This window comes from Acidobacteriota bacterium (genome assembly GCA_030697165.1).
Lineage (GTDB): Bacteria > Acidobacteriota > Vicinamibacteria > Vicinamibacterales > UBA2999 > 12-FULL-67-14b.
Window position 1 is genome coordinate 55,989 of record JAUYQQ010000019.1, and the last position, 57,671, is coordinate 113,659.

Sequence of the window (57,671 nt, forward strand, 5' to 3'; positions counted from 1 at the left end):
CGGCGTCGCGGCGTCGCGCGAACTGAACCGCTAGTTGACAGGGGGCGGCATGGTTGCCGCCCCCGCCAGCAAGACCGTGGCGGACCGGCCGGTGTCGCGCTGGTATGCCGGCCCGACCAAGCGCGCCACCCCTCCCGCCTGCCCCGCTTCCACCAAGCCGACAATCGCGCCGCCGAATCCCCCGCCTGTGAGTCGAGCGCCGTAAACGGCCGGGTGAGCCTGCGCCAGCGACACCAGCCGATCGACGTCCGCCGTGGATACCTCGTAGTCGTCGCGCATCGAGACGTGAGACTCATTCATCAACGTCCCGGCGCGTTTCAACTGCCCCGCTCGCAGTGCGCCGACCATGTCAATCACGCGCTGATTCTCGGTCAGGATATGGCGGGCACGTCGCGCCAGCAGCGGCGGCAGGCCCGCAAGTTTCGAGAGGTCACGAACCGGCAGGTCGCGCAGCCGGACCACCCCGAGCAGTTCAGCGGCGGCGAACGATTCATGGCGACGCTCGGCGTACTGGCCGTCGGCGTGGCGATGCGGGACGCCCGAGTCGAGCACCAGTAGCTCCGCGCCGGCTGGTAACGGCACCCGCTCGAAGGCCAGGGTGTGAGTGTCCAGGAACAACGCTTCCCCAGCACGACCCAGGCTGCACGCCATCTGGTCCATGATGCCGACCGGCGCTCCCACGAAATCGGTCTCCACCAACTGCGCCAGTTTTGCTATCGCGACATCATCCAGTGGCAGCGCAAACAATTGGCGCAGCAAACGAAGGAGGCTGACCGCCAGCGCGGCGCTCGACGACACACCGGCGCCTACCGGGATCGACGAGTCGATGGTGACGTCAAACCCGGTCAAGGACACGCCGCTGCGCCCGAGCACCCAGGTCACGCCTTGCACGTAGTCGAGCCAGCTGTTGGTCAGGAGTTCCCCGCCCAGGCTGAAGCGGCCGGGCACGCCAGGGAAGGCCGCGCTGGTGGCGCGCACTTCCCCGCCGTCGAGCCGGCGGCCCCATACCCGGGTGGTCTGCGGCAGCACCGTCGGCAGTACCCATCCGCCGTGGTAATCGGTGTGCTCGCCGATGAGGTTGACCCGCCCGGGCGCCTCAGCGCGGGCCTCAGCGGACGTTTGTGGGTGACCGCTGAGGTCAGGCATGGATGTCGACCGTGACGGCCTGCAGCTCAGCGTCGAGGGCTAATGGACGGCCATCCGACTTGACGAGCAGTTGGCGAAACATGGCGCTCCGGCGACCAATCAGCGCGCCACCGGACCGGTCCGTCGCGTGGTCATCCAGGTCCACGCCGACGTCACGATGTCGTCCAACTGCTTTCGCGGGTGCCAACCAAGCTCGCGAGCAATGCGAGTGGAACTGGCAATCAACACGGCCGGGTCTCCGGCGCGCCGTGGTGCGGCCTCCGTCTTCACCGTCCGGCCGGTCAACCGCTGGGCGGCATCGATGATTTCCTGCACCGAGTACCCGTCACCGCCGCAACCCAGGTTATACGCGACGCACCGTCCGGGGGCTTGCAGGCTCTCGAGCGCCAGGACATGCGCGGCGGCGAGGTCCTCAACGTGGATGTAGTCACGCACGCACGTGCCGTCACGCGTCGGATAGTCGTCGCCGAAGACCGTGACGTGCGAGCGCTCACCCGCCGCCACCTGTAACACGAGAGGAATGAGATGCGTCTCCGGTTCGTGGCGTTCACCATTACGCGCCGACGCACCGGCGGCATTAAAGTAACGCAAGCTGACCGACCTCAAGGCATGCGCGCCCGCATACCAGTACAAGGCGCGCTCGAAGGCCAACTTGGTTTCGCCATAGGGGTTGGTCGGCTTGGTGGGATCGTCTTCCTCGATCGGCTGCTTCACCGGCTCGCCATAGACCGCAGCGGTCGACGAGAACACCAGGCGCGGCACTCCCGACTCTCGCATGGCTTCGAGCAACGCCAGGCCGGCGCCGAGGTTGTTGTCGTAGTACTTGCCCGGTGACCCAACGGATTCGCCGACCAGCGACGAGGCGGCCATGTGAACCACGGCATTCGCGCCGAACCGCCGTAGCGCGTCGGTGAGCGCCGGGCGGTCCGACAACGACAGTTCCGCAAACTCAGCTTCGAAAGGGACGGTGTCACGATGGCCTTTTGACAGGTCATCGATCACCATCACCTGGTGACCGCCGGCCACGAGCCGTTCGGTGACGATGCTTCCGATGTAGCCGGCGCCGCCGGTCACGGCGACGCGCAAGGTCGCACTCATCGCACTGCCACCGCGGCTTGAGGGCGTGTCTCCGCAAACGCCGCCAGGGCGTCGGTGGTCGAACGCATCACCTTGCCGCGAACGCTGGACAACGCGCTGTAGCGTGGCCGTGGCGCCGGCCAGCCGAATGCGGCTGCGCTCACCGGCTCAATGAGCTCGGCGCGGAGACCACAGGCCAACGCCGCGGCGCGCGCAAACTGAAACCAGGTGGTCGGCCCCACGTTCGAGAGGTGCCACAGGCCCGACTCACGGTCCACCAGCAGGTCCAGCGTGGCATGCACCAGGTCGGGCACGTAGGTCGGCGACACCACGAGGTCGTTGGCCGCCTGCCAACGTTCGCCTCGTTGAATGGTGTCGAGGGCGCGCACCACGAAGTTGCTGCTATCCCAGGGACCAAAGAACGCACTCGTCCGGATCACCAGGGCTGACGGCAACAGGTCGAGTACCCGCCGCTCGGCTTCGGCCTTACTGGCGCCGTAGACGCTCAGGGGGTGCGGTGAGTCGCCCTCGGTGTAGGGGCAATCGCGATCGCCGCCGAAGACCAGGTCAGACGAGTACGTGACCATGGGGATCGCGAGTTCCCGGCACGCAGCAGCGAGGTTCGCTGCCCCGACAGTGTTAACGCCGAAACACGTCTCGCTGTCGGATTCAGCCGCATCGACCCTGACATAACCGGTCGCATTGACAACCGCCCATGGCGCTGCCGCCTGCAGCGTCCGGAGCACCTCCGCCGCATTGGTGATGTCAACATCGCTGCGAGAAATGCAGCGCACCGGCAAACCGCGGTCGGTGGCAATGCGCCGGAAGGCGCGGCCCAGGGTGCCGTGGGCGCCGACGACCAGCAGGGGCCGCGGACCGGCGGATTCCACGGGCAGCGGCGCAGGCGACGAGTGCAGTAGTCGCTCGGGGCGGTGCCACCACCCGGCCGTCGCCACCACTGGGCCGGTGATCGTCCCGCCGGCCGCCAGCGTTTGAATCGCCCTGGCGACCGCGGTCGGGCGGGGCTCAGATCCTCTTACGTCAAACGCGCCGGACTCGTAATGGCCACGCGGTTTGGTGACTAGCGAATCCCAGTCGTACGACCCGAGCAGGGCCCAGGGGGCAACCGCCACCACGTCGGCACCGAGCGCGCGAGCCTGTTGAGCCCCCTGCCACGCTTCGTTCAGCCACCGCACCTGCTCCTCGCGCGTACACGCCAGGTGCACCTCGGTCAGCGCGACCGGTCGCTGATAGCGGCGCCACGCCTCGAGCAAGTGGTCGCGGTGGCCGACAATGCCTGCGGCACGGGTCCTCACGGCTTCGACGTCGGCGTAGGCCAGTTGTCCATTGCCGCCATGAAGCTTCGTCGGATAGTTCGCCAGCTTGTGATCCAGGTAGCGGTCGCTCGTCAGGTAATAGTTCAGGCCCACCACATCGGGTGGCGCCGGCGTCTCGCAGAAGCGTTCGAGTTCGGCGTCCGACGCGCCATTGGCGACCAGGTAACGGTGCAGGGGGTGGCTTGCCGTGACTGTTCCGGACAGCAGGTCCCATGTCAGCCAGCGGCGGTGATTCTCGAACGTCGCCTGCGCTCGGGTGCGCCAGGTACCGAACGCGCGGCCGCAATCTTCGGTTTGGATCAGCCGGGCCGCGGGATTGACTTCGCGGATTGCCCGCATGGCAAGTACGACTCCCCACGTCTGGTTGAGCAGCGCGCGCACGAAGCCACGGTCGTTTTCGAGGTGCGGATGCCACAGTCCGTAGAGTGCGCTGAACCGTGCCGTCGTGAGCGGCTCGTTTACCGGGGTGTAGTCGCACACCCACGGGTAGCGCGCAGCAACCATTCTGGCAAAGCGCGCCAACTGGGTTGGAAACCGTGGATCCAGCAGCGAGGTGTATGCCGGGCCACTGCCGTGGTGCAACAACCCGGCGATCGGCCGCACGCCCAGTTCGAACAGCCGCTCGAGGCGTTGATCGACCCAGTGCCAGTTGGGCCGCGCCAGGGACTCCGGCGCAACGCGCTCCCACAGCACGGGGTAGCGCAGCGCGGTGATGCCCAGCGCGGCGAACCGATCGAGGTCCTCGACCCGCTCTTCATGACCCGAGCGGCACACCTGATCGAAGTACTTGCCCCCAACCCGGTTGAGCGTGCACTCGGGCCCGCCCCACATTTCAAGGGGCGTGGACCCTGGCTGATGGCTCATGTCAGGCTGCGATCTCCCGCCGCGGCACGCCGGCCATCCTGGCGTAGTGTGCCAGCGCCTGGGCGACAACTTGATCCATGTTGTAGTACTTGTACGTTCCAAGCCGGCCCAGAAACTGCACCTCTGGGGTCGCCTCCGCCAGCGCCTGGTATTGGCTGTAGAGCGCGGCATTGGCCGCGGTCGGAACGGGATAGTACGGATCGCCGACGTCTGTCGGATACTCGTAGACGAGCGTCGTCTTCGGGTGTTCCTGCCCGGACAAATACTTGAACTCGGTCACGCGTGTGTACAGGTGATCGTTCGGATGATTGATCACCGGCGCCGCTTGGGCCTGGGGGGTGTCGCGGGTCTCCCACTGGAACCGCAGCGAGCGGTACGGCAACTTGCCGAAGCGGTAGTCGAAGTACTCATCCACGGGGCCCGTGTAGATCAGGTGCTGGTGTGGCACCAGCGCCTTGATGTCGCGATAGTCACTGTTGGTCAGGACGTGAATGTTCGGATGCGCGAGCATCTTCTCAAACATCCGGGTGTAGCCGTGCAGCGGCATCGACTGGTAAGTGTCGGTGAAGTAGCGATCATCGCGGTTGGTTCGCACCGGCACACGGGCCGTGACGCTGGCGTCGAGCTCGGACGGATCGAGGCCCCACTGCTTGCGGGTGTAGTTGCGAAAGAACTTCTCGTAGAGCTCGCGGCCGACGCGGTTGACGATGACGTCCTCCGATGTTTTCAACGGCTGGCGAGGCTCCGCCACCGAGGCGAAGAAATCTTCCAGCTCCAACGACGTGAACGCGGTGCCATACAACTGGTTGATCGTATCCAGGTTGATGGGGATGGGCACCATCTGGCCATCCACCGAGGCGCGGACCCGGTGCTGGTACGGGCGCCACTGCGTGAACCGGGAGAGGTAATTGAATACCTCCGCGGAGTTCGTGTGGAAGATGTGCGGGCCGTACTTGTGAATCAGAATGCCGTGCTCGTCGTAGCAGTCGAAGGCATTGCCGCCGATGTGCGGCCGCTTGTCGCAGATCAAGACGCGCTTGTCGCCGTGCGCGGCCAGGCGTTCGGCCATGGTGGCGCCGGCGAATCCGGCGCCAACAATCAGATAATCAAACACGGTTCCCCCTGACGCCCAGTCCCATGGCAGGCGACGGCAACGGGTGGGACAGCACCGCGGCGCCGGGCGTCTCGATGGTCACAGGCTCGAGCACGCTCGCCAGCAACGCGGCCGTCTTCGCCCAGGTGCGGTCCCACGAGGTGCCGCGCAGGAAGACGTCGGCTCGCACCCGCCGCGGCTCGGGCGGCTCACTCAACGCTCGCTCACAGGCGCGGACGAAGTCGGGCACCGCATCGGCAATGTGCACCAGGTCACGATCACCATAGGGGCTCACTACATCTCGGATCGAGGTCGAGACGACTGGCCTGCCGGCGGCGAGGTACTCCGGCGTCTTGGTGGGGCTGATGAAACGGGTGGCCTCATTGCGGGCAAACAGCAGCAGCGCGACATCCCAACCGGCGACATACGCCGGCAGCTCGTCGTAGGTCTTCGCGCCGAGGTAGTGGATGTTCGGATGCGTCGGCAACTCGGCCGGGTCGATCTTGACGACCGGGCCGATCATCACTAGCTGCCAGTCGGGACGGGCTTCGGCGAGTCCAGCGAGCAGTGGAATGTCGAGGCGCTCGTCGAGCACGCCAAAAAACCCCAGGCGCGGGCGCATCAGGCCCGCCTGGTCGGCCGGGTCGAGAATTGCCTGGCGAGCCTTGGCGAAATGCGCCACGTCAACACTGCTCGGCATCGCGTGAATGTTCGCGTGCTGGTTCTTCTTGGCGTCGTAGAGCGACTGGCCGCCGGTAAGCACCAGGTTGGCTTTTTCCAGCAGGCTGCGTTCGAGGGCCGGCAACTCCGCTGCGGCGTTCTTGAACGCTGACAACTCGTCCATGCAGTCGTAGACCACGGCCTCCGGCGAGAGATGGTCCGAGAACCTGAGGGCCAGAGGCGTGTAGTACCACAGGACGAAGCGGGCAAGCCGATGCGAGGCGATCACGGCGTTCAAGGTGGCGCGCTGGCACGCGATCAATTCCGCGGCCGAGTAGTGGCGTGGGGCGCGCGGCACCACGACCTGCACGCCATCGTGGTTCTCGATGTCGAAATCCGGCACGTCGATGTCGTCGAGAATCGGCTCTTCGACGAAGTACACCGGCTGGCGCTTGGCATAGCGGCTCATCAGGTGTTGCGGGCGTTGAAAGACGAACTTCCAACGCAGGTGGCTGAGGCAGATGAGCGCCGGGTGTGCGGCGGCAAGGGGAGTCAAAGAGCCTGGTGAGGGAGTAAGGCGCATGGTGGTCCATGGCACTGCAACGTGTGTGCCGTGATCGTGACGTCCGCCTCGACCGATATGGAGCGACATTTGCTCACAGTCACGGCATGAGCCAACCCGGCGGTGCGCGAGAGTATCCACGACCCCAACTGGTTCGCGACGGGTGGACTTCCTTGAACGGCCCATGGCAATTCGCGATCGATCGTGACGGCAGCTGGACCAGCGCGACACAGGTGGTGTGGACCGACACGATCACCGTGCCGTTCGCGCCGGAGACCGACGCCAGCGGCATTGCCGACACGGGCCTCTTTCGCGCCGTGTGGTACCGCCGGACCTTCACCCCGCCCCCTGCTGACGGCCACACCGCGCTGCTGCACTTTGGCGCGGTTGACTATCGGGCGACGGTCTGGGTCAACGGCCACCTCGTCGGTCAGCATGAAGGTGGCTACACGCCGTTCACGTGCAACATCGACGGCGCAATCGGTGGCGGTACTCAGTGCGAGGTCGTGGTTCGCGCCCAGGACGATCCCGCCGATCTCGAAAAGCCGCGCGGCAAGCAGGACTGGATGCTGGAGCCGCACTCGATTTGGTACCCGCGAACCACCGGCATCTGGCAAACGGTGTGGCTGGAGTCCGTTCCCACGACGTGGATCGGCCGCCTTCGCTGGACGCCCAATCTCGAGCGATGGGAGATTGGCTGCGCGGTCTGGTGCGAGGGTCCGCGCCGAGAGGGCCTGCAGTTGCGCGTCAGGCTGACCACCGGGGCCATGCTGCTGGCCGAAGACGTCTACCGCGTCACCGGCCACGAGGTGCACCGCCGCATCGTGCTGTCGGACCCGGGCATCGACGACTCCCGCAACGAGTTGCTGTGGAACCCCGGCCATCCGCGACTGATTGACGCCGAGCTCACGCTCGAAACCGACGGCGTCGTCATCGACCGGGTGACCAGTTATACGGCGCTGCGATCGGTGGCCGTCGAGGGGCATCGGTTCGTGCTCAACGGTCGGCCCTACCCGCTCAGGCTCGTGCTCGACCAGGGCTACTGGCCAACCACCGGCCTGACCGCGCCCGATGATGCGGCATTGAGGCAAGACGTGGAGCTGGCCAAAGCCATGGGCTTCAACGGTGTTCGCAAGCATCAGAAACTCGAGGACCCTCGCTACCTGTACTGGGCCGATCGCCTGGGCCTGGTGGTCTGGACCGAGATGCCCAGCGCCTACCGGTTCACCAACGCGTCGGTCGGCCGCGTCACCCGGGAATGGATGGACGCCATCGATCGCGACTACAGCCACCCGTGTGTCGTGTCGTGGGTGCCGTTCAACGAATCCTGGGGGGTCCCCAACCTGCCGAGCAACCCCGCCGAGCGCCACTACGTCCGCACTCTGTATTACCTGACCAAGACGCTTGATCCGACCCGACCCGTGATTGGCAATGACGGCTGGGAAAGCGTGGCCACCGACATCATCGGCATCCACGACTACGACCCGATCCCCGCGCGCCTGGCCGAGCGGTATCACGCGAGTGATGTGCCGCCGCGCTTGTTCAGGCGCGAACGTCCCGGCGGGCGGTCGCTGGTGCTCGAAGGCAAGCGGTCGGTGGATCAGCCCGTGATGCTGACCGAGTTTGGCGGCATCGCGTGCTCGTCCGATCCCGCCACCTGGGGCTATGCCCGTGCGGCCACCCCGGAAGCGTTCGAGTTGCGCTATCGCGCGTTGCTCGCAACCGTTCACACTCTCGGCATGTTCACGGGATTCTGCTACACCCAGTTTGCCGACACCTATCAAGAGGCCAATGGCCTGCTCACCGCAGACCGCCGGCCGAAGTTTCCACTGGCGGAGATCTTCGCCGCGACCACCGGCGCCAGCGCGACGGTGGTTAATCCCGACTCGGTCGAGAGTTCGCCGCGGACCTTGGCACCATCAGACGCAGCTGAGCAAGACATCCTGGGCCCGTCTACCAGTTAGTGGACTAATGCCTCCTGAATCAGACACTAACCGCAGTCCCGGAGTCGGTTCAGCTGGCCGCGGCGGCAATATTGCAATACGAAGAGTCGGATCACAGACCCTCGTAACGCAGGAGCAATAAATGGCTAAATCGAAGAAGTCCCAGCCACAAGGCAAAGCTGGCAACCCGAAGTCCGCCGCGCACGCCCGTCCGACCGTCAGCGGACCATCGAGTCTTCCCTTCTCGCAGGAGAGCGCGGACGCGCTCGAGTCGAAGGCCGCGGCGACGGCCGCGTTGGCAGAGGCGTTTCCGTTTAACGCCCTGAAGCCGTCGGAGTTCGATCCGGCAGCCGCACTGGCTCCGCTTCAAGGCGCCTCAGCTGAACCACCTGATCAGGCGGCGACCGGCAGCACGCTGACCGAAGCGAACGGATCGGACAAAGTGGGCAGCGGCGCGCCCCCCATTGGCATCAACAAGACAATCGCCCCCCTGGACCGGGTTCGCGTGGACTCGAGCGGGCAACGCCTCACGACCAACCACGGCGTCCCCGTCGGCGACAACCAGAACTCGTTGAAGCAGGGGCTTCGGGGTCCGACGCTGCTCGAAGACTTCATCCTGCGCGAGAAGATCACGCACTTCGACCACGAGCGCATCCCTGAGCGCATTGTGCACGCCCGAGGTTCGGCTGCGCACGGCTTCTTCGAGTGCTACGACTCGATGGCACAGTTCACACGAGCTTCACTCTTCGCTGAGGCCGGCAAACAGACGCCGGTGTTCGTCCGCTTCTCAACCGTCGTCGGCGAGCGCGGCTCGACCGACACCGCTCGCGATGCCCGCGGCTTCGCGGTGAAGTTCTACACCGACGAAGGCAATTGGGACCTGGTCGGCAACAACATCCCGGTGTTCTTCATTCAAGACGCCATGAAGTTCCCAGACCTGGTGCATGCGGTCAAGCCCGAACCGCACCACGCCATGCCGCAGGCGGGGTCGGCGCACGACACCTTCTGGGACTTCGCGTCGTTGATGCCCGAGATCACGCACATGCTGATGTGGGTGATGTCGGACCGGGCGATCCCGAGAAGCTATCGCACCATGCAGGGGTTTGGCGTCCACGCCTATCGCCTCGTCAACGACGAGGGCGAGTCGGTCTTCGTGAAGTTCCACTGGTTACCCACGGCCGGGACCCACTCGCTGGTGTGGGATGAAGCGGTGAAGATCTCCGGCGCGGATCCGGACTTCCACCGCCGCGATCTGTGGGAAGCGATCGAAGCCGGGGCGTTTCCCGAGTACGAGTTGAACTTCCAGATCGTCACGGAAGACGATGCCGAGAAGTACTCGTTCGACATTCTCGATGCGACCAAGCTGGTGCCGGAAGAGGTGTCGCCGCTGATTCCAGTCGGCAAGATGACCCTGAACCGGAACCCCGACAACTTCTTTGCGGAAACCGAGCAGGTCGCCTTCTGCACCGCCCATGTGGTACCGGGCATCGACTTCTCGAACGACCCGTTGCTGGCGGGCCGCATTCACTCCTATGTCGACACCCAGATTTCACGCCTGGGCGGACCGAACTTCCACGAGATCCCGATCAATGCTCCCGTGGCGCAGGTCCACAACAACCAGCGCGACGGTATGCATCGTCAGGCCATCAACCGCGGGCGCGTCGCCTACGAGCCGAACTCGTTGGGCGGCGGGTGTCCGTTCCAGGCTGGCGCCGCGGGGTTCGTGAGCTTTGCGGCTAAGGTCGAAAGCCCCGGCGACCACAAGGTGCGCGGCAAGGCGGAGCGGTTTGCCGATCATTACACCCAGGCGACGCTGTTCTGGAACAGCCAGACCACGGTTGAGAAGACCCACATCATCAACGCGTTTCGCTTCGAGCTGTCAAAGGTGCAGACCGCAGCCATACGCGAGCGAATGGTGTCGGGTCTCATGAATGTTGCGCCGGAGCTGGCTGATGCCGTAGCGGCCGGCCTGGGGATCACCGAAATGCCCGAGGCCATGCCGAAGGTGCAGCAGAAGAAAGTGCGTCCAGAAGTGACCGAGTCGAAGGCCCTGTCGCTGTTCGCCCGTCCCGGTGACGGCGGCATTCGCGCCCGGCGGGTCGCGATCCTGGTCGCCGACGGCGTAAACGGCGACAAGGCCAAGGCGATTGCCGATCGGCTGATGGCTGAAGGCGCGGTCCCGGTGTTCGTCGCTCCGCGCCTCGGTACGGTGGCGAGCAGCGGGACGGCCATTCAAGCTGATGCCTCGCTCGAAGTCGCGCCGTCGGTGATCTTCGACGCGATGGTGCTGGCCGACGGTGACGGGTCAGCGGCCATTCTCGCGGCCGACGGCCGGGCCCTGGAGTTCCTCAAGGATCAGTATCGGCATTGCAAACCGATCATGGTGCTGGCGGGCGCGCTGCCGGTCTTCGACAAGGCGGGTATCCCCCGCGCGTTGCCGACAGGCAAGCCTGATTCGGGTCTGATCATCGCCGCCGGCGACGCTGGCGAGCCGCCGACCGACGCGTTCATCCGCGCGCTGGCCGCGCATCGTCATTTCGATCGGGAGACCGATCCGCCACGGGTGTAAGGCGTGATCACAGGAGACCAGGAGATCAGGAGTTAGTCCTCTTGTTCTCTTTGTCTCTTGTTGATCCGCGGGCCGCTGGTGCAGCGACATTCCGATCAATCCCGAGCTGGCGACGGAGCCGGCCGGCGCTGCTCGTGATCTGCGTGCGGGCGTCAGGCGTCAGGCGATCAACGTTCTTGAGGATCATCGCCATCCGCTGGTTCGGTGCAAGCGTCTGGCGGGTGCGGATCAAGAAGTCCCAGTAGAAGACCGTCACCGGGCAGGCGACGGGGCCGCTGCGTTCGGCGGGGTCGTAACGGCAGGTGGTGCAGTAGTTGCTCATCCGCTGGATGTACTTGCCGCTGGCGGCGTAGGGCTTGGTGCCAACCAGTCCGGTGACCCCCTTCGCTGCGCCCTGGCGCCGATCGGCGTGCATGACCATGCCGAGCGCGTTAGGGAGCGTGACCCAGTCCACGCCATCCACAAACATGCCGAGATACCAGTCGCTGACGGCCCGCGGGTGGACGCCGCTGATGAGGGCGAAGTTACCGGTGACCATCAGGCGCTGAATGTGGTGGCCGAAGCCGGTCTCGAGCACCTGGCCCACGCAGGCCTTCATGCAGGCCATGTCGGTGTCCGCGGTCCAATAGAGCGGTGGCAGTTGGCCGTGCTGGTCGAACCCGTTGCGATCGCCATAGGCGGGCCCTTCGAGTTCGTAGACGCCGCGGATGAACTCGCGCCAGCCAATGATCTGCCGCACGAACGCCTCGACCGATTGCAGCGGCGCCTGACCGGCGCGATACGCCTGGATGGCCCGCTCGCAGCACGCGCGCGGATTGAGCAGCTTGAGGTTGAGCGCGCTCGATAACGTGGAATGGTAGAGCGTGGCTTCGTTGGTCCACATCGCGTCTTCGAAGGGGCCGAACTGGGCGAGACGATGGGTAATGAAATCATCGAGCGCGGCGAGGGCCTGCTCACGCGTCACCGGCCAGGCGAAGGCCTCGACCGAGCCGGGCAGATCGGGGAGCATGTGGGTCATGGCCGCCAGCACCGCGCGGGTGATCGCGTCGGGCGCGAAGGCAAGCGGCGGCCGGGGGCGCGGACTCGGGCCTTGCTTGCCGAAGGGCAGCCGGTTTTCCTTGTCGAAGTTCCACTCGCCACCGGCAGGCTTGGCGCGCTTGCCCTCCCCTTCCATCAGGTAGCCGGTCTTGCGACGCTGCTCGCGGTAGAAAAACTCCATCGTCAGCGACGCGCGGTCCTTGGCCCAGGCGGCAAACTCGTCCGGTGTGGTGATGAAGTGCTCGTCGGGCAGGATGCTGACCGGAATGCCGGTCGAGTCGCCGACCCGTTCAAGCATCGCCAGCACTCGCCACTCGCCCGGGTGGGTGCACACGATCTGGGTCGGGCCGAGCGCGGCGACCGCTCGCGCGATCTCCGTCTCGAACGCGCCGGTGTTCTCGGGGTCGTCAAGCGCGATATAGCGGACGGGGACTTGCCGCCGCTTCAATGTGGCGGCGAAGTGCCGCATCGCCGACAGGAACAGCGCCGTCCGCTGCTTGTGGCTGGGGACATGGCGCGACTCGCTGGCGACTTCCATCATCAGGATGGTGTCGCCCGGTGCCAGCGAGCGAATCAGCGTGGCCTCGAGGTCGAGCTGATCGCCAAAGACGATCACTAGACGCCCCGGCGTACTTTCACGCGACGAACGGCGGGCGGAGAGGGCGGCAGTGCGTGGCATGGCTACGGAAGATACAGGCACGGCGCATCGGCCACGTCCGATCTCGTTAGCGCAAGGCGACGATCGTCACACTCATCACGAGCATCAGCGCAGCGGGGAGCGACTTCATCAGCGGGTCGCCGACCTTGAGGTGCATGGCCAGGGCGCCAATCATGAGCGCGGCGACCAGCGCCGCGGCCTCCCGGACTGGAAGCGCCAGCCAGACGCCGGCAATCAGGACGATGGCAGCGGTGATTTTTAGCGCGCCCACGACGTAGAAAGCGAAACCGGGAAGGCCGTAGGCCGCAAACTCGCTCTGCAGGGTCTGCGCGGCGCCGCCGCGATACGATGTGGAGGAGCGTCCGCGCACCAGCCAGACATTCAGCAGTCCGAGCCCGACAACGATTTGCAGCACACTCGACAATGACAACCAATCCATAATGGGTTCCTCCGTGAAACTGACAACTGTCCGGCGTCGCTGGCTAGAAGTGGACGCGTGGTGACGAGCGCTTGTTATGCCTCGATCTTCGTGTCGTCCGCCGTGTTCCTGTTCTACGGCATCGCGTGCCTGTGCCTCGACGGAATGAAGCGTGACTTCGAGCGCTTCGGCCTCAGTCGCCTTCGTATCGTCACGGGCACACTCGAGGTGCTCGGTGCACTGGGTCTGATTGTCGGCCTGTTCTGGCCGCCCCTCGTGGTGCTCAGTTCTGGCGGTCTCGCCTTGATGATGCTGCTAGGCATCGCCACTCGCATCCGCGTGCTCGACTCACTCGCTCAAACCCTGCCAGCCCTGGTCCTGATGTGCCTCAACCTGTTCATCGCCTGGTGCTCGTTGACCCACTGATCAGCGCGGGGGCACCATGAGCGCCAACGCTATCACGCCACGCGCCGACCAGGCGCCGGTTCGCACCCAGTTCGTGCTCACCAGCCAGCTCTGAACGGCGGCGTCGAATCCGCGCTCGAGCCGACGGTGCGCCGGCACCTGCCAGAGCCAGGTGCTGGTCCAGACGATCGCCAGCAATCCCAGCCCGCACCAGGCGAGCACGCCGCCAAGATACCAGACAATCGCGCTGGCGCTTCCGAGTTCGACGAGCATCGGCAGCCCCACCACCCAACCGGTTCGCCGGGCGTGATGACGCTCATATTCAGGGAAGGAGGCCTCGCCGACGCGCGCGAATAGTGGGTAGTGCACCACCTGCACAAACCAGATCACCCCCACCATGAAGAGCGTGACTGCGGCGTGGGCCAGCAGCAGCCACTCGACGGGACCTGGCACAGTCATGACTAATTCACTGGTTTTCCGGTCACTTTTGCCACCCGCGGTATGACGCCGCTGTAGGTCGCGACGGTTCAACAGTATGCTTGAATCGCGCGCCTTGCATCATGGGTCTAACAGGAGGCGGGTCGCTTTCAGGTAAAGGGCTAGGGCATGTTCAAGATTCAAGATTTCATGATTCTCGGCGCGGCGTTCATCTCATTCTTGTTTTCCATCTCCCTGTGGTTTGGGACTTTTTGGCCGCCAAATCGAGAGGCAGGCATCTTCGTCGGCCTGTGGGTTCCTTCGATTCTTGCAGCCGGCGTCTACATCCAGCTGCGCGCGACGAGGCGATAAGCCATGGACCTCTGGATTTTCACCATCGGTGTTGGGACCTTCGGCCTCTTCATAGGGGGGCTGACCTTTACGATCAAGGAATTCCGGCAGATGAAGCCGGGAGACAGCGACGGCATGCGCGAGAAACTGACGGCGCGCGAATACAAGCCGTAGTGTGTGTTAGGTCGTGGTTCGCCGGACGTTCGTGGCCCGAGGCCCTTTCGGACCGTCCTCACTGAGATCGAACTCGACCCCATCGCCCTCGCGCAGGTTGTCGATGCCCTCACCGTAGATGGCGCTGGAGTGAAAGAACACCTCTTTACCGGTCGTATCCCGGATAAAGCCGAATCCCTTGTCTGCTCGCAGCGTCTTGATCGTTCCGGTCATTGGCTTGGCTTCAGTTCGAGCTTGGCTTCAGTTTGCTTAAAGTTGGTTGCGGGGGGGGGATTTGAACCCCCGACCTTTGGGTTATGAGCCCAACGAGCTACCGGACTGCTCCACCCCGCGACAAGGAAGAGACTGATACTAACACATCGGCCTGAAAGTGCCAATTATCGTGTAGTCTTCCCCGCGGAGGATCGATGCGAATACTCGCTCATACCGTCGCAGCTGTGGCACTGGTAACCGCCCTTCCCTTGACCGCCGCCGCCCAGGCACCGGCGGCCGCCGCACCACCCGCCAACCCCAACGCGAACATCGTCGTCGACAACCCGACCTACATTTCCATCCCGCTCGAGATTGCCATCGACCGCCCCGCCGCCGAGGTGTGGAAGCGCATCGGCAAGTACTGCGACATCGCCGAGTGGCTGCAGATCCCGTCGGGCTGCAAGATGCTCTCTGGGGTCGAGGGTGAGGTCGGTTCGGTGCGTTCAGTCGCCAACGAAGTGCTCGTCGGCAAGACCGAGTTCTCGTACACCTACACGCAGACGGTGCGCGCGGGACGGCCTTACAACCTCTACCACGGCACGCTCGAAGTCCGTCCGGTCACGCCGAAGACGTCGCGCCTCTATTACACGCTGATCTACGACAACTCGATGTTGCCCGACGATGCGGCACGGGAGAAGGACAAGGCGTCGCGCACCGCCGTCTTCACCCGCGCGATCCAGAACATCAAGACGCTGGCCGAAGGCGGCACGCTGCCGCCCCGCTAGGCCGCACGCCTAGCGGGCAAACGTGAACGTCTCGACCAGGTGCTGGAAGACGCTCAAGTATTTCTCGTAGATCGGCGCGGGGCCGGAGTAGCTGATCAAGTAGTAGTACGCGCCGTGGTCCAGCACCAGCTGCGTGTGCGCAAAGGGCATCGCGACGCCGGTGGAGTTCTTGGCCGTGTACGTCGCGACGAAGAATGGCGCCTCCTGCCCCGCCACCTGCAGCAGGTCGTGTGACTTGATCACGCCGTTGGGCGCACCCTCGATCTGCTCAACGAGGCTCTGCGCCTGGGCCGTCGCCGACGAGCCCTTGTTCGCTGCCTTGGTCACGAACTGCAAGACCACCGACAACTCGTATGCGTCCGTGCCCTTGGGGCCTTCGACGACGTAGTCCTTGACGGCATTGACCCGGTAGGTCCAGGTGGCAGGGATCTCGTACGCGAAGCCGAACTTGTCGTCGCGCATGACCTTCATGCCGGCTTGCGAGCCAGCTGATTTTGGAGCGGCGGCGGTGGTGCCGGCACGAGCAGTCTTGGTGGCGCGAAGTGTCGACCCCACCATCTCGAAAGCCCCAGCGTATTGGTCGAAAAGGGTCGCCGGTCCGGCATAGGTCAGCACCACCAGGTGGCCGTCGTGTTCGACGACCGCGGCCACCTGCCGGAACCCGATCGTCCGCTTCGACGAGTCCTGCCCCTTGTAGTCGACCACCACCGCCCGCGCCGGCCGCCCTTCTTCGGTCTGCCTCAGTCCCGGCTCGGTGAGGTCGGCCTCGGGCAAGTCAGCCAGCGCCCCTCGGACACTCGACGCGAGGCCTTCAAGGGTGTGCTCCCGCTTGTCGTAGAACGACAGGCGAATGGTCATTTCGTAAGGCTCGGTCCCCGGCTTACCTTCAATCGTCAAGACCTCGCCCGTGCGCCGCGCCACCCAGCCCTCGGGCATCTCACCGGTGTACGCCGGCGATTCGAAGGTGAACGTCGTCCGGCCGGTGACGCCGGGCGTGGCGCCCCTGGTGGGCTTGCTCGGCGCTCCAGGACCCCGAGCCGTCGCCGCACCGTAGGTGAGGCTGCCCCAGATGACGTCGAAGCCGTCGTTCAGGCGCTCGAAGTACGCCTGCGGCGCCGAGTACTGGCCGATCACCACGTAGTCGGGAAACTCGACGAACGCGAAGACCGCGCGCCACCGCGTCATGGCGCCGACGCTCGTCTTGTGCGACCACGAGCCGGGGAGAATCAGGACCTCGCGGCCGCCCTGGGCCCGTTGCGATTCCACCGGCGCCCAGAGAATTCCATCGAGCTTGGCATTGGCGCGCTGGATGTCTGCGAGATAGTCCTCAATGGCCCACTCGGGCTGTTGAACCATGGGGGCGACCCGAATCCAGACCGACGCTTCGGCTTCGGCCGTACCGGCCGGCGCATGGAAGGTGGTGAGCTGAGCGGTCTGTTTCTTGGTCACCCAACCGTCGGGCATCTGCCCCGAAAACGGCGCGGGTGCCAGTGAGTACTGGGTCGACTTGGCGGCCGCGGATAACGGCATCGACACCAGGGCGAGCAACAGGAGTACAGCGAGCGGCATACGACCTCCCGCTGCAGATTCGAAGCATAAGCCGCGCCACCGGAACCGTCCCATTTCGGCCATACGCGCCGGCCAACGCTGCGGGTAATCTCACAGCGCCGTCAAAAATTCCCACCCGGTGGGGCTATTGGGCTCGACTCGAGGTCGATTCGATCGAGACGCCGGCGGGGCGGTACTTGCGCCACAGACGGACGCCAAGCAGGATCGCTACGCCGATGCCGTAGTAAATGGGATAGGTAGCGTCGAGCTTCACCTTCCAGAAGTAATGCAGCACCGCGGCCAGCGCGGTGATGTAGATCAACCGGTGCAGCAGGTTCCACTTCCTGCCGCCCATGCGGCGAATCCAGCCGGTGGTCGAGGTGAGCGCCAGCGGAATCATCAACACGAACGCGGTGAACCCGGCCGTGATGTACGGCCGTTTCACCACATCATCCCACAGCCCGGTGAACTGCAGCTGGTGGTCGAGAATGAAGTAAGTCAGGAAGTGCAGCGTGCCGTAGAAGAACGCGAACAGGCCGATCACGCGACGGTAGTTGATCAGCTGATTGAGGCCGGTGGCCCACCGCAGCGGCGTGATCGCCAGCCCGATCACGATCAGGCGCAGCGTCCAGATGCCGGTGCTGTTGGTGATGGTCTCGACGGGATTGGCGCCGAGCTCACCCTGGAAGCCGTTGTAGATCAACAGCGCGGCGGGCGCCAGGCAGGCGAGCCAGGCGGCGGGCTTGAAGACCCGTCGCCGCCATTGTGTTTGAGTCACGAAACGGGATCGACTCCCGGATCCCGACTCCCGGCTCCCGGCTGCATCAGTAGTTCTTGCGGAGGTCCATCCCCGCGTAGAGGGATGCGACCTGGTCACCATAGCCGTTGAACATCAGCGTCTTGCGGCGGAAGAACTCGCCCAGCCGCCGCTCGCTGCCCTGCGTCCAGCGCGGGTGGTCGACCTGCGGGTTGACGTTGGCGTAGAAGCCGTACTCCGCGGACTGCTGCTGCTTCCACGTGTTGAGCGGTTCGTTCTCGACGAAGCGCACGCGGACTATCGACTTGATGCTCTTGAAGCCGTACTTCCACGGCACCACCAGGCGGATCGGCGCGCCGTTCTGGTTGGGCAACACTTCGCCGTAGAGCCCCAGGCCGAGCAGCGTGAGCGGATGCATCGCCTCGTCCACGCGCAGGCCCTCGACGTAGGGCCAGTTGAGCGCCGGCGCGGTCTGCCCCGGCATCTGCCTGGGGTCCACCAGCGTCCTGAACTCGACGTACTTCGCCTTCGACGTCGGCTCGAAGCGCTTGAGGAACTCGCTCAGCGGATAGCCGACCCATGGCACGACCATGGACCACGCCTCGACGCAGCGCAGACGGTAGATGCGCTCTTCGAGCGGCGCGTACTTCAGGATGTCTTCGATGTGGTAAGTGCCGGGCTTGGCGCACTGCCCTTCCACCACCACGCTCCACGGCTTGGGCTTGAGCGTGTGCGCGTACTTGGCCGGGTCGCCCTTGTCGAGGCCGAACTCGTAGAAGTTGTTGTAGGTGGTGACGTCCTTGTACGAGTTGAGCTTCTCGTCGGTGCTGAACGGGCTCTTCTTGAGGTTGGTCAGCTTCTGCGCCGACGGGTTCTGGGCCATTGCGGTGGGCGTCCCCGTGAACACCGGGCCCAGGCCGTTGGTGGCGACGGCCACGGCCGTGCTGCCGGCCACGGCGAGAAATTCGCGGCGCCGCAGGAAGGTTTCCTTTGGGGTCACGTCGGATTCGCGCAGGTCTGCAGCCTTCTTGATCAACATAGAAATCTCTCCGGGCGCACTGAAGTGCGCCCCTACTCACTTCCCGCCGATGATACCGCACCGGTTCCAGATTAAGACGCCGCGCAAGGGTCGGGGGTTTCGGACGGGTCGTGTGGGATTATGAACCTGAGACCCCATGGCCGAATCTGCCCTGCCCACCTTGCTGTCGCTGGCCTCCCACGAGCTGCGCGGGCCGACCGGTGTCGTGCGCGGCTACCTCCGGCTGCTGGAACAGGACGCCTCGCTCGGCGAGCGGCCGCGCCGCGTCATGGTCGAGATGACCCGCGCCACCGAACGGCTGGCCGCGCTGCTCGACGAGCTGACGGAGCTGGCCCACCTCAAGGATGGCCGCATCAAGCTGGCCCTGAAGCGCACGTCCCTGCGGTCGGTGCTGAACCAGGCGGTGCAGGCGGTGGAGTTGCCCGATCACTTTGAGACCGACCTCGACGTGGTAGCGCCGGCCGATGTCCGCCTGCGACTGGACGAGACCCGCATGCGCGTGGTGTTCTGCACCCTGATCGCGACCCTCGCGCGGGTGCAGTCCGGCGCGTCGAGCTTCGACCTGCGCCTCGTCAAGGGGCGGACCACCACGCAGGTGGTGGTGCAGCCGCGGACGCTCGGCCGCGGCACCCTCGCAGAACGGCCGGTGGACATCAGCCGCGGCGGCACCGGCCTGCAACTCCCAATCGCCGACGCCGTCGTCCAGGCCCACGGCGGCCGCCTGCGCGAGCGCTGGCTGGCGGGCAAGTTCGCGGGCTTCGTCGTCAAGCTGTAAGGACAGAGTCGGGAGTCGGGAGTCGGGAGTCGGGAGTCGGAATATACTGGCTCATTCTCCCCAGAGGACCACCGTGTCGGCTTCCAAAACCATCGTTGTACTCGCGGTCCTGCTCGCGTCGGTCGCCGGTTCCGGGGCCAAAGCGCAAGTGCGGCTTGCCGATGAATCGGATCGCGCCGCGTTCCGGTCGTGGTTCGTGTTGCTGGCCGACGCGCAGTTCGAGCGCAACACGCCGGACGTCGCCGACTGTGCCGCCCTGATTCGCCACGCCTATCGCGAAGCCATGCGGGCGCACACGCCCGAGTGGGTGCGCCGCGCGGCGCTCCCGTTTACGCCGCAGTATGCGGAGGTGCGGTCGGCGCCAAAGCCTGATGCCCACGGGTGGCCTCTCTTCCGGGTCACCGACGGCGCCAACGCGCAGTACGCGGAGTTTGCCGACGCGAAGACGTTGATCGCCCTGAACACGCGCCCGCTCGGCCGCGACACCAGGGCCCTGCGCCCCGGCGACTTAATCTACTTCCGCCAACCAGCACAGAAGGTGCCCGACCATCTGATGGTGTTTGTCGGGCGCTCTGAGTTCGAAGCCGAAGGCGATGACTGGGTCGTGTACCACACCGGCCCGACCGATGCTGAGCCCGGCGACCCTTCGACAAGCTCAGGGTCGCCCCGAGCGAAGTCGAGGGGCGAAGTGCGCAAGGTAAGGCTCAGCACGCTCGAACAACACCCGTCCACGCGCTGGCGGCCCCTCGCGTCGAACCCGCGGTTCATCGGCGTCTATCGATTGGCAGTGCTATGAAGCTGGCCCGCTCGCTCGTCCTTCTCACGCTTCTCACTTCTCTCTTCGTACTTCTGGCCTCTCACTTCGCGCCGGCGTGGGCGCAGGCCGAGAACGAAGACCGCCCGGCATTCTCGCTCTCGACGAGCGAGGTCTTCACGACCAAGGATGCGCCGAACTTCTACCTGACGTTCCGCCGCGTGCCGCAGCTCGACTTCCGGGTTTACAAAGTCCACGATCCGTTCGCGTTCTTTGCCGGCCTCCGCGATCCCCATCAGCTCGGGAGCGGTGATGTCGAGGTGCAACAGGAACGGACGTGGATTGAGCGGCTCGCCGACTGGAAGCGCGGCCAGCGCCAGTCGGTGCAGCGCTTCGCGCGTGGCCAGGTCAGCCAGCCGTACCGCGCCGCACGACGGGCCGCGACCGACCAGGCGGTCGTCGCCCAGCGCGTCGTCTTGAACGCCAACACCTTTGCGCAGGTGCCGCTGCTCAACCCCGACCAGGTCGTCACCACGTGGCGGGAGTTGCTGCCCAACCACCGCGACCCCGAGGTCCGCCGCGTCCCGGTCGATCTGCGCCAACCCGGCATCTACGTGGTCGAAGCCGTCCACGACCTGCTGCGCGCCTACACCATCGTGATCGTGTCGGACGTCGGCCTGGTCACCAAGACCTCGCCGGGCCAGATGCTGTTCTTCGCCGCCGACCGCTTCACCGGCGAACCGGTCGCCGATTGCGCGGTACGCGTGCTCGTGTCGCAGAAGACAGTGGCCGAGGGCCGCACTTCGGTCGATGGCCTGTTCGAGGCCGTGTTGCCCGAGCAGCAGATGGAGAACGTGGTCGGCGTCGCGCACTGCGGCGACCAGATGGCGGCGACCGACCCTGGCTCGTGGTCCCTGCAGGAGCCGGCCCGCGAGCTGGTTGGCTACCTTTACACCGACAAGCCGATCTATCGCCCCGGCCATACCGTTCACCTGAAGGGGATCCTGCGCTGGCGCCATCACGACGCGCTGGCGAAGTTCGACCGTCCCGAAGTTGAAGTGGTGGCCTCGGATCCGAATGACAAGGTGATCTTTCGGCAGCAGGTCAGGGTGGATGCATTCGGCGCAGTGCTGGCGAACTTCGCGGTTCCGCCGACGGCCGCGCTCGGCAGCTACGCGCTGCGTGTGCAAAGCGGCGACCTCCAGACCTCGGGCGGCTTCGAAGTGCAGGAGTACCGCAAGCCGGAGTTCGAAGTCACCGTGACGCCGGCCGCACGGTTCGTGCGCCAGGGCGAAGATGCGGTCATCTCGATCCAGGCCAGGTACTACTTTGGCCAGCCGGTCGCCAACGGCCAACTCCGATGGGTCCTCAACCAGCAGCCCTACTACTCGCCCCTGCGATGGGACGATGGCTTCGAGGGCGGCCAAAGCAGTTATTGGTACGGCGACAACCAGACAGCGCAGGGCACCGTGCGGCTGGATGCCGACGGCAAGGCGCAGGTGCGCGTGCCCCTGGGTGTGGACGAGAACGGCCGCGACTTCAGCGCCCGCATCGACGCCCTGGTCACCGACGCCGCCAACCGCGAGGTGTCGGGCAACACCGTGGTGCACGCCACTTTTGGATCGTTCCTGGTCGCCGCGCAGACCACCAACGCGGTGTTCCAAGCCGGCAACACCGTCGCCATCACGATTCGCGCGGTTGACTACACCGGCGCCGCGCAGGCCAACGTCCCGGTCAGCGTCGTGCTCGAGAAGCTCACCTATCGCGCCGGCTACTACAGCGAACCCGAGGTGAATCAGATCAGCCAGAACGGCGTGACGACGGATGCGAGCGGACTCGCGACCGGCCGCGTGACGTTGCCGCAACAGACCGGTAGCTTTCGCGTCCGCGTGACCGCGCCAAGCGGCGACCGCACGGTTCAAGACGATGTGTGGCTGTGGGTGCCGGGACCGAGTGATACCAGCGACGATAGCAGCGAGCGATATCTCGAGTTGCTGGCCGATCGGCGGTCGTACCAACCAGGTGAGTCGGCACGCCTGATTATCCGGGGCGAGACGATCACCGGCCCCGTGCTGGTGACGAAGGAAGGCCAGCACGTATCGTGGTTCCGGCTGCTGCGAGCGACGGCCACCGAGGCCATCGAGGTGCCGATCGACGAGGGCGACGTCGGTGACGTGTTCGTGAGCATTGCGTTCTTGCGCGACGGGCGATTGAACCGTGCCGAACGCCGCCTCGGCGTGCCAGCCACCTCGCGCACGTTGACCGTGTCGCTGACCGCCGACCAGGCCGTGTCGAGGCCGCGTGAGCCCGGCGCCTTCTCGGTGCTGGTCACGGACCAGGCCGGCCAGCCGGTGCGGGCCCAGGTCAGCCTCGCGGTGATCGACGAAGCGGTGTACGGCGTAAAGGCCGACGATACGCCCGATCCCATTCGTCACTTCTACCGTCGCGAGTACTCACGCGTGAACACCATGTTCTCCCGCGAGTACTACTTCACCGGCTATTCAGGCCGCGATCGCCTGCAACTGGCGCGCCGCGGACGTCGTCCGTTCACGCTGGCCGACTTCAAGGGCGACAAGGAAGTGCAACCCGAGGTGCGCAAGGACTTCCCCGACGCCATCTACTGGGTGGGCGACCTGGTCACCGACGCCCAGGGGCGCGGCCGCATTGCGGTGAACTATCCGGATGCGCTCACAACCTGGCGCCTGACCGCCCGTGCCATTACCGACGACACGAAGGCCGGTGTGGCCGTCGCGCGCACCACCACGACCAAGGACCTGATCGTCCGCGCGATCACGCCGCGCTTCCTCACCGAGGGCGACGAGGTGGTGATCCCGACCATGGTGCACAACTACCGTGCCGACACGCAGACCGCGAGTGTGTCTCTCCAGGCCTCCGGCCTGGAGAGCATGGCGTCGCCTGGTTCCACGTCCTCGCCGCTGGTCAGCGGCGGTGAGCGGCGTGACGACTGGCGCTATGCCGCGAAGGCCGTCGGCACCGCCACCGTCACGGCGACGGCGACGACCGCCCACGACACCGACGCGGTCGAACTGCCGCTACCGGTGTTGCCGTTTGGCATCCATCGCGAGGTCGGCACGGCCGGCTCGATTGTTGGCGCCGGCGAGGCCACCACGGTCGTCACCGTGCCCGATGGCGCCAACCCCGTCTCGCGCACCGTGTCGATCGCCCTGGCGCCGTCGCTCGCCGGGTCAATGCTGGGCGCGCTGGATTTCCTGACCGGCTATCCCTACGGCTGCACCGAGCAGACGGTCTCGAGCTTCCTGCCCAACCTGCTGGTGACCAAGGCGCTCACCGAGTTGAAGCTGGCGCCGACCGAGCGGCTGTCGGCGCTCGATCGACAGGTTTCGTCCGGCCTTCAGCGCCTGGCCGACTACCAGCATGACGATGGCGGGTGGGGGTGGTGGAAGACGGATGGCAACCACCCGTTCATGACTGCATACGCGCTGTGGGCGATGGACGAGGCTCGCCGCGCGGGCGTGAGGGTGCAGGATTACCGCATCAATAACGGCGCCCGCGCCCTGGCGCGGCTGTATGCGGAGTACCCGCGCGTCGAGCCCGACCTGAAGGTCTACGAGGCGTACGTGCTGCAGCGGGCGGCCGGGGGCGAGACCGAGATCTCCTGGTACGCCGACGGCACCGAACACCATTACACCCATGCGGCGGCCCGCGATGAGTTGTGGGAGGCGCGCAGCCGCATGAGCGCCTACGGTCGCGCCCTGCTGTTGCTGCTGCTCGACGAGATCAAGGACCCGCGCGGCAACGAGCTGGCGCAGGCACTGGCCGGCGAGGCGCAGACGCGCGGCGACGTGTCGTGGTGGGCGGTGGCCAACGACCCACTGCTGTTCGACGCGGCCGAGACCAGCATCGAAGCCACCGCCTTCGCGGTGCAGGCGCTGGCCCGCCGCGATCCCCGCAACCCGCTGGTCGAGCGCGCGGTCCGCTGGATGATGCTGAACCGGACGGCCGGCTTCTGGTCCACCACCAAGCAGACGGCCATGGCCATCTACGGCCTGCTGGCGTTCATGCAGGCCCGTGGCGAAGCGGCGCAGCCGTTCTCGGTGGAAGTGTTCGTCAACGGCGCCAACGTGGGCCGGCGCACATTCTCGGCCGCGGCCATGACCGCGCCGGATCCCCAGGTGATTACCGTGCCCGCTAATGCCGGGGCTAATCAGGTGCGGCTGGTGAAGCGCGATCCGCCTTCGCCATCGGCTTCCGACTCCGCCAAGGCGGCGTCGGACAAGTCGGCGGGACAAGCGGCGCTGTATTGGTCGGCGTCCGCCAACTACTACGACACCACCGCCGCTGGCGCGCGCGCGGGCAGCCGCCAACTCGCGATCACCCGCCAGTACGCCGTGCTCGCGCCCGTCACGGTCAAAGGCCGTATCGTCTATCGCGAACAGCCGTTCACCGGCACGGCGAAGCCAGGCGACGTACTGACTGTCCGGCTCACCGTCGCCGGATCGCCCGAGTGGCGATATCTCGCCATCGAGGATCCGCTGCCGGCCGGCGTGGAGGCGATTCAAGACACGACCGCCTACCCTCTCGAACGCGACGCGCCCGAGCAGTGGTGGTACGGATCGCGTGTGGAGTACCGCGACTCGCGCACGGTGTTCTTCCAGGAGACCTTCGACCGTGGCCGCTACGAGTACAGCTACCTCGTGAAGGTGATCGCACCGGGCCAATTCCGCGCGATTCCGGCGCAGGTGTCGCCCATGTATGTGCCCGGCGTGCACGCCTCGAGCGAGCCCCAGACCTTTATCGTGACGGCTCCGGAAGGGGGCGCGCGATGAGGCTCGTGACGATCACCTTGTGGATCCTCATGGGCGCGGCCTTGACCGGCGGCGTCTACTGGTCGTTCCTGATCACGCCCGAATCCACCATCTGGAGCCTGGCCGCTTCGGCGCTGTTGTTACTCGCCGCGGGCTTCCTGCTGGCCCTGACCGTCAGCGGCGCCCTGCTCGGGTGGCAACGCGGCGTGTCGTCCAGCCTCATTCGTGCCGCGGCCGCGGGTGTCCCGGCCAGCATTCCTGCCGCGCTCATCGCCGGCCTGATCTGGTGGCTCGCCGGCGCCGCCACCGACCGCGTCACCATCAACAGCGGACCGATCAACGCATGGTTCATCGCCGCGCTCGGTTGGGACGATGTGTCGTGGTTGTTTACGGGGCTCGCCTGGCTGGCGATGTGGCTCAAGTGGGTGGTCGCGCCGATGTTGGCGCTGGCGCTAATGGCGGCCATCCTGACCGGCGGCTGGCGGGAGATGGCGGGCGCGGCGTGGCTCAAGCGCGCCCTCGCCCCCCTGCCGCTCGCCACGGCGACGCTGCTGTTTGTCGCGTTGGTCGCCGCGCCCTGGATCTACCTGGCGCCTTGGCGGCCAGCCGGGCTGCCCGCCACCTCGGTCGAACTCGCGTTCGTGATCGGCAAGCTGGCCGTGACGGCGTGGTTGATGGCGGTGGGAGTCGCGCTTATCATCCGTCAAGCCACATGGACGATCTCGACGCACTCATCGGCGAACTGAACGCAACTGTCGCCGGCGAGACGCCGCTGCTCGAGGGCTCGAGCCGCGTCGAAGACTGGCTGGCCGAGGTCATTCGCCGCAAGGGCAGTGACCTGTTGCTGGTTGCCGGGCGTGGGCCGGCGGTTCGCATCGACGGGCTGCTGTCGCCGGTCGCCGACCTGGTGCTCGACGGCGACGACATTGCGGCCGCGATTACCCCACTGTTGCCGCCCCACGCGGCCCGCCAGTTTCGCGACACCGGCATCGCCGATGCGTCGCTGCGGTTGCCGGACCTGGGGCGCTTCCGCGTCAACCTCCATCACGAACGCGGCCGGGCCGCCGCCGCGATCCGGGTGCTGCCGAGCCGCGTGCCGTCGCTGGACGAGCTGAACCTGCCACCCGAGGTCGAGCAGTTGTCGCGACTAGGCCGCGGACTGGTCCTGATCGGCGGCGCCACCGGCTCGGGCAAGACCACGACGCTGGCGGCGCTGGTCGATGCTATCAACCGGCGCGAAGCCCGCCACATCATCACCGTCGAAGATCCGATCGAGTACGAGCATGCCCACCAGGCGGGACTGGTGGAACAGGTGGAGGTCGGCATCGACGCGCCTGACTTCCCAACGGCCCTCCGTGCCGCAGTGCGGCAGGCACCCGACATCCTGGTGATTGGCGAGATGCGCGACCACGAGTCCATGCGCATTGCCCTCAGCGCGGCCGAAACCGGCCATCTGGTCTTCAGTAGCCTCCACACGACTGACGTCGCCGCCTCGGTCGGTCGCATTTGCGATTCGTTCCCGAACGAGCGGCACAACACCATTCGCCAGGAGTTGTCGCTGGCGCTGTCGGCGGTGTTGATCCAGACGTTGATTCCGCGGACCGGGGGCGGCCGGGTGCCGGCGGTCGAGTTGCTGATGGTCAGCTTCGGCGCTCGCCAGCACATTCGGAAGGACACGCTGCAGCACCTGCACCAGGAGATCACGATGACCCGCAAGGCCGGCTCGATTACGCGGGAAGAATCCCTGGCGCGCCTCGTGAGATCGGGCGCGATTAGCCGCGCGGAAGCGATCGGCCGGTCGGGCCATGTCGATGAACTAGAGGGCCTGCTGCGATAAAGCACCCTGGCACCCTGGCACCTACCTAACCTGATCCCAACGCTTGCCGTTGGCGATTTCTCGCGCGAAGCAGGCTTCGGCTCGGGCGTAGGCTTCGCGTTGCGCACCGGCGGAGATCGGACGCAACAACTCCGCATCCTTCGGACACGCGACCCTGGCGGCAGCCGTACGCGACGCCGGCGGGGTGGCAAAGTATGCAGCCGCCCCTTCTCTCACCCACATCGGCCGGCTCGACAGCACCTCGTCCAGCAGCGCATGCGCCACCTCGTGGCGGATGGTTCGCTCGAGCTGTCCGCGCTGCTTGAGCGTGGTCAGCGGCAACAGGTCGATGGCGGCGCCGTCGGTCGCGCCCGACACCCACCACGGCTGGCCGGTGGCACGGCCAAAGCTATCGACCGAAGGATGCACGGTGACCCGCAGGCGCGCGGGCGGCTTGGCGCCAGTGGCCTTCGAAATCTCGTCGCGACTGCGGCGGATCAAGGTCAACAGGCTGGCGCGATCGCCTTCCTCACTCCCCGGCAGGGCCAAGGCGATGTCGGTAGAAATAGGTGCCAAGGGTGCCACAGGTGCCAGGGGTGCCATCGGTGCCACAGGGCCGGACGGGGTCGGCACGTTGGTCGTTAGCGCGCTCGGTGAGCCGGCGCCAATGGTCAGGCCCGGATAGTAGAACTTCAGGATCTCGTCGGCGGTCTCGCCTCGCGCCGCGCGCGTGCCGGCGCCGATGACGCACAGGCCTACGCCGTGACCAAACCCACGGCCGCGGAAGTGATACCCGCTGCTGGTCCGCTTGACGTCGAACGCCGTGCTCTTGATGGCGGCGAACCCGGCCACGCGACCCACCGCCATGCGGAACTCGTGGCCGCTCATCTCCGCGGGCGTAAAGCCATCGACCCGCACCCGCGAGACGCGGCCCGACTGGTTGCGGGCCAGCACGCGGACGTCGCGCAGGCGATCGCCGCGCAGACCGGCGTTGCGCAGCGCCCGTTCCACGTCGCGCACGCGAACCTCGCTCTCCCACGCCGGCTCGCTCGCATCCGCATCGTCCCGCACCGACGCGGCGTCGGCATAGTCGATGGCGCCGGGCCATACCTCCGACGCCAGTTCGGTGCGGCCGCCGCATGAGGCCGAATAGAACACAAATGCCGGTTGTCCCCGGCTGAGCAGCAGCCGCCCGGTGGTGGCCTGCGCCGCACGGGTCGTCGTCGGCGTCGCCGCGCGGACCACCTGGCAGTGCGTCGTGTCGCACAAGTCGAACCCCTCGCGACGATGGCGGTTGCGATTGGCAATGGCGAACGTTCGAGCGGTGATCGCGAGCGCCTGCTGCGCCGCATCCCCCGCCCGCGGCTGCCCTTCGCCCGCGAGTACTTGCGAGATATAGATATCGACGGCGATGGTCTCGACCCTGGTTTGACCGCTTGCCAGTGTGCGGCCAAGTCTTATCGGTGCCAAGGGCCCGCCTTCGCGGCCGGAGGCGGATGCCTGGGTGCGCTGGGCAAGAACATCGGCGGCAATCGCCGCGGCATCGACACCGGCGCCGCCGGGCGCGGCGACGATAACGCCGTGGGTCGGGCGGTCGGCGGGTGTGAGCGCGACCACCAGGCCGAGCGACACGCCGCTGGGCATCAGGATGGATCCCGTCTTGGCGAGCGCCGACACGCCGGAATTCTTCAGCGCCGAGGCCGTGCCGTAGTCGGCTGCGCCGCGCAGCCCGTCGAGCAACACGGTCTTGGTGGCGGGGCTCATCGGCACCGGCGTGTCCTTGCCGGCGCCGGCCAGGCGCGCCAACACGTCGATCATCGCGCGGGGGCTGGTGCGCGGACCTGCGAGGCCCACCAGGGCGGGTGCCAGGGCCGTACCGGCGGCGAGCGGCGGCAAGCCGGCGGCAAGGCGCGTGCGGTTCACGCGATCGCGCGACAGCCGCGGCGCCAGCGACACGAAGAAGTCGTTGCAGGAATACGCCAGCGCTTCCGCCGGCGACAGCGCGCGCTTCAGGTCGGGATGCGCGCACACGTACTTCTGGCCGTCGACGGTGACCGTCCGCCGGCACATGTGATCGGAATCGGCGCGGATCACGCCGTCTTCGAGCGCGGCCACCAGCGCCACGGCCTTGACGATGGAGCCAGGCAGGACGGGGGTATCGAGAATGTCGGCGCGGGCTTCGCGCCGCTCACGCGGGTTGTCGAGGTGGCGAACGAAGAACGCTGGACCCGAAGTCGCGGGCCCCTGCTTGTCCACCGTAGCCGTGGCGAAGGTGGAGGCGTGGAGGCTGGCGACCGCAGACATCGCTGCCAACGCCAGCACGCCCCGCCACCATCTCATAGCTTGGTCTTGCAGCCCGGCCGGCACAGGCACGGGATGATCTTGTCGCCTTCGGTGTTGTAGTCGTAGGTCAGCTCTTCGCCCTTGGCGATGGCCTTCGAGGCGCGAATCCAGATGGTCTTGGTCACGGCGTCCACGTCGATCCAGCAGTTGCCCTTGCAGGAGTGGTTGATGAAGCGCGCGTCGTTGCCGCCGACGTGCGCGTCGCGGCTCCAGTTGCGGTTGACGCGGAACACCCAGATGCAACCTTTCTTCAGGTAGCGGTCTTCGCGGCTCTCGCTCTGCTTGTTGGTGATCAGCTCGCCGGCGTAGTCGATGATGCGCTTGTTCTTATTGATGGGCTCCAGGGCGAACACGCCGAAGCCGTGGAGTTTGGAACGTTTTCGGAGCACTTTCGGAAGGGTCGGCGCTTTAGGCATCTGTGGGTGTCTATGGTCGCGGTAACGAATGAGTGAACGGTCTCGTAACAGTTCAGCCAGTGTAGCAAGGAATGATACATTGTCGGTCGAGAGGTGCACCGTGCGAGGCTATTTGACGACGTTAGTGCTTGTGTCCGTAGTGAGTTTGGGGGTGACCGTGCAAGGCCAGCGACAGCTGTTTCCGGCGGCCGGCAATTTGCCCTTCAGTGCCGCAGCCAAGGGTGACGGATTGGTCTACATCGCCGGCACGATCGTCGCCCAGGGCGACATCAAGGCCCAGACCAAGGCCGTGCTCGACAGCATGGGCCAGACGCTGACCAAGGCCGGTTCGAGCCTGCAGAATGTCGCCAGCGTCAACGTCTACCTGAAGAACGCGGCCGACGCAGCCGCGATGACCGAAGTGTGGCGCGAGACCTGGCCCAAGAACGCGCCCGCACGCACGACCGTCATTGCCGACTTCGTCGTCCCCGGCGCGCTGATCGAAATGTCGGCGGTCGCCGTCCCCACTGGCGGTGAACGCGTCGCCATCACGCCGGCCGGGTGGTCAACCGCCAACCCCTACAGCTACGCCATCAGGACGGGCGACTTCCTGTTCCTGTCGGGCATGGTCTCGCGCGGGGTCAAGGACAACGTGCCGGTCGAAGGCGACATGACGACGCAAATGAACACGATCATGACCAACGCCGGTGAGCTGCTGAAGGCGGCCGGGTTCGGCTTTGAACACGTCGTCGCCAACCGGGTCTACATCACCGACGGCACCAAGTTCGGCGAGATGAACAAGGCCTATGTGCCGCACTTCCCGAAGGATCCGCCGGCCCGCGCGACCACCATTGTCGGCCTGCCGGGTCCGACCTACCAGGTCGAAATCACCATGACGGCGAACCGCCGTCCGAAGCAGACCTTTGCCACTCCTAACGCCGACGGCACACCGGGGCGGCCGAGCGCGACGCTCAGCAGCGCGGTGAAGGTGGGCAATACGCTCTACCTGGCCGGCTTGCTCGGCAACAACGCCACCAACAAGGGCGACATGGAAGCGCAAACCAAGGAGACCCTGGCGCGGGTTGGCCGCACGCTGACCGCGGCCGGTTTCGGCTGGGACGACCTGGTCGAGGGCATGGTGTGGATCACTGACCTCGCTGGTTTCGACGCCATGAACGCAGGCTACCGGTCGGTGATCTCGAAAGACTTCCCCGCTCGAGCGACGGTGAAGTCAGGGCTGGTCGGCAACGACGGCCTGGTCGAGATCATGTTCATCGCCACCAAATAACCAAACAATGTAGCCTCCGGCTTTAGCCGGAGCTAGGCAACAACGAAAGGCCGAGGCTACCTAGCCTCGGCCTGTTCCTTTTCCGCCATCACCACCGCCGCCCGATCGAGCGCGGCCTGCACACTCTCGCAAATGTTGGCCTCGCCCAGCCGCTCGTGGAGTTCGGCCTTCTGCAGGGCGGCCAACGGCTGCCGCGGCGCGCCGCACAGCACCAGCGTGCGGCCCTTGGCCTTCAACTCGTCAGCCAGTTCCTCGATCGCGCTGATGCCGGTGGCGTCGATCGCCGTCATGTTCCGGAGACGCAGCACCACGACCGGCGGCAACGTGTCGGCGTGATCCGACATCTCTCGCAGCTTGTCGGTCCCGCCAAACAGGAACGGGCCGTGAATGCGGAAGACGGCGACGTAATCGGGAATGACCTTGTCCTGCAGGATGTGCGGACGTCCCGCTTCAATGTAGGCGTGGGTCACGCGGCTCACGGTCGTCGTGGCCGCGACCCGGCGGATGAACAGCAGCGCCGCCAGCACCATGCCGACCTCGACCGCCACCGTCAGGTCGGCCAGCACCGTGAGCAGGAACGTCGCAGTCCAGACCAGGATATCGGCGTACGACTGCTTGAAGACCTCGCCAATCTCCAGCCACTCGCCCATGTTCCACGCCACCACGAACAGGATGGCGGCGAGCACCGGCAACGGAACGTACGCCGCCAGCCGCGCGCCGAACAGCAGCACCCCCAGCAGGGTCACGGCGTGGATGATCCCCGACATCGGCGATCGCGCACCGGAGCGGATGTTGGTCGCCGTGCGCGCCAGCGCGCCGGTCGCCGGCAACCCGCCAAACATCGGCGACACGATGTTGGCCACGCCCTGGGCAAACAACTCGGTATTCGGATTATGACGATCACCGCCCATGCGATCGGCCACGACCGCCGACAGCAACGACTCGATCGCGCCGAGCATGGCGACCGTGAGCGCCGGTGAGAGCAGCGTCAAGACCAACTCGGGCCGGAACGCCGGGATGTGGAACTCGGGCAGGCCCGCCGGAATGCCGCCAAACCGCGACCCCACGGTGGCGACGTCGAGTTGGAGCGCGAACGCGATGCCGGTGCCGGCAAACAGCGCCACGATGTACGCGGGAACCCGCTTGAAGTAGCGGCTCCAGAGGATCAGCAGCAGCAACGTGCCCACGCCGAGCGCCAGCGAGTCTGGCGACACGGCGCCCAGGTTGGCGCCAATCACCTCGATGCGCCCGATGAACTCCCCGGGCACCTCCATCTCGAGACCCAGGAAGTCCTTGATCTGCGTGCTGGCAATGACCAGGGCAATGCCGTTGGTGAAGCCGACGATCACCGGCTTGGGGATGTACTTCACGGCCGTGCCCGTGCCGGTCAGTCCCATCACGACCAGGATCACGCCGGCCATGAGCGTGCACATGAACAGGCCGTCGATGCCGTACTGGGCGACGATGCCCGAGATGACGACCACGAACGCGCCGGTCGGGCCGCCGATCTGGAACTTCGACCCGCCGAGCGCCGAGATGATGAAGCCGGTGACGATGGCGCAGTAGATGCCGGCCTGGGGCGGGAGACCCGAGGCGATGGCAAACGCCATGGCCAGCGGCAGGGCCACCAGGCCCACGGTGACACCGGCGATCACGTCGGCGGTCACCGCCGCCGAATCATACCCGCCGGCCAGCGTCTGGACCGATCGGGGCACCCACCCTGGCAGTGGTTTCGTCATCGCATGGCAAAGAAGACGGCCTCGTAGCTCCAGACGGTAAAGGCGAGACGCGCACCGTCTGGCGACCAGGCCGGCTGCGTCTTGTGGGACGGATCGCTCGTGACCTGCACCGGCTGGCCACCACCAACGATCGGCAGGCGAAAGATCTGGAAGTAGCCGTCGGCCGCCGGCGCGGTGAACGCGACGTGACGGCCATCGGCCGACGAGGCGAGACCGGGAAAATCGTGCTCGGTGGCGAACTCATGCACGACGTGCGGGCGGCCGCCGGTGATGGGCAGCGTGAAGATGGTGTGCCGGCCGGGCGCCACCTTGGCGATTGCGACTACGGTGGTGCTGCTCGGCAGCCACTCCGCATGCAGGATCTCGCCGTCGAAGCCCTCGGTACGCACTTCCCTTAGCTCCGTGGTGACCTCGCCTGATTGCTGATCGACGCCGATGGCATAGACCACCGAGCGGCCGTCACTCTTGCGGGCGCCGTTGAGCAACACGGTCTGGCCATCGGGCGACCAGCGCGGCCACCCCACTTCGGCACCGCGTCCCAAGAAGGTGATGCGCCGATCGGGGCCTTTCCCATCCGCCGGCCGCAGCCACACATCGTCTGACATCTCGCGATGCGTGTGAAAGGCGATCCAGCGGCCGTTCGGCGACCACGCCATGGCCTGGTCTTCAGAATCGGAGCGGGCGATCACCTCGGCGGGCTCGCCGGCGGGCAGCGCCCGCGACACGTCGATCACACCGATCTCCTGTGCGATATCCGGATACTTCGCATCGTCCACGACCCGGCGCCACGAACCGTAGGTGAATGCGATGCGCCGGCTCGACGGATGGTACGAGGGCGTTTCCGCCTGGAAGGTGGTCAGCTGCCGCGTGGGGCCACCGGTCGCGGGCGCGTCGGCCAGGAACGTGCGGTACGACTGCACCTTGAAGATGGCGGTGCCGTCGGTGGCCACCGACGGTGCGTAGGCATCGCGCGAGAACGACGAGAGCCGGCGCGACAGGCTCTTAGCGGGGTCGGCGGCCCAGAGCTCCACCATGCCGTGCTCGTTCGGTGCGGCGAAGAACACTTCGCGGCCGTCGGCTGAAAAAGCCAGCGGGCCGAACACGTCCAGATCTGGCTCGAAGCGAAGCGGCGGTGCGCCGCAGGGAATCGACAGACGCGGCCGGCCGCCGTCGTGTGAGATGCAGGCGACCTCGCCAGATCGCGACCAGGCTGGTGACGAAGGGCGGCCGCTCAGTGCCGTGCGATGGCGCGTGACGCCGTCGGCCGAGATGCGCCATAACTCCGCGCCGTCCTGGCCGGTCGCCAGCGCGACGACGGTCTTGCCGTCGGGGCTCCACGCCGGTTGACGCAGGTGGTTCACGTCCTTGCCGTCCCACAGCGGCTTGCGGATCGCGCCGGCCGGGCCGAGCGTGTAGCTGTGCCAGCGGACGTCGGCGCCGGTATCTTCGGCCACCAGCGTGTCGTTGCCGGCCCATGCCAGAAAGCGAATCTGCCCCTCGCCCGCCGGTAACGTCTCCGGCACGCCGCCGCCAATCGGCAGCACGCGAACATGGCGACCTTCGGAGTACGCCAGCCGGGTGGCATCCGGCGAGATCACGCCCACCGGATCCCTGTAGCCGACGACGCCGAGTTGATGGGCGGTGGTGAGGTAGGTCAGGCGGGGCGGCTCACCGCCCATGACCATGGCCGGCCGGGCCCACAACAAGGCGACGAGGGCGCCGACGACCACGCCGAACAGAACCAGCGCACGCATGAGACACCTATTCTAAGGTGCCTAGGGGTGCATAAGGTGCCTAAGGTGCCTAAGGTGCCTAGGGTGCCTAAGGTGCCTAAGGTGCCTAGGGTGCCTAAGGTGCCTAAGGTGCCTCGGGTGCTTGAAGACCCTCGAGCACGACGCCGGGCACCCGCGCCTGGATGGCGGCAACGAATGCAACTTTGTCGGCCGGCGACACCATGAGCCACAAGCCGCGGTCGGTTCGGATCTCGATGCGATCGAGCGAGAGGGCGGGTGACGACCACATCTGGCGCGTCGCCTTGAGCGCCTGAATGCGTTGCAGCGGCATGCGCCACCGGAGCCACCCCGCACGCACGATAATCTCGTCGGCGGTGATCTCGTAGGAAACCAGGAAGAGCGGCGCGATACCGAGAAGAAGGCCAATCGGCACAATGGCGCCGGCCAGCGGCCGGCCCTCGGCGAGGCCACCGACGATCAGGAGGAGCGACAAGCCGAGGCCAACCACCAACGGCACCACCAACAGCGCATCAACCTTCGAGCGAAAGCGCATCGCGGTCCCCTCCGCCTGTTACTTTTCCAGCAGGCTCCTGAGCATCCACGCCGTCTTCTCGTGGAGTTGAATGCGCTGGGTCAGCAGATCGGCGGTCGCTTCGTCGCCGGCCTTCTCGACCATCGGGAACAGGGAGCGCGCGGTTCGCACCACGGCTTCCTGGCTTTCGACCAGCACGCGGACCATCTTCTCCGCCTTGGGCACTCCGGTGGTGTCCTTGATTGACGTCAGCTTGACGAACTCAGCGTAGGACCCCGGCGCTGGAAAACCGAGCGAACGGATGCGTTCGGCGATCACGTCAACCGCAAGCGCCAGTTCGGTGTACTGCGTCTCGAACATGACATGCAGCGTCTGGAACATCGGGCCGGTCACGTTCCAGTGGAAATTGTGCGTCTGGAGATAAAGCGTATAGCTGTCGGCGAGCAGGCGCGACAGGCCGGCCGCAATCTTCGCGCGGTCCCGATCCTCGATTCCGATGTTGATTTGCATGATGTCCCTTCTAGAACTACGGTGCCACATTGAGCGAGGCACGGGCAATGCCTCGGAGCATGCCGCCGAACACCAGGTGGTGCAGCGGTGAGATCGAATACCAATACGCCTTGCCGAGCAGGCCGTCCGGATCGAAGGTCGCGACCTGGTTGATGGTGGTGGCATGCGCGTCCTGGCGGACCTCGAACTCGAGCCAGGCGCGGCCGGGTAGGCGCATTTCGGCCGACAGCCGCAAGCGCACGCCGGGCTCGATCGCCTCAACGCGCCAGAAGTCGAGGGTGTCGCCCACGCGCAGGTGGTCGGGCGAGGGCCGTCCGCGCCGCATGCCCACGCCACCGGAGAGCAGATCCAGCGCGCCGCGCAGCCGCCAGAGCGAGTTCCAGGCGTACCAGCCGGTATCACCGCCAATCCGCTCGATGCATGCGAACACGACCGGCGCCGGCGCGTCCACGGAAATGGACCTCGCGTCCTTCAGCTGCCGGCCGAACTGCACCCCCTGCCACGACGGCCGTGGCCGCGCCGACGAGACCGCGTCGGTCCATCGCGTGGCCGTCCCGGCGGCATCGCCACCGAGGGCACGCCGCACGGCGGCTTCGACGCCCATCGGCCGCACCGCGAACGTCCGCAACGCGAGGTCGTCGTTGACCACCGTGGTGTGGACAATGCTTTCGATCAGCTTGCGGCCGACGCGCGCATAGAGCGGCGTGATCAGGCCCAGCCACAGGCTGGAGACGTAGGGCGACAGGATGGGCACCGCGAGCATCCGCAGGCGCCGGCCGCGCAACCGCGCGTAGAGCCGCATGATGTCGGCATACGACACGCGATCGGCGCCGCCAATCTCGTAGACCCGGCAGGCGGTGGCCGGCAGGGTCAGCGCTTCGATCAGGTACTCGAGCAGATCATCAATAGCAATGGGCTGCGCGGGAACCCGCACCCACTTGGGCGTGATCATGAACGGCAGCCGCTCGACCAGCGAGCGGATCATCTCGAACGAGAGGCTCCCGGAGCCAATCACGATCGAGGCGCGGAACTCGAGCACGGGAACGCCCGACTCGCGCAGGATGCGCCCGACTTCCTGCCGGCTGCGAAGATGGGGCGACAGGTCCTCGTCTTCGCGACCGAGCCCGCCGAGGTAAATGATGCGGCCGACTCCGGCGGCCTTCGCCGCCGCGGCAAAGTTCGCGGCGCCCTGCCGATCGGCCTCCTCGAAGGATCCCTCGGCGCCCATCGAGTGCACCAGGTAGTACGCCACGTCGACGCCGCGCATGGCCGCGTCCAGGCTTGGTCGCTCGAGCACGTCACCCTGGACGACGTCGCGCGCGGAGTGCCCCTGCGTCACCACTTCTGGCCGGCGGGTCAGGCAGCGCACCCTGTGGCCACCGGCCTCGAGCGCGGGCAACAGTCGTCCGCCGACATAGCCGGTCGCGCCGGTCAGGAGGATGAGGGGGGCCGTCGCCATGGGGTCTTGCTAGTGTGACGCCTTTATGGACCCCCACGGTCCAGGTAGAGCCTGAATCAGTGAAAATCGTGCGAATCGATCGCCGCGCTGTCGGGCAGGCCGGCCAGCCTCGACACACGCTCGGCCTTGATCGAGGTGACGCCGTCCTGGTTCTGCAGCACGCCCTCGACCATGAGAAACGACGCCTCGACGATGGTCAGGCGATCGGTGGCGTAGAGATCGGGCCGGACGATGATGTTGGCGATGCCGGTTTCGTCTTCGAGCGTGAGGAAGACAAAGCCCTTGGCGGTGCCCGGCCGCTGGCGCGTAATCACCATGCCGGCCGTCCGCACGCGGCGGCCGGCCCGCGCCTTCGGCAGCTCGATGGCCGGCAGCACGCCGCGCATCGACAGCTCGTGGCGGCGGAAGGTCAGCGGATGCGGGCCAACGGTGAGTCCGGTGCCGGAGTAGTCGGCGATCAGGCGCTCGGAGACACTCATGTCTGCCAGAGGACTTGGCCCGCCTTCGCGGCCGGAGGCCGCTTCGGCGAGGTCTCGCCGTAGCTGGTCTGATTCTTCACGAGCGAAGGCGGAGGCTTGGGCGGCTTCCTCGAACAACTCACCTGCAGGACGCACCGCTCGTTCGACTTGCCACAGCGCCGAGCGGCGGTCGTGGCCGAGCGAGTTGAGCGCGCCGATCTCGGCCAGCACCACCATCTCGTCGCGACGGATCCCGGTGCGGCGCACCAGTTCGTCCACGCTGCGGTAGCGCCCGCTACGCGCTGGCGCAACGCACCACTGATGGGAGCACACATTGCAGAACCGTCCGACCCCCGGCCCGACTCCCGACTCCCGACTCCCGACTCCCGGCACAGTTTCAAGCATTGTCGGGTCATCGCACCCGCATTTCGGACAGCGCGTCAGGACGCCGGGTGTATTTTTCTCGGTCGACGAAATGAAAAATACACCCGGCGTCTTTGTCGCAGCAGCGATGGCCTGCCCCGCTTCCGCACGCAAACCGCGAACGTAGCGCAGGCCGAGTCGGATCGAACCGTCCGCTTCCACCGTGCAATCCCAGTCCGACACCTGCACATCGATGGGATTGAAGCGCACGCCGCGTCGCTGCGCGTCCTTCACCAGCGTGGCGGGATGGTAGAAGCCCATCGGCTGGTTGTTGAGCAGGGCCGTGTAGAACGCCGCCGGGTAGTGCGCCTTGAAGTAGGCGCTGGCATACGCCAGCAGTGCGAAGCTGGCCGCGTGCGACTCGGGAAAGCCATACAGGGCAAACGACGTGATGGCGAGCACAATGCGATTGGCGGTCTCGCCGGTGATGCCGTTCTTCGCCATGCCGTCGCGCAACAGCCCCTCGAGCTGCCGCATGCGCTTTTCGGAGCGCTTGAAGCCCATGGCGCGCCGCAGGTCTTCGGCCTGCCCGCCGGTGAAGTTGGCCACCACCATCGCCATGCGCAACAGCTGCTCCTGGAACAACGGCACGCCCAGCGTGCGCCTGAGGATGGGTTCGAGCAGCGGATGATCGTAGACCACGGCTTCGCGTCCGGCGCGGCGATTCAGGTACGGATGCACCATCTGCCCGACGATCGGGCCGGGGCGGATGATGGCGACTTCGACGACCAGGTCGTAGAACTTCTCGGGCTTGAGCCGTGGCAGCGTCGCCATCTGCGCGCGCGACTCGACCTGGAACACGCCAATGGTGTCGGCCGCCCGCAGCATCTGGTAGACCTCGGGGTCGTCCGCGGGAATGGTGGCGAGGCTGATCTCCGACTCCCGACTCCCGACTCCCGACTCCCGGTCATTAATCAGGTGAATGGTGTCTTGAAGCACCGCCATCATCCCGAGCCCCAACAAGTCCACCTTGATGATGCCCATGTCGGCGCAGTCTTCCTTGTCCCACTGCACCACCACGCGGCCGGGCATGCTGGCGTTCTCGAGCGGCACCACCGATGACAGGTCGCCCTGGCACACCACCATGCCGCCGGAATGCTGGCCCAGGTGACGCGGCAGGTCCTGCAGTTGCCGCCACAGCGTCGCAAAGTGGCGCACGCGCGGTTCGTCGGCCGCCATGCCGACCTCGGCGAGCTTCTTCGACAAGGTGTCGGCGGGATCGATGAATTCGAACTGGTGCATCACCTTGGCCAGCCGATCGACCTGCCCCTCGTCCAGGTCGAGCGCCTTGCCCACTTCGCGCGCGGCGCTCTTGCCGCGATAGGTGATGACGTTGGCGGTCATGGCGGCGCCGTGTTGCCCGTACTTCTGGTAGACGTGCTGGATCACGCGCTCGCGCCGATCGCCGCTCGGCAGGTCGAGATCGATGTCGGGCCACTCGCCGCGCTCTTCCGACAGGAAGCGCTCGAACAGCAACTCCATCGCCACCGGATCCACGGCGGTGATGCCGAGGCTGTAACAGACGGCGCTATTGGCGGCCGAGCCGCGGCCCTGCACCAGGATGTCCTGCTGGCGGCAGAAGTTCACGATGTCCCACACGATCAGGAAGTAGCCGGCCAGCTGCAGCTTCTCGATCAGATCCAGTTCGCGGGCCACTTGCGCGCGGGCCTTGTCGTAATACGGGCGGTAGCGATCGCGTGCACCGACTTCGGCGATCTTGCGGAGAAACGAGCTCTCGGTCTCGCCGTCGGGCACCGGGTAGCGCGGGAACCGGTAGCCGAGATCAGTCATCGTGAACTGCAGGCGCTCGGCGAGGTCGCGCGTCGCGTGGATGGCGCCGGGCCGATCCGCGAACAGCCGCGCCATCTGCGCCGGCGGTTTCAAGTAGCGCTCGGCATTCGCCGCCAGGCGGCGGCCGGCCCGGTGCAGCGGCACGTGCTCGCGAATGGAGGTCAGCACGTCGAACAACGGCCGCTCTTCGGGCGTGGCGAAGCCGACGCCGCCGGTGGCCACGAGCGGCACGCGAAACGCCTCGGCCAGGCACACCAGCGCGTCGTTGTCGTCTTCTTGATCGCGGTGCAAGTGCCGCTGCAACTCGACGTACGTGTTGGCGCGGCCAAACGTGCCGACAATGCGATCGAGCAGGCCGCCCACCCCGTACCGCTCGGCCCGCAGCAAGGCGCGGCCCGGCATGGCAATGAGCCCGGTCGTGAAGCCGTCGAGTTCGTCGATGGCGAGCGCGCCCTCGCCCTTCGGCGCCCGCAGCTTCATGCGCGACAGCAGGCGGCAGAGGTTCTTCCATCCTTCCTGTGACGCCACCAGGACAGGAAGATGGAATCGGGAGTCGGGAGTCGGGAGTCGGGAGTCGGAAACGCTCTTGCCGGGTGACTTTTTCGACTCCCGCTTCCCGACTCCCGACTCCCGGCTGGTTTCGACGGTCAGCTCCGCTCCAATTAACGGGCGGAGACCGGCCGCTAACGCTGCCTTATGGAAGCGCGGCGCTCCCGAGACACCGTCGCGATCGAGCAGCGCCACCGCCGGGTAGCCAAGCGTGGCGGCGCGCTCGATCAGGGTTTCCGGCGAGGACGCTGCGCGTAAGAAACTAAAGGCCGAGGAAGTATGGAGCTCGATATACACAGATCAAAAGCACGAAAAAACAGGAGATCAGGAGATTAGGAGCTCAGTCTTTTAAAGAAAATCCTCCTGACCTTTTGATCTCCTGCTTAATCGATCACTCCCTCTAAGAACCACTGGCCGACACCGCGTTCGACGACTAGCCGATAGATGGTGCCGTCGGCCAGCGCCACGTCCCACTCGTCGCGATCCCAGGCCTGCCCTTCCTGCCACCACTCGCCCGAGGTGCGCCACGGTCCGGCAGACTGGACGATGGCGCCGCTCGAGAAACCCTGGCGATCGGTGGCCACGCGAATGGGGCGGCCTTCCTGCACGGTGACGCGCGTGGGAATGGGAAACCGGAACCGTCGCAGCGCGCTCGGGACTTCTCCACCAGGTCTCGCCGCCCCGCCTTCGCTCGCCCGGTCTTTAGGCGCGAGCTTCGGCGAGGTCTCGCCGTAGCGTCCTTCGGCCGCGAAGGCGGACATTTCGAACGCGCCCGGCTTCCAGGTATCCACCAGCCGCGGCGAGCCGACATGCGTGTCGCCCATGAGCGCGCCCAGCCGCGCGACCAGCGTGGACACCTGCTCGGGCGCCGGCTGCGCGCGTTCGAGCAACGTCCACTGCAGCACGCGGCCCGGGGTCGGCTCAATGCACACACGCACCGTGTCGATGGGGGCATCGGGCGGGTGCGTTTCGAGATCGAGCAGCACCAACGTGCGCAGCGTCTTGGCATCGCGCATGGGCGACGGCAGTGGCAGCGTGCGCGCGTGCACCCGCTTGGTGGTGAGGCGCAGCGAGGTGTAGATCACGGCGGCGCCCCGATCGGCCTGCTCCAGCCGTTCCGACAACGGCTCGAACAAGCGCGCCAGCACGAACGACAACGGCTCGAGGCCTTCGATTGGCCATTCCAGTTCGAGCGCGGCTTCGAACGGCACCTCGTCCACCCACGGCACCAGCGGCCGCGCATCCACCCCGCGCGCCCGCGCCTGCCACTGCAGGCCGCGATCGCCCAGGCGTTCGAACACCTCGGGGCCCGCGAGCGCAGCAAAGGCGCCCAGCGTGCGAATGCCCCACTTGGTGAGGATCTCGAGGTGGCGGTTTTCCTGCGCGCGCGGCTTCGGACGGCTCGCTTGATGCGTCTGACGCGGATGGTGCCAACCGGAAGAACCAAGTGCCTCAGGTGCCAAGGGTGCCAGGGGTGCCAAAGGTGCCGGGAGGGTGCTGAGTTTCTCGTAGCGATCGAGCACGCTGATGCTGAGCGGCGCGAGCGCCTTCTCTTCCCGGCCAGGCTCGACCACGGTCAGTCCGGGCCGGCCGAGTGCGAGCAAGGCAGCGGCCGTTTGCGTGGAGGCAATTGCCACTCGGGGCGCGGTCCCACCACCGGTGCCATGTTTCGCCAGCGACTCGCTCAGGTGCGCGCCCAGTTCCTGCGGACTACCGAACAGGCGCGACAGGCCGCCGGCATCGAGCAACACGAGCGGGCCGACCTGCTCGAAGCGGGGCGTGAAGGCGCGCGCCACCTCGATGATGGCCGCCGCCCGAATCGACGGAGCAACGAGTGCGGCAAACACGGTTACACCGCGTGGACGAAGCGAGTATGAACGGCGACTTGTTGGGCGTGCGACCACCGGGCCGCCGAAACGGCAGCGCCAGAGCGAACACCACCCAGGCGGCGCGTCCGGTCATGCTCCCCTTTCCAGACGGGAGTGGTATTTCCGACTCCCGACTCCCGACTCCCGACTCCCGTCTGGATCGTACGGCCGCCGGAGCTGCGCGCCACGGACTGGGCCGCGAGAATGACGACCGCCGTGTCGCTGCCTTCGATGGCGCGTTCGATGCGGAACCAGGTGGAGGCCGGCAGCCGGCGCAGCGCCTGCGCCGGCACGTCGATCAGGTCGATTGCGACCAGCGTGCACACGCCCGACTGAACGACCAGGTTCAGCGACTTGATCGCGCGATCGATCACCCGCTCCACGAACGTGCCGGGGCCGTTGACCGCGCGCACGCCCGGCAGCCAGGCCGGGTCGATGGCCACCGCGGTTTTCGACACCGCCTGGCCGCGCACCCACAGCAGGCGCGGCAGCACGAGGCCGCAGGCCGCGGCCGTCGGCGGGTCGAAGCGATCGAAGGTGTCGATCAGCGCCACGGTTTCGCCACGGCGGGTCGCCGCCGCCAGCGCGGCCCACACCAGTCCCGTACGACCAGACGAAGCCGGTCCCACCACTTCAGACACCTGCCCGCGCGGCAGGCCACCGGCGAGTCCGCGGTCCAGGGCCTCGACGTCCAGCGGCGACACCGCGTCTTCGCCCAGGCGTTCGGGAATGGCAGAGGTGAGGGTTCGGTCGAGTTTTCGCTCTCGGAGCAGGGCTTCTACGGTGGCGCGGACGGCCATATCTCACCTCTATTCGCTTAACTTTCGCCATTGTAACGGCCCGTAGGCGAAAGTCAAGCGAAAGACGGGTGGGCGTTAGAATCCACAGAGTGCTGAACCTCTACTTCACCCGCTATCGCAATCGCCGGTGGAGCCCGATCTGGGGCGCGTTCACGGCCACCACCGTGTCGGCGGTGTATCTCATCGCCGGCTTCAGCGGGTATCACTTGAACCGGCGCGCACGGTTCTTCTCCGACGCCGCCTGGGCCGACAGCATCATCTGGTGGCAAGTCGGTGCCGGAGCCGCAGTGATACCGGTCGCCATCTACTTTTGGCGCAAGGGCGCACGCGAGATCGATCAACGCCTGGCCACCGAGCAAAACAGCCACAGATTAAACACAGATTAGGCACGGATTTATTGAGCGCCCGACCAGCGAGACCCTCGGTTCGCTGGCGGCGCTACGCGCCGCTGGTCCGATGCAGGCCCGCGAGAAATGAGTCTCAAGAAGCCAGCGGACTCATTTCGTCGCGGGCCTGCATCGGACCGAGCGCCGGGCGGTAGCCCGGCGCCAGCGAACTCGCATCTGTGTCTAACCGGTGTTTAATCTGTGGCTGGAACTCTCCCCCTCTGCGGCTCGTCTCTAGCAGGCAGCATGCTGCAAGATCTTCGCTACAGCCTCCGGCTGCTCCTCCGCCACCCGGGCTTTACGCTCACCGCCATCAGCGTGCTCGCCCTCGGCATTGGCGTGAACGCCGGCATCTTCGGCCTGATCAACGGCCTGCTGCTGCGGCCCCTGCCCGGCGCCGAGGCGGCCGGCGAGATCGTCGGCCTCTACAGCCACGACCGCACCACCGAGCGCGGCTATCGGGCCTTTTCGTATCGCGGCTTCAGCGAGGTGCGCGAGGCCGGCGGCCCCTTTGCCGTGCTGGCCGCGCACAACGTGACCATGATCGGCATCAGCGAGGGCAACACCACGCGCCAGTCGTTTGCCGATGTCGTCAGCACGCGCTATTTCGAAGCGCTCGGCGTCAAGCCGGTCTTCGGCCGCGATTTCACGCTCGAGGAAGAACGGCCCGGCAGCCAGCAGCGCTCGGTGATCGTCAGCTATCGCTACTGGCAGCGCCACAATTTCGATCGCGACCTGTTGTCGAAGAGCGTGCGGGTCAACGGCCAGGACTACGGCATCATCGGCGTGGCGCCCGAAGGCTTCGGCGGCACCACCGCCATTCTCGGCACCGAGTTGTGGCTGCCGCTCGGCGTGCACGACGACATCGAGAACGACTTCGACACGCGCGCGCACCGCAAGCTGGCGGATCCCGAGACCTACGCCCTGGTGGCGTTCGGCCGGCTCAAGCCGGAGGTCACACAGGCGCAAGCCGACGAGCAGCTCAAGGTCCTCGCCGCCGCGCATGAAAGCGCCTACCCCGCCGAGAACAAGAACCGCGATCTCATCGTCCGGCCGCTCAGCCGCCTGAGCATCAGCACCAGTCCGAGCGACGACACGCAGCTGTACGTGCCCATGGCCATGCTGCAGGCCCTGGCCGCGGCCGTGCTGCTCACGGCGTGCCTGAACCTGGCCAACATGATGCTGGCGTTCGGTACCGCCCGGCAGAAAGAGATTGCGATCCGTCTCGCCGTCGGCGGCGGGCGCGGGCGCATTGTCCGGCAGCTGCTGCTGCAGGGGCTGCTGCTCTCGCTCGCCGGCGGCGCCATCGGGCTCGTGATCGCGTCGTGGGCCATGCAGATCCTGGTGTCGTCGATCTCCACGGTGCTGCCGATCGCCGTGCTGCTCAACGTGACGCCGGATCAACGCGTCCTGGTGGCCACGCTCCTGTTCAGCGCCGGCGCCACGATCGCGTTCGGCCTCTGGCCGGCGCTGCAACTGTCGCGGCCGGATCTGCTGGCCGCGCTCAAGGACCAGGCCGGCGAGATCAGCGGCCGTCTCGGCCGCCGGGTCACGGTGCGCGGCGCGCTGGTCACCGTGCAGCTCGCGCTGTCGCTGGCGCTGCTGATCCTGAGCGGCCTGTTCGTGCGCACGGCCGCCGCCGGCGCCTCGGACGACCCGGGCTTCCGCGTCGATCCGCTGGTGGTCGCGCAGATCGAACCCAAGCTCGGCGGCTACGACGACCGGCGCAGCCGCGCGGTGCAGTTGACGACGCTCGAACGGCTGCGGAGCACGCCGGGCATCGAGGCAGCCGCATCGGCGTCGATCATCCCCTTCGGCGACATCACGGTCGGCACTGCCGTGCAGCGCGAAGGCCCGCGCCTGACGAACGAAGATCCCGAGGCGCGCGGCAAGCTGTTCCGCGCCCTCAGCTACACGATCAGCGCCGACTACTTCCGCACGCTGGGCCTGACCATGCTGCGCGGCCGCGAGTTCACGCCGGGCGAGGAAGCGGATGGCGCGGGGGTCGAGCCGGTGATCATCGACTCAACGCTCGCGGCACAGCTCTTCCCCGACGAGGATCCGGTGGGCCGGATGGTGCAGTTTGGCGCGCAGTACGGCGGTGACGCTGCGCAGCCGATGCAGATCGTGGGGGTGGCCCCGCCGGTGCGCCACGACCTGATGACGCGCGAGGCCGAGGCGCACATCTACCTGTCGTCGGGCCGCAGCCTGGCCAACCACATGTATGTCTATGCCCGCGCGACCGGCGGCCTCGAGGGCGGCGCCATCCTGGCCACGGTGCGCGATCAGCTGAATGCGATCGATGCGGCGATGCCGGTGGTGTCGCTGAAGCCGTTTCGCACGCTGCACGAACAGAGCGCCTCGGTATGGCTGCTGCGAGCCGCCGCGCGGTTGTTCCTCGCGCTCGGCCTCGCCGCCGCCTTCGTCGCCATTGTCGGCCTCTACGGCGTGCGCAGCTACCTGGTATCGCGACGCTCGCGCGAGTTCGGCGTGCGCATGGCCGTCGGCGCCGCACCGGCCGACGTGCTGCGATTGGTGATGCGCGAAGCGTTTGTCACCACTGCGGCGGGGCTCGCCGGCGGGCTGGTGCTCGGCGCCGCGCTCGGCTACGGGCTGAGCCGCATCATGTTCCAGGTCAGCCCGTTCGACGTGGCCACGCTGGCCACGGCCGCAGGGCTGCTGGGGATCGCGTCATTGGCCGCGGCCTTCATCCCGGCATGGCGTGCCGCCGGCATCTCACCCAGCACAGCCATTCGAGCCACCGATTAAGAGCAAGACAGCCACAGATTCAACACAGATTGGGCACAGATTTGCGCGTTCGCTGGCGCCGGGCTTCCGCCCGGCGCCCGGTCCGATGCGCGCCCGCGACGAAATGAGTCCGTTGACTGATGGAAGACTCATTTCTCGCGGGCGCGCATCGGACCGAGCGGCGCGTAGCGCCGCCAGCGGACGGTGCCAAATCCAGTAATCGGTGGCTAATCGGTGCCTAATCTGTGGCCTGTCGTGATCTGCGTTAATCTGTGGCCCATGACGAAGCGCATTATTCTGATCTCCGGCGCGACTGGCCAGCAGGGCGGCGCGACGGCGCGCGCGCTGGCCGGCAAGGGCTTCACGATCCGCGCGCTCACCCGTAATCCTGACAGCGATGCCGCCAAGGCATTGGCCGCCACCGGCGCCGAGCTCGTCAAGGGCGACCTGGATGACGAGGCGTCGTTGAAGGCCGCGCTGGCCGATGCGTGGGGCGCCTACGCGGTGCAGAACACGTGGACGGCCGGCGTGGAAGGCGAAGAAGCGCAGGGCCATCGTTTTGCCAGGGCCGCGCGCGCGGCCGGCGTGCAGCACTTCGTGTATGCGTCGGTGGCGTCGGCCGATCGCAAGACCGGCATTCCCCACTTCGACAACAAGTCGCGCGTCGAAGACACCGTGCGCAGCCTCGGGTTCACGTCCTACGCCATCATCCGCCCGGTGTTCTTCATGGAGAACCTGCCCAGCCCGTGGTTCCTGAATGGCGACAAGCTGGTGAGCGCGCTCGACCCGAAGACGGTCCTCCAGATGATTGCCGTGAGGGACATCGGCCAGTACGGCGCGCTCGCGTTTACCGACGAGCGCTTCAGGAACCTCGAGCTCGACATTGCCGGCGATGCGGCCACCATGCCGCAGACCGCCGAGATCCTGAGCGGCGCACTCGGCCGCACGATCGAGTACCTGCAGATCCCGATGAGCGAGATCCGCAAGAACAGCGACGACTTCGCGTTGATGCTGGAATGGTTCGAAGCCGTGGGCTACGACGCCGACATCGCCGGGAATGCGAAGACATATGGCGTGAAGCCCACCTCACTCAAAGAGTGGGCCGCACACCTGAAGAAATAGGCGGCTGGGGCGGGTGGGGCGGGTAAGGCTGGTCAATGCCCTACCTGCCCTACGTGCCCTACCTGCCCTACCTGCCCTGACTGGTCGTTGGAGGACTATCCAGTTTCGTGGGCTTCCTCGTGTGGAAGCCGGCCGCATCCTGATAGGCCTTGGCGAGCGCGATGATTTCCAGCTCGCGATACGGCTGGCCGAAAATCGTCGCGTTGGTCGGGCTCCCGGTGTCGGCAAAGCCGTTCGGCAGGTTGATGGCCGGATAGCCCGCCGAGTTGGCCATGCTCGAGTGACGCTGCGTCGGTGTCTGCGGCCGATCGGGCTGCGGCGCGGCTGGTGGCGCCCCGGCCGCCGCCGGTGGCCGGCCTCCCCCGCCCACGCCCGTGTTGTTCGATCCCACCACGTAGACGTCGACGTGCGAGGTGGCCTTCGCCAGCTCGATCATCATCATCATGCGCGCGCGCTGCTGCTGCAGGTAATCGGGCGCCGGAATGAGCCGGCCGTTGGCCTGGTTGCCGCCACGCGTCCCCTTCATGCGGCCGGCGCGGATGTGCTCGTCGAAATACGCCGTGCGCTCGACGTTGAGGCCACTGACGCTGGGGTTGAACTCGGGCACGGTCACCGGGATGAACTGCGCAATCCCCAGACCACGCAACGTCTCGAGCATCTTCTCGGCGTTGGCCTTGGCCGCGGCATTGGTGATGCTGTCGAACGAATCCTGGATGATGCCGACCCGCAGCTTCTTGATGTCGAACTGCGCGTTCCAGTTGAAGGGTACATCCGTCACGCTCATGTCGCGGCCATCGGGCTTCGCAGTGGCCTGCATGACGATAGCGGTGTCTTCGGCGTAGCGGCAGATCGGACCGACGCGGTCGAGCGTCCACGACAGCGCCATGCAGCCGTGACGGCTGATCCTGCCGAACGTGGGCCGCAGGCCCGCGAGGCCGCAGCGCGCCGCCGGGCTCAGGATCGATCCGCTGGTCTCGGTGCCTATGCCAAAGGCAATGCAGCCGGCGGCGGTTGCGGACGAGGGGCCGGCCGACGAGCCGCTCGAGCCCTGGGTCGGGTCCCACGGGTTCTTGGTCTGGCCGCCGAACCAGTTGTCGCCACCGGCCAGTTCGCCGGTCGTCACCTTGGCAATCAGCACGGCTCCGGCCTCGCGCAGCATCTCCACCACGCTGGCGTCGTAATCAAGCACCTGTTCCTTGAACGGCGCCGATCCCCACGTCGTCGGATGGCCCTTGACGGTGATGATGTCCTTGGCGCCCCACGGGATGCCGTGCAGCGGTCCCTTGTACTTGCCCGCGGCAATTTCGCTGTCGGCGCGCTTCGCCTCGGCGCGGCCGTAGTCGTCCAGGAAGGTGACGACGTTGTTCAGCAGCGGGTTGTAGCGGTGCAGGCGCGCCAGGTACATCTCGGTGAGTTCGAGTGACGACACTTGCTTTGTGCGTACCAGCTCGGCCAGGTGGCGCACGGGCCAGAACGCGACGTCTTCGAGATTGGCCGGGCGCTTGACCGACGGCGCCGAGCTCAGCCGGAAGGGCTGGCGGGTCTTGTTCACCGTGAGGCCGGGCACCACCGGGCTGAAGTGGAACGGCGGCGAGACATCGGGCGGAATGTGGAGCTTGCGGATGGCCTCGTAGCCGGTGAGGTTGCGATTGGCGCCCTCCACGAGGGCGGTGCGCTCCTCTTCCGTCAGCTCGATGCCCGACAGCTTGAGGGCGTCGGTCACCATGGCCAGGGTCACGCGCTGGGCGCCGGCATCCTGCATGCGCGCCCACAAAATGCCAGGCGCGAGGGTGGTGCCGAGGCCCACGCCCGCGAAGTGGGCCATGAACCGCCGCCTCGTCTGGTCAATGTTCTTCATTCTGTCTCCCGGTCCGCCTAAAGGCGGACGCCACATCGATGTAGCATCCGGCTTTAGCCGGATTGGTTCCGGCTTTAGCCGGACCTAGCATACTCAAATCGCATAAAATCTAATCTGTTGCAAAACCGATTGAATCAAGCCGCATTACGCATTGCGGTTGCCCTCACCCATCGCAACTTCCGGCTCCTGTGGTTAGGCGCGCTCACCTCGAGCATCGGCACCTGGATGCAGAAGATCGCCCAGGCGTGGCTGATCGTGACCATGACCGGATCGGCGTCGGCGTTCTACATCGGCCTCGACGCGTTCGTCGGCGAAGCCCCGATCCTGCTGTTCACCTTGATTGGCGGCGTGGTCGCCGATCGCCGCGACCGCCGGCACATGATGCTGATGTCGCAGGTGGTGCAGATGCTGGTGGCGTTCACGCTGGCGGCGCTGGTCTTCACCGCGACGATCCAGATCTGGATGGTCCTGTCGCTGTCGTTCATCACGGGCCTGGCGCAGGCGTTTGGCGGACCGGCGTACCAGTCGCTCGTGCCGACGCTGGTCCCTAAAGACGATCTGCCGAACGCCGTCGCGCTCAACTCGATCCAGTTCAACCTGGCGCGCGTGATTGGCCCGATCGTCGCCGGCACGGCGCTGGCCGCGTTCGGCATGGTGGCGTGCTTTGGCCTGAACGGCGTCTCGTTCCTGTTCGTGATCGCGGCGATTCTCGCGTTGCGCAACATCCACGTGCCGCCGGCGGCGACCACCAACATGCTCGAGCAGATGAAGGACGGCCTGCGCTACGTCCGCAACTCGCGCAACCTGATGTCGGTCACCGCGCTTGGTTTCATCGGCGCGTTCCTGGGCCTGCCGCTGCTGACGTTCCTGCCGGTCATTACCAAGGACGTGTTCCAGCAGGACGTGGCGTTCTATTCGTGGCTGATGACCTGCTCGGGCGCCGGCGCCGTCGTCGGCGCGCTGGTCGTGGCGTGGATTGGCAAGCATCGCCACATCGGCCGCCTGCTGCTGGTGTTCCTGGGGCTGTTCGGCCTGGCGATGGCAGCGTTCTCGCTGTCGCGGACGCCGCTGCTGAGCGCAGCGATCCTGTTCCTGGCGGGCGGATTGCTGGTGATGTGCTTCTCGCTCACCACGTCGCTGGCCCAACTGCTCGCCCCCGCCGAACTGCGCGGCCGCGTTGTCAGCATCTACATGGTGGCGTTCCGCGGCGGCTCGCCGCTCGGCGGCCTCGCTGCCGGCTGGCTGGTGACGCAAGTCGGCTCAGCGCCGGTGGTGCTGATGGTGAACGGCCTCGTCCTCGCGTTGGTCGCCACGTTCTTTCTGATCAAGGGACACGGGCTCAAGGACATCTAGCGGAACCGGCCGGGAGGGTAATTCTTGTCGGGAGGGCAACTCTTGTCGGGAGGTTGCTTCTGGTCGGGAAGTGCTAGAGTGCGGAACGACAAATGGACTTCTGGCAGAACCACGGCTGGCTGTTTCTCCTCGGCATCACGTTCTTCCCCCGGATAACGATGTTGTTTGCCGTATCGGTGCCTTTTGGCTTGCTGGCGTGGGCCGGGTGGCTGTTCTTCCCCCACCTGACGGTCGCGATCCTGGCGACCACCTACTACTGGGACACCAACCCGGTGCTGTGCGTGATCGCGTGGGTGGTTGCTCTCGGCGGCACGGCCGGTGAAGGCAAGGTCGCGTCCGGGCGAATCAAATAGGTTTTGTCGGCCCCGCCCGTGCGGGCGTTAAGCGGGGCGTGCCGGGAAGGAGCCACTTGACGGGACGGCACTCCTTGACGGGAGGTTGACTCTTGTCGGGAGTCGCAACGTTCCAGAAACGGGTTCGAATCCGCCTTCGGGGACGCCAGTCCGAAGCGACGCACCATCCCGACAGGAACCACCCTCCCGTCGAGCGGTGCCCTCCCGACGAGAAGTGCCCCCCGACAAGAATCAGGAACTAGCGGCCGCCGCGCTCGATGACGAGCTTGAGCGCCGCCTGTTTGATCTGCGGCCTGATGTTCCAGCTCTTCGCCATCGCCTGCAGGTGCCTGATGTTGAGTCCGCTGATCAGCTTGAGGGCCGTGGGCGTCGGCGTCTTCGGGTTCTGGACGAGATTGAGCTTGACCTGCTCGTTCTGCATCCACTGCGCTGAGGTGGCGATCAGGTCGGCCACTTGTGCGTTCAAGGTGCCGAGCCTGGTGATCTCGAGGATCTCGTCCAGCGTGATCCGCGGGTTCTTGCACACATAGAACAAGACCTGCGGATCGACATCCCGGATTAGCAAGACCCGCGTCGCGCGATCGGCCTTGCCGGCGAGAATCAGCTTCTGTGCCCGCGGCATGGCGCGGAGCGCCTCGATCGGCGACAGCCGCCTGGCGGCGTCGGCGGTCTCCGGCTCGATCGAGTGACGCTCGACACAACCGGGACACACCCCGGACTCGGCATCCGTGGTGTGGCACGCGCAATCACACGCACCGCCGTCGGTCAGTGCTGCGGCTTCTGGTCCCGACAAGGATTGCCTCCCGACAGGCGGTGCCCTCCCGACACGAATTGCCCTCCCGTCTGGCGCAAGCCAGTCACTGCTGCGGTTTCTTCTCCGCCGCATTCCGCTCCTTCGAGCGCTCGCCCGACAGGATGTTGGCCATCGCGTGGTTGCCTTCGTGGCACGCGTACTCGTAGACCATCTCGTCGATGCGGTTGAACGGCAACTCGCCGGTGAACGGCGCGGTAAACGTGTCAGGATCGTCCATCGTGAAGCGATAGAGGATAGTGTCGGGACCGGTGCGCGTGAAGCGCTCGGTGACCTTCAGGTTCTCCGACGCGCCACGATACGCCCACAGGATGCTGGTCTGGGCCAGCTGCATCGGGTTGATCTTCGTAGTCTCGACGACCAGCGTGTCGCCTTCCCACCGGCCGACCGACTCGCCGAACCACGGGCGAATCGTGTCCGGCAGGCGGTCTTTCGCGTTCAGGCGGACGATCCGCGCATCGTTGTTCATCTCGCTCAGAATCACCACGTGATCCTTGGTCTGCACGATGGTGTAGTTGTTGTTGTAGAAGTAATTCGGCAGCATGGGCGGCCCGGCGTTCGAGCCGAACGACACCAGGCAGCGATCCGCCAGCGGCCGCATCTCGGGGTGATCGAACTCGCCGAACTTCCGGGCCCGCGCGCCGATTTCGGCCAGCCGCTTCTTGCCGGCATCGGTCAACGCCGGCACCCGGCCATTGGGCGGGTCGATGATGATCGAGCTACGCGCCACGCCGTCGATGCGGATCACGTTCAGGCCCGGCTCGAGCCAGAAGCCGTTGTAGCCGCCAACCGCGCCGCCCGCGGCCTCGGAGATGATCTCAATAAACGATTGCTGCCCCGGCGCCGAGAACCCGCCGGTGCCGCCCCCCTTTGGCGGCGCGCCACGATTCGGGTCACTCGGCCGGTCGCGGATCTCTTCCACCAGCAGCGCGCGATCTTCGATGGCGGCCGCCTGTTGATCGGTCAGCGTCGTGCCGCCGCCGCCCATGCGCTCAAGCGGCGTTTGGGTCTCGTTGGTCCAGTTCCCCTGTAGGTCGGGCTTGCCGTCAGCTGTGCGCGGCACCACCCAGGGCGTGCCCTTGGTCGCGGGCGCTTGCGCCTTCGGCGCAGGAGCCTGGCCCAGGACGGGCGCGACAGGAGCGAGGAAACAACCGAGCACGAAAACGACAACGGCGCCGATCGACTGCGTGGCACGACCGCTCATGGGTGTCCTCCGGATGCTACGGATTTTAGCCTTGTTTCAGTCCGTCCAGCACGGCCTTGATCACGGCCGGGATGGCCACGGGCCGGCGCGTGGTCCGGTCCACGTAGACGTGCACGAACCGGCCCACCGCGCACGGCTGGTCCTGCTCTTCCCGGAACAGCGCAATGCGGTAGACCACGCTCGTCGTGCCCAGTCGTTCCAAGCCGATTCCGGCGTGAATGGTCTCCGGAAAGCTCAGCGCGTCCAGGAACTCGCACCCCGATTCGGCGACGATGCCGATGGCCGGGAGGTTGCGGATGTCGGTGCCGGTGGCGTCCATCAGGAAGCCGTTCACGGCGGTGTCGAAGAACGAGTAATAGGCCACGTTGTTGACGTGGCCGTAGTGATCGTTGTCCATCCACCGCGTGGGGATGACGCGGAGCACCGTGAACTCGGTGCGGCACGGGTGTGCGGATTCGGCCATTCGGCGGTTAGCTCCTCATGGTCATGGCTACGCGGAGGGCAAGTCAAACACGTCGAGCAGGGCTCGATCGAGCGCGATCAACTGGGGGGATTGCAGGCGCGACAGCGGCCCTTGCACCAACCGCGCGTTGTCGATTGCACGCACTTGATCGACCAGGGCGTCCGAGTCCTTCTTCAGCTTCCCCGCGGCGCGGATTCGAACGCGCAGCGGCTCGGCATCATCAACCAGCTGGGTTGTGAGTGGGACGATCAGCGTGGATGGATGCCCGGCATCGAGCAACGCCTGCGCTTGAACGACCACGACCGGGCGCGTTTTCCCCGGTTCGGTGCCGCGACGGGGGGTCAAGTCTGCCAGCCAGATCTCGCCGCGCTTACGCATCGAGGTCGCGCTCAATGGCCGCGAACTCGTCGTTGATCCGCATGCTCTCTCCGCGAACCTTGTGGGACGCCTCCTGGAGGCGCCGCGCCCGCAGCCGCTCGCGCGTTCCTCGATTCATCTCTTCAAGCGCGCGCCTGATGTACTCAGCCCTCGTGAGTTGCAAAGCTTCGGCGCAACGGCCGGCGGCCTCGAGCAGATCGTCGGGTAGCTTCAATGAAATGGCCGTCATGGATACCCCCATCGAATACCCTACAAGGGTATCACATTTGCTTGCCACCCCTCACTCGGAGCGAAGAGTCACGGCAGGGTCCACTCGCGATGCCCGCATCGCGGGTCCGAGCGCGGCCAAGCAGCCGGCCGCAACCAGGGTGACAGCCACCGCCGCGTAGGTCGCGGTATCGGTCGGGGCAGTCTCGAAGAGGAAGCTGCGGATTACCCTGGTGACGGCGGCGGCGCCGGCCAGGCCGATGGCCACGCCGATCGCGATGGGAACGGCGGAATCCATCAGGACCGTCCTCACGACTTGGCCGGGCTGCGCGCCAAACACCATCCGCAGGCCGATCTCGGCCGTGCGCCGTGATACCGCGTATGCGGTCATCCCGAAGACCCCCACCAGCGCGAGCAGCAGTCCGAGGCTCCCCAGCAAACCGAGCATGACCGTCCGGCGCCGCGGCGTGATCACGCGATCACCAAACCAGTCGTTGGCGGTGCGGATGCGTTCGATCAGCACGCGCGGGCCAATCGATTGCGCCGCGTGGCGAAGGCGATCGCCCGACACGGGGATGCGATCCACAGTCCGCAGCACAACCATCAGTGATTGATCCAATGCCACGGCCTCCGGCTGGAGGGGTAAGAACACCTGGGGGAAGTTCGGGCCGCGCCGGTCAAGCGGACCACCGTGTCGAAGATCGGCAATCACCGCCAGCACCGTCCAGGAACCAGACGCGGCCCCTTGTGAGAACTGACGTCCGACGGCCGGGCCATCCGGAAACAGCCCGCGCGCCGCCGACTCGTTGATGACGGCGCCGGACGAGCCGGTGGCGTAGTCGGGCTCGGCTGGCAACCGGCCCTCTCTGACTCTGACGCCAATGGTCTCAAAGTAGCCAGGCAGCGTCCTGGCGACGCGAGTGAAGACCCGCGCCCCGGTCCCACGGAACCCCGTGTATGAAGAGCCGCCTTCGAGCGCGAAGCTGTCGACAAGGCCGGCAGACTCGACCCCCGGGATAGTTCGCAGCCGCCGCAGCAGGTCGGCGTAGTACGCGGTGTGAGCGGCGGGATCGCGCTCGAGCGGCAGCACTTCCATCGTGACGAGACGATCGGGATTGAAGCCGAGGTCGACCGCAGTCAGGCGAGCGAAGCTACGCAGCATCAAACCGGCACCGGTGACCAGCACCACGGCGAGCGCGACTTCGGCAGCGATCAGATATTGACCGCCGCGCCGTGACAGCGAGCGGCTTGTCTGCCGGCCACCATTCGACATCGCCGAGACGACCCGAACCTGCGACAGCCGAACTGCGGGCACAAGTCCAAACAGCATGACCGTCGGTACGAGCAGCGCGACGGTCGCCGTCAGTACTCGGAGATTGACCGTCACCGGGACGTTCGCCGGCAACGTCATCGGAACGTTCGCCACAATGGCGTTGAGGCCCAGCCACGCCAGCATCACGCCAACCACGCCCCCGGCCAATGCCAGCACGACGCTCTCCGTCAGGAGCTGGCGAATCAGGCGAAGTCGGCCCGCACCGAGTGACGCACGCACGGCCAGTTCCGGCTGCCGCGCCGCTCCGCGCGCCAGGAGCAGGCCCGCAACGTTGACACAGGCCAGCAGCAGGATCAGCGCCACCGCACTGGCGATGATGTTCACGGTTACCTGATGGCGGTTGACGGCGGACTCCAGCTCCGAACTCACCACGACGCGCACCGGCGTACCGTGAAGATCTGGATCGGGCGAGGCGCCCGACACGCGTGCCAAGAGGCGCTCGCCAGCCTGTGCCGGGGTAACGCCGTTCTGCAGGCGGGCCATCACGCTGAGCCGGCCGCTGCCGCGCATCGCCATCTCGGCCAGTGGCACTTGCAGGGGACGCGCGAGCGGGACCTTCGCGTTGAACGAAGCAGGCAGGACCCCGACGATCGTCACGACCCCGTCATCCAGACGTATCGTCTCGCCGACAACTTCCCGGCGGCCGCCGTAGCGGCTCTGCCAGTAATCGTAGCCAAGGAGCGCCACCGCCGGCGCGCCAAACTGCGTGTCCTCGAGCGTGAAGTCCCTGCCGAGGAGCGGCGCCACGCCGTGAATCGAGAGGTAGTCTTCCGTAAAGCGGCTGACCTGGACCCGTTCGGGCTCGGGTCCATCAACGATGCGGCCCCTGAACTCCGATCCCCATCCGGCAACCTGGGCGAAGATGTCGCCGGCCTCTTGGTAGAGCCGCACGTCGGCCATCGCTGGCGACGGCGAAAACACCTGGCCATCGCGCTGGGCGACTTCGACCTCCACGCTGACCAGGCGCTCGGGATCTGGGTAGGGCAACGGCCGCAGCATCGCCGCATCGATCACTGAGACGATCGCCGTAGCGGCGCCGATGCCCAACGCCAGCGTAAGCACGGCGACGATGGACGACCCGCGTTCCCGAAGAAGTTGCCGGATGCCGTACCGGATGTCCTGCCAAAGGGCTTCCATCAATGGCACGAATGCTAGCACTCATCGCATCCTGTCGGGGCGGCACTCCTCGTCGGGATCCCGGCAGACATTGCCCTCCCGACCAGTCGTTCCCTCCCGACCCGCCTTCGCGCCATGCGCTTCCACCTTCGCGGAGCTACGGCAGACAAGTCGGCGCGCCACGCGAGAAGCACGCTCCCGGCTGAGCCCGCTAGAAACTTCGCGCCACGCGGATCGACACCGTGCGCGGGGCGACCACGCGGGTGCCGACGAACACCGACTGGAAGTTGTACAACGCGGTTCGGTTCGACAGGTTGCTCACCTGCACCTGCGCGCTCCACGTCCGCCGGCCGCGCGCGTCCTCGAGATCGACGCCAGCGGCCAGATCGATAATCGTCCGCGGACGCACGCGCGGCACCTCCGCACCGAGGTTGACGTACGGCAGCAAGTCGCGAAAGTCCGGGTCGGCGGCCACCTCGACGGGATCGGACGGATTGGACACCAGGCCGCTGTCGTGACGAACCGACCCGCTCACCCACCAGAAGCCGTCGGGATCGACTGTCACCAGCCCCTGCAGGCCGAGCCGTTGATCGTGGTCGATGAAGAAGGGGCCCTGGGACAACAGGTCAACGGCCTCCTGGCCGAGGAACAGGCCGCCGGTGAACGGGGGCGACGAAATGGCACGCCCGGTCGTGGCGCTGAGCGAACCGGAAATGCCGCGGCGCGGCAACGCGCTCAGCCGCACCTCCGCGCCCGTCACCTCGATCCCGCTGAGGCTCGTCGGAAAGATGATGCCGGTATCGAAGAAGTTGTTGTTGTCCTGCTGGTCGCGCGACGTCTTGCGGTAGATCGCGCTGTCGAGCGTCAGGGCCCGCCCCATGGCGACCTGCGCGCCGACTTCAAACACGTCCTGGCGCTCGGGTTGAATCGGGCGATACGCGCTGCCGAGCGCCTCGCGCACGCTCGCCGGCGCGAGCTGGCTGGCCGCTTCGGAGTTCGACAGCAGCAGGTTCTCGTTGGGCGGTGTCTGGTAGTTGCGGTTGTACGAGGCGCGCAAGACGAGCGTGTCACCGAGCGCGAAATACGACACGCCGAGCCGCGGCTGCAGCTGGCGGCCGTTGACCAGGAAGCGATACTCGTCGTGCCGCACACCCGCCGTCAGCGTGACGCGCGCGAAGGTCACCGTCGACTGCGCGAACGCGCTCACCTGCGTCCCCACCTGGGCATCCGCAAACACGAAGGGCGAGCCGCCGCGCGTCAGATCGTAAGGCAGCAGCGCCTCGTTG

At 66.4% G+C, this 57,671-nt stretch carries 48 protein-coding genes and 1 tRNA gene (2 of these 49 cut by a window edge); 18 read left to right on the forward strand and 31 right to left on the reverse strand.

The genetic code is table 11. The features are described from left to right. Positions 1-26, forward strand: partial view of a ferritin-like domain-containing protein gene (locus Q8T13_17730; GenBank protein MDP3719605.1) — the 3' end only. It extends 586 nt beyond the left edge of the window; only the last 26 of its 612 coding nucleotides appear in the window; its start codon lies off the left edge, out of view; the stop codon is at positions 24-26. 4 nt (positions 27-30) lie between these two features. Here the strand turns inward: Q8T13_17730 and galK are convergent, their stop codons facing one another. From galK to Q8T13_17755, 5 genes are all read right to left on the reverse strand, one after another. Next, positions 31-1,146 carry a galactokinase gene (gene galK, locus Q8T13_17735; GenBank protein MDP3719606.1) on the reverse strand — a complete coding sequence of 372 codons (1,116 nt, stop codon included), beginning with the start codon at positions 1,144-1,146 and terminating at the stop codon, positions 31-33. 99 nt (positions 1,147-1,245) lie between these two features. Beyond that, positions 1,246-2,244 carry a UDP-glucose 4-epimerase GalE gene (galE, locus tag Q8T13_17740; protein MDP3719607.1) on the reverse strand — a complete coding sequence of 333 codons (999 nt, stop codon included), beginning with the start codon at positions 2,242-2,244 and terminating at the stop codon, positions 1,246-1,248. Beyond that, positions 2,241-4,424, reverse strand: a complete 2,184-nt coding sequence (locus Q8T13_17745; GenBank protein MDP3719608.1) for a family 1 glycosylhydrolase — start codon at positions 4,422-4,424, stop codon at positions 2,241-2,243. Before Q8T13_17745 ends, galE begins: the two co-directional genes overlap by 4 nt. Before the next feature lies 1 nt (position 4,425). After that, on the reverse strand, positions 4,426-5,538 hold the full coding sequence (gene glf / locus Q8T13_17750) for a UDP-galactopyranose mutase (protein MDP3719609.1): 1,113 nt from the start codon (positions 5,536-5,538) through the stop codon (positions 4,426-4,428). Continuing rightward, positions 5,531-6,733: a glycosyltransferase family 1 protein gene (locus tag Q8T13_17755; protein ID MDP3719610.1), complete on the reverse strand. Its 1,203-nt coding sequence runs from the start codon at positions 6,731-6,733 to the stop codon at positions 5,531-5,533. The genes glf and Q8T13_17755 overlap by 8 nt, the downstream gene beginning before the upstream one ends. A gap of 113 nt (positions 6,734-6,846) precedes the next feature. Between Q8T13_17755 and Q8T13_17760 the strand changes: the two genes are divergently transcribed. After that, the gene (locus Q8T13_17760) at positions 6,847-8,703 is read left to right on the forward strand and encodes a glycoside hydrolase family 2 TIM barrel-domain containing protein (protein MDP3719611.1); all 1,857 of its coding nucleotides are present in this window, start codon (positions 6,847-6,849) and stop codon (positions 8,701-8,703) included. Between the two features lie 121 nt (positions 8,704-8,824). Next, positions 8,825-11,251, forward strand: a complete 2,427-nt coding sequence (locus Q8T13_17765; protein ID MDP3719612.1) for a catalase — start codon at positions 8,825-8,827, stop codon at positions 11,249-11,251. Between the two features lie 25 nt (positions 11,252-11,276). On the opposite strand, the gene Q8T13_17770 is transcribed toward Q8T13_17765, so the two are convergent. Together Q8T13_17770 and Q8T13_17775 are read right to left on the reverse strand one after the other, a co-directional pair. Next, the gene (locus Q8T13_17770; protein MDP3719613.1) at positions 11,277-12,968 is read right to left on the reverse strand and encodes a cryptochrome/photolyase family protein; all 1,692 of its coding nucleotides are present in this window, start codon (positions 12,966-12,968) and stop codon (positions 11,277-11,279) included. Between the two features lie 46 nt (positions 12,969-13,014). Further along, the gene (locus Q8T13_17775; GenBank protein MDP3719614.1) at positions 13,015-13,386 is read right to left on the reverse strand and encodes a DoxX family protein; all 372 of its coding nucleotides are present in this window, start codon (positions 13,384-13,386) and stop codon (positions 13,015-13,017) included. Positions 13,387-13,446: 60 nt separating this feature from the next. Between Q8T13_17775 and Q8T13_17780 the strand changes: the two genes are divergently transcribed. Then, the gene (locus tag Q8T13_17780) at positions 13,447-13,791 is read left to right on the forward strand and encodes a DoxX family protein (protein MDP3719615.1); all 345 of its coding nucleotides are present in this window, start codon (positions 13,447-13,449) and stop codon (positions 13,789-13,791) included. Here the strand turns inward: Q8T13_17780 and Q8T13_17785 are convergent, their stop codons facing one another. Next, entirely contained in the window at positions 13,792-14,229 is a 438-nt protein-coding gene (locus tag Q8T13_17785) for a hypothetical protein (protein MDP3719616.1), read from the reverse strand. A gap of 147 nt (positions 14,230-14,376) precedes the next feature. Between Q8T13_17785 and Q8T13_17790 the strand changes: the two genes are divergently transcribed. Both Q8T13_17790 and Q8T13_17795 read left to right on the forward strand, forming a co-directional pair. Further along, positions 14,377-14,559 carry a hypothetical protein gene (locus Q8T13_17790; GenBank protein MDP3719617.1) on the forward strand — a complete coding sequence of 61 codons (183 nt, stop codon included), beginning with the start codon at positions 14,377-14,379 and terminating at the stop codon, positions 14,557-14,559. Between the two features lie 3 nt (positions 14,560-14,562). Further along, positions 14,563-14,712, forward strand: a complete 150-nt coding sequence (locus Q8T13_17795; protein MDP3719618.1) for a hypothetical protein — start codon at positions 14,563-14,565, stop codon at positions 14,710-14,712. A 6-nt stretch (positions 14,713-14,718) separates the two neighbouring features. On the opposite strand, the gene Q8T13_17800 is transcribed toward Q8T13_17795, so the two are convergent. Beyond that, positions 14,719-14,925, reverse strand: a complete 207-nt coding sequence (locus Q8T13_17800) for a cold shock domain-containing protein (protein MDP3719619.1) — start codon at positions 14,923-14,925, stop codon at positions 14,719-14,721. Positions 14,926-14,968: 43 nt separating this feature from the next. After that, positions 14,969-15,045: transfer RNA gene (locus tag Q8T13_17805), tRNA-Met, on the reverse strand. Between the two features lie 104 nt (positions 15,046-15,149). Between Q8T13_17805 and Q8T13_17810 the strand changes: the two genes are divergently transcribed. Continuing rightward, positions 15,150-15,689, forward strand: coding sequence for an SRPBCC family protein (locus tag Q8T13_17810; protein MDP3719620.1), 540 nt, complete (start codon positions 15,150-15,152; stop codon positions 15,687-15,689). A gap of 9 nt (positions 15,690-15,698) precedes the next feature. Here the strand turns inward: Q8T13_17810 and Q8T13_17815 are convergent, their stop codons facing one another. From Q8T13_17815 to msrP, 3 genes are all read right to left on the reverse strand, one after another. Continuing rightward, complete coding sequence (locus tag Q8T13_17815) at positions 15,699-17,258, reverse strand: hypothetical protein (protein MDP3719621.1); 1,560 nt, start codon at positions 17,256-17,258, stop codon at positions 15,699-15,701. A gap of 124 nt (positions 17,259-17,382) precedes the next feature. Then, entirely contained in the window at positions 17,383-18,015 is a 633-nt protein-coding gene (locus Q8T13_17820; GenBank protein ID MDP3719622.1) for a protein-methionine-sulfoxide reductase heme-binding subunit MsrQ, read from the reverse strand. 46 nt (positions 18,016-18,061) lie between these two features. Further along, positions 18,062-19,033 carry a protein-methionine-sulfoxide reductase catalytic subunit MsrP gene (msrP, locus tag Q8T13_17825; protein MDP3719623.1) on the reverse strand — a complete coding sequence of 324 codons (972 nt, stop codon included), beginning with the start codon at positions 19,031-19,033 and terminating at the stop codon, positions 18,062-18,064. Positions 19,034-19,169: 136 nt separating this feature from the next. On the opposite strand from msrP, the gene Q8T13_17830 reads away from it, so the two are divergent. The 5 genes from Q8T13_17830 to Q8T13_17850 all read left to right on the forward strand — a co-directional run bounded on the left by Q8T13_17830 (position 19,170) and on the right by Q8T13_17850 (position 27,186). Continuing rightward, positions 19,170-19,808: a HAMP domain-containing sensor histidine kinase gene (locus tag Q8T13_17830; GenBank protein MDP3719624.1), complete on the forward strand. Its 639-nt coding sequence runs from the start codon at positions 19,170-19,172 to the stop codon at positions 19,806-19,808. 73 nt (positions 19,809-19,881) lie between these two features. Continuing rightward, a complete protein-coding gene (locus Q8T13_17835) occupies positions 19,882-20,604 on the forward strand; it encodes a DUF1175 family protein (GenBank protein ID MDP3719625.1) in 723 nt (240 codons plus the stop codon). Further along, the gene (locus Q8T13_17840) at positions 20,601-25,370 is read left to right on the forward strand and encodes an MG2 domain-containing protein (protein MDP3719626.1); all 4,770 of its coding nucleotides are present in this window, start codon (positions 20,601-20,603) and stop codon (positions 25,368-25,370) included. The genes Q8T13_17835 and Q8T13_17840 overlap by 4 nt, the downstream gene beginning before the upstream one ends. Continuing rightward, positions 25,367-26,095 carry a hypothetical protein gene (locus Q8T13_17845; protein MDP3719627.1) on the forward strand — a complete coding sequence of 243 codons (729 nt, stop codon included), beginning with the start codon at positions 25,367-25,369 and terminating at the stop codon, positions 26,093-26,095. Before Q8T13_17840 ends, Q8T13_17845 begins: the two co-directional genes overlap by 4 nt. After that, positions 26,062-27,186, forward strand: coding sequence for a PilT/PilU family type 4a pilus ATPase (locus Q8T13_17850; GenBank protein ID MDP3719628.1), 1,125 nt, complete (start codon positions 26,062-26,064; stop codon positions 27,184-27,186). The genes Q8T13_17845 and Q8T13_17850 overlap by 34 nt, the downstream gene beginning before the upstream one ends. A 21-nt stretch (positions 27,187-27,207) precedes the next feature. On the opposite strand, the gene Q8T13_17855 is transcribed toward Q8T13_17850, so the two are convergent. Both Q8T13_17855 and Q8T13_17860 read right to left on the reverse strand, forming a co-directional pair. After that, a complete protein-coding gene (locus Q8T13_17855; GenBank protein MDP3719629.1) occupies positions 27,208-29,505 on the reverse strand; it encodes a SpoIID/LytB domain-containing protein in 2,298 nt (765 codons plus the stop codon). Further along, positions 29,502-29,924 carry an SET domain-containing protein-lysine N-methyltransferase gene (locus Q8T13_17860; protein ID MDP3719630.1) on the reverse strand — a complete coding sequence of 141 codons (423 nt, stop codon included), beginning with the start codon at positions 29,922-29,924 and terminating at the stop codon, positions 29,502-29,504. The genes Q8T13_17855 and Q8T13_17860 overlap by 4 nt, the downstream gene beginning before the upstream one ends. A gap of 151 nt (positions 29,925-30,075) precedes the next feature. On the opposite strand from Q8T13_17860, the gene Q8T13_17865 reads away from it, so the two are divergent. Then, complete coding sequence (locus Q8T13_17865) at positions 30,076-31,191, forward strand: RidA family protein (GenBank protein ID MDP3719631.1); 1,116 nt, start codon at positions 30,076-30,078, stop codon at positions 31,189-31,191. 56 nt (positions 31,192-31,247) lie between these two features. On the opposite strand, the gene Q8T13_17870 is transcribed toward Q8T13_17865, so the two are convergent. From Q8T13_17870 to Q8T13_17905, 8 genes are all read right to left on the reverse strand, one after another. After that, positions 31,248-32,930 carry a SulP family inorganic anion transporter gene (locus tag Q8T13_17870; GenBank protein MDP3719632.1) on the reverse strand — a complete coding sequence of 561 codons (1,683 nt, stop codon included), beginning with the start codon at positions 32,928-32,930 and terminating at the stop codon, positions 31,248-31,250. Beyond that, on the reverse strand, positions 32,927-34,684 hold the full coding sequence (locus tag Q8T13_17875; GenBank protein MDP3719633.1) for a hypothetical protein: 1,758 nt from the start codon (positions 34,682-34,684) through the stop codon (positions 32,927-32,929). Before Q8T13_17875 ends, Q8T13_17870 begins: the two co-directional genes overlap by 4 nt. Before the next feature lie 103 nt (positions 34,685-34,787). Further along, positions 34,788-35,216, reverse strand: coding sequence for a PH domain-containing protein (locus Q8T13_17880; GenBank protein MDP3719634.1), 429 nt, complete (start codon positions 35,214-35,216; stop codon positions 34,788-34,790). Between the two features lie 18 nt (positions 35,217-35,234). Then, entirely contained in the window at positions 35,235-35,705 is a 471-nt protein-coding gene (locus tag Q8T13_17885) for a Dps family protein (protein ID MDP3719635.1), read from the reverse strand. 16 nt (positions 35,706-35,721) lie between these two features. Then, a complete protein-coding gene (locus Q8T13_17890) occupies positions 35,722-37,164 on the reverse strand; it encodes an SDR family oxidoreductase (GenBank protein ID MDP3719636.1) in 1,443 nt (480 codons plus the stop codon). 56 nt (positions 37,165-37,220) lie between these two features. Further along, positions 37,221-40,682: an error-prone DNA polymerase gene (locus Q8T13_17895; GenBank protein MDP3719637.1), complete on the reverse strand. Its 3,462-nt coding sequence runs from the start codon at positions 40,680-40,682 to the stop codon at positions 37,221-37,223. An 86-nt stretch (positions 40,683-40,768) separates the two neighbouring features. Beyond that, positions 40,769-42,232 (reverse strand): hypothetical protein, encoded by a 1,464-nt coding sequence (locus tag Q8T13_17900; protein MDP3719638.1) that lies wholly within the window; start codon positions 42,230-42,232, stop codon positions 40,769-40,771. Between the two features lie 2 nt (positions 42,233-42,234). Beyond that, the gene (locus tag Q8T13_17905; protein MDP3719639.1) at positions 42,235-43,053 is read right to left on the reverse strand and encodes a hypothetical protein; all 819 of its coding nucleotides are present in this window, start codon (positions 43,051-43,053) and stop codon (positions 42,235-42,237) included. Between the two features lie 89 nt (positions 43,054-43,142). On the opposite strand from Q8T13_17905, the gene Q8T13_17910 reads away from it, so the two are divergent. The 3 genes from Q8T13_17910 (at position 43,143) to Q8T13_17920 (ending at position 47,309) form a co-directional block, all read left to right on the forward strand. Continuing rightward, positions 43,143-43,439 carry a hypothetical protein gene (locus Q8T13_17910; protein MDP3719640.1) on the forward strand — a complete coding sequence of 99 codons (297 nt, stop codon included), beginning with the start codon at positions 43,143-43,145 and terminating at the stop codon, positions 43,437-43,439. 246 nt (positions 43,440-43,685) lie between these two features. Next, positions 43,686-46,208, forward strand: a complete 2,523-nt coding sequence (locus Q8T13_17915) for an ADOP family duplicated permease (GenBank protein ID MDP3719641.1) — start codon at positions 43,686-43,688, stop codon at positions 46,206-46,208. A 258-nt stretch (positions 46,209-46,466) separates the two neighbouring features. Then, positions 46,467-47,309, forward strand: coding sequence for an NmrA/HSCARG family protein (locus tag Q8T13_17920; protein MDP3719642.1), 843 nt, complete (start codon positions 46,467-46,469; stop codon positions 47,307-47,309). A gap of 67 nt (positions 47,310-47,376) precedes the next feature. Here the strand turns inward: Q8T13_17920 and Q8T13_17925 are convergent, their stop codons facing one another. Continuing rightward, positions 47,377-49,167, reverse strand: coding sequence for an amidase (locus tag Q8T13_17925; protein MDP3719643.1), 1,791 nt, complete (start codon positions 49,165-49,167; stop codon positions 47,377-47,379). 117 nt (positions 49,168-49,284) lie between these two features. Between Q8T13_17925 and Q8T13_17930 the strand changes: the two genes are divergently transcribed. Then, positions 49,285-50,520 (forward strand): MFS transporter, encoded by a 1,236-nt coding sequence (locus Q8T13_17930; protein ID MDP3719644.1) that lies wholly within the window; start codon positions 49,285-49,287, stop codon positions 50,518-50,520. Between the two features lie 92 nt (positions 50,521-50,612). Further along, positions 50,613-50,873 carry a hypothetical protein gene (locus tag Q8T13_17935; protein ID MDP3719645.1) on the forward strand — a complete coding sequence of 87 codons (261 nt, stop codon included), beginning with the start codon at positions 50,613-50,615 and terminating at the stop codon, positions 50,871-50,873. Between the two features lie 238 nt (positions 50,874-51,111). Here the strand turns inward: Q8T13_17935 and Q8T13_17940 are convergent, their stop codons facing one another. The 7 genes from Q8T13_17940 to Q8T13_17970 form a co-directional block, all read right to left on the reverse strand. Beyond that, positions 51,112-51,666: a hypothetical protein gene (locus Q8T13_17940; GenBank protein ID MDP3719646.1), complete on the reverse strand. Its 555-nt coding sequence runs from the start codon at positions 51,664-51,666 to the stop codon at positions 51,112-51,114. A 64-nt stretch (positions 51,667-51,730) separates the two neighbouring features. Further along, the gene (locus Q8T13_17945; protein ID MDP3719647.1) at positions 51,731-52,888 is read right to left on the reverse strand and encodes a hypothetical protein; all 1,158 of its coding nucleotides are present in this window, start codon (positions 52,886-52,888) and stop codon (positions 51,731-51,733) included. Between the two features lie 25 nt (positions 52,889-52,913). Further along, positions 52,914-53,351, reverse strand: coding sequence for a thioesterase family protein (locus Q8T13_17950; protein ID MDP3719648.1), 438 nt, complete (start codon positions 53,349-53,351; stop codon positions 52,914-52,916). 27 nt (positions 53,352-53,378) lie between these two features. Continuing rightward, positions 53,379-53,729: a type II toxin-antitoxin system PemK/MazF family toxin gene (locus tag Q8T13_17955; protein ID MDP3719649.1), complete on the reverse strand. Its 351-nt coding sequence runs from the start codon at positions 53,727-53,729 to the stop codon at positions 53,379-53,381. Next, positions 53,722-53,958, reverse strand: coding sequence for a CopG family transcriptional regulator (locus Q8T13_17960; GenBank protein MDP3719650.1), 237 nt, complete (start codon positions 53,956-53,958; stop codon positions 53,722-53,724). The genes Q8T13_17955 and Q8T13_17960 overlap by 8 nt, the downstream gene beginning before the upstream one ends. A 51-nt stretch (positions 53,959-54,009) precedes the next feature. Continuing rightward, positions 54,010-56,406 (reverse strand): ABC transporter permease, encoded by a 2,397-nt coding sequence (locus tag Q8T13_17965; GenBank protein MDP3719651.1) that lies wholly within the window; start codon positions 56,404-56,406, stop codon positions 54,010-54,012. A 190-nt stretch (positions 56,407-56,596) separates the two neighbouring features. Continuing rightward, on the reverse strand, positions 56,597-57,671 hold the final stretch of the coding sequence (locus tag Q8T13_17970) for a carboxypeptidase regulatory-like domain-containing protein (GenBank protein MDP3719652.1). The gene runs 1,301 nt beyond the window's last position; 1,075 of the gene's 2,376 nt are visible here — the last part of the coding sequence; the start codon falls outside the window, past its right edge; it ends in the stop codon at positions 56,597-56,599.

What these genes read in the sequence shown, in the direction of transcription:
- galK (MDP3719606.1), bottom strand. Translation starts at nt 1,146, where the DNA reads ATGCCTGACCTCAGCGGTCACCCACAAACGTCCGCTGAGGCCCGCGCT.
- galE (MDP3719607.1), bottom strand. Translation starts at nt 2,244, where the DNA reads ATGAGTGCGACCTTGCGCGTCGCCGTGACCGGCGGCGCCGGCTACATC.
- Q8T13_17745 (MDP3719608.1), bottom strand. Translation starts at nt 4,424, where the DNA reads ATGAGCCATCAGCCAGGGTCCACGCCCCTTGAAATGTGGGGCGGGCCC.
- Q8T13_17760 (MDP3719611.1), top strand. Translation starts at nt 6,847, where the DNA reads ATGAGCCAACCCGGCGGTGCGCGAGAGTATCCACGACCCCAACTGGTT.
- Q8T13_17765 (MDP3719612.1), top strand. Translation starts at nt 8,825, where the DNA reads ATGGCTAAATCGAAGAAGTCCCAGCCACAAGGCAAAGCTGGCAACCCG.
- Q8T13_17770 (MDP3719613.1), bottom strand. Translation starts at nt 12,968, where the DNA reads ATGCCACGCACTGCCGCCCTCTCCGCCCGCCGTTCGTCGCGTGAAAGT.
- Q8T13_17775 (MDP3719614.1), bottom strand. Translation starts at nt 13,386, where the DNA reads ATGGATTGGTTGTCATTGTCGAGTGTGCTGCAAATCGTTGTCGGGCTC.
- Q8T13_17785 (MDP3719616.1), bottom strand. Translation starts at nt 14,229, where the DNA reads ATGACTGTGCCAGGTCCCGTCGAGTGGCTGCTGCTGGCCCACGCCGCA.
- Q8T13_17790 (MDP3719617.1), top strand. Translation starts at nt 14,377, where the DNA reads ATGTTCAAGATTCAAGATTTCATGATTCTCGGCGCGGCGTTCATCTCA.
- Q8T13_17795 (MDP3719618.1), top strand. Translation starts at nt 14,563, where the DNA reads ATGGACCTCTGGATTTTCACCATCGGTGTTGGGACCTTCGGCCTCTTC.
- Q8T13_17800 (MDP3719619.1), bottom strand. Translation starts at nt 14,925, where the DNA reads ATGACCGGAACGATCAAGACGCTGCGAGCAGACAAGGGATTCGGCTTT.
- Q8T13_17815 (MDP3719621.1), bottom strand. Translation starts at nt 17,258, where the DNA reads ATGCCGCTCGCTGTACTCCTGTTGCTCGCCCTGGTGTCGATGCCGTTA.
- msrP (MDP3719623.1), bottom strand. Translation starts at nt 19,033, where the DNA reads ATGTTGATCAAGAAGGCTGCAGACCTGCGCGAATCCGACGTGACCCCA.
- Q8T13_17830 (MDP3719624.1), top strand. Translation starts at nt 19,170, where the DNA reads ATGGCCGAATCTGCCCTGCCCACCTTGCTGTCGCTGGCCTCCCACGAG.
- Q8T13_17840 (MDP3719626.1), top strand. Translation starts at nt 20,601, where the DNA reads ATGAAGCTGGCCCGCTCGCTCGTCCTTCTCACGCTTCTCACTTCTCTC.
- Q8T13_17845 (MDP3719627.1), top strand. Translation starts at nt 25,367, where the DNA reads ATGAGGCTCGTGACGATCACCTTGTGGATCCTCATGGGCGCGGCCTTG.
- Q8T13_17850 (MDP3719628.1), top strand. Translation starts at nt 26,062, where the DNA reads ATGGACGATCTCGACGCACTCATCGGCGAACTGAACGCAACTGTCGCC.
- Q8T13_17855 (MDP3719629.1), bottom strand. Translation starts at nt 29,505, where the DNA reads ATGAGATGGTGGCGGGGCGTGCTGGCGTTGGCAGCGATGTCTGCGGTC.
- Q8T13_17860 (MDP3719630.1), bottom strand. Translation starts at nt 29,924, where the DNA reads ATGCCTAAAGCGCCGACCCTTCCGAAAGTGCTCCGAAAACGTTCCAAA.
- Q8T13_17870 (MDP3719632.1), bottom strand. Translation starts at nt 32,930, where the DNA reads ATGACGAAACCACTGCCAGGGTGGGTGCCCCGATCGGTCCAGACGCTG.
- Q8T13_17875 (MDP3719633.1), bottom strand. Translation starts at nt 34,684, where the DNA reads ATGCGTGCGCTGGTTCTGTTCGGCGTGGTCGTCGGCGCCCTCGTCGCC.
- Q8T13_17880 (MDP3719634.1), bottom strand. Translation starts at nt 35,216, where the DNA reads ATGCGCTTTCGCTCGAAGGTTGATGCGCTGTTGGTGGTGCCGTTGGTG.
- Q8T13_17885 (MDP3719635.1), bottom strand. Translation starts at nt 35,705, where the DNA reads ATGCAAATCAACATCGGAATCGAGGATCGGGACCGCGCGAAGATTGCG.
- Q8T13_17890 (MDP3719636.1), bottom strand. Translation starts at nt 37,164, where the DNA reads ATGGCGACGGCCCCCCTCATCCTCCTGACCGGCGCGACCGGCTATGTC.
- Q8T13_17905 (MDP3719639.1), bottom strand. Translation starts at nt 43,053, where the DNA reads ATGGCCGTCCGCGCCACCGTAGAAGCCCTGCTCCGAGAGCGAAAACTC.
- Q8T13_17915 (MDP3719641.1), top strand. Translation starts at nt 43,686, where the DNA reads ATGCTGCAAGATCTTCGCTACAGCCTCCGGCTGCTCCTCCGCCACCCG.
- Q8T13_17920 (MDP3719642.1), top strand. Translation starts at nt 46,467, where the DNA reads ATGACGAAGCGCATTATTCTGATCTCCGGCGCGACTGGCCAGCAGGGC.
- Q8T13_17925 (MDP3719643.1), bottom strand. Translation starts at nt 49,167, where the DNA reads ATGAAGAACATTGACCAGACGAGGCGGCGGTTCATGGCCCACTTCGCG.
- Q8T13_17935 (MDP3719645.1), top strand. Translation starts at nt 50,613, where the DNA reads ATGGACTTCTGGCAGAACCACGGCTGGCTGTTTCTCCTCGGCATCACG.
- Q8T13_17945 (MDP3719647.1), bottom strand. Translation starts at nt 52,888, where the DNA reads ATGAGCGGTCGTGCCACGCAGTCGATCGGCGCCGTTGTCGTTTTCGTG.
- Q8T13_17950 (MDP3719648.1), bottom strand. Translation starts at nt 53,351, where the DNA reads ATGGCCGAATCCGCACACCCGTGCCGCACCGAGTTCACGGTGCTCCGC.
- Q8T13_17955 (MDP3719649.1), bottom strand. Translation starts at nt 53,729, where the DNA reads ATGCGTAAGCGCGGCGAGATCTGGCTGGCAGACTTGACCCCCCGTCGC.
- Q8T13_17960 (MDP3719650.1), bottom strand. Translation starts at nt 53,958, where the DNA reads ATGACGGCCATTTCATTGAAGCTACCCGACGATCTGCTCGAGGCCGCC.
- Q8T13_17965 (MDP3719651.1), bottom strand. Translation starts at nt 56,406, where the DNA reads ATGGAAGCCCTTTGGCAGGACATCCGGTACGGCATCCGGCAACTTCTT.